The 57,671-nt window shown below is 61.1% G+C and carries 39 protein-coding genes and 6 tRNA genes; 35 read left to right on the forward strand and 10 right to left on the reverse strand.

Annotation, left to right across the window (positions count from 1 at the left end):
* Positions 1 to 158 precede the first annotated feature (158 nt).
* Positions 159 to 698, reverse strand: a complete 540-nt coding sequence (locus RQ593_RS01535; RefSeq protein WP_070634764.1) for a hypothetical protein — start codon at positions 696 to 698, stop codon at positions 159 to 161.
* Positions 699 to 1,159: 461 nt separating this feature from the next.
* On the opposite strand from RQ593_RS01535, the gene RQ593_RS01540 reads away from it, so the two are divergent.
* From RQ593_RS01540 to RQ593_RS01575, 8 genes are all read left to right on the forward strand, one after another.
* The gene (locus tag RQ593_RS01540; RefSeq protein ID WP_311449628.1) at positions 1,160 to 2,962 is read left to right on the forward strand and encodes an acetolactate synthase large subunit; all 1,803 of its coding nucleotides are present in this window, start codon (positions 1,160 to 1,162) and stop codon (positions 2,960 to 2,962) included.
* Positions 2,962 to 3,462: an acetolactate synthase small subunit gene (ilvN, locus tag RQ593_RS01545; protein ID WP_005505523.1), complete on the forward strand. Its 501-nt coding sequence runs from the start codon at positions 2,962 to 2,964 to the stop codon at positions 3,460 to 3,462. The genes RQ593_RS01540 and ilvN overlap by 1 nt, the downstream gene beginning before the upstream one ends.
* A 309-nt stretch (positions 3,463 to 3,771) precedes the next feature.
* Positions 3,772 to 4,800 (forward strand): ketol-acid reductoisomerase, encoded by a 1,029-nt coding sequence (gene ilvC, locus RQ593_RS01550; RefSeq protein ID WP_070831299.1) that lies wholly within the window; start codon positions 3,772 to 3,774, stop codon positions 4,798 to 4,800.
* Positions 4,801 to 5,014: 214 nt separating this feature from the next.
* Positions 5,015 to 5,087 (forward strand) — tRNA-Lys (locus RQ593_RS01555).
* A 570-nt stretch (positions 5,088 to 5,657) separates the two neighbouring features.
* A complete protein-coding gene (metG, locus tag RQ593_RS01560; RefSeq protein WP_294642101.1) occupies positions 5,658 to 7,202 on the forward strand; it encodes a methionine--tRNA ligase in 1,545 nt (514 codons plus the stop codon).
* Between the two features lie 327 nt (positions 7,203 to 7,529).
* Complete coding sequence (locus RQ593_RS01565; RefSeq protein ID WP_005507396.1) at positions 7,530 to 8,297, forward strand: ABC transporter ATP-binding protein; 768 nt, start codon at positions 7,530 to 7,532, stop codon at positions 8,295 to 8,297.
* A gap of 3 nt (positions 8,298 to 8,300) precedes the next feature.
* Positions 8,301 to 11,057, forward strand: coding sequence for an ABC transporter permease (locus RQ593_RS01570; RefSeq protein ID WP_311449629.1), 2,757 nt, complete (start codon positions 8,301 to 8,303; stop codon positions 11,055 to 11,057).
* 210 nt (positions 11,058 to 11,267) lie between these two features.
* Positions 11,268 to 11,585, forward strand: coding sequence for a nucleotidyltransferase family protein (locus RQ593_RS01575; protein WP_049345070.1), 318 nt, complete (start codon positions 11,268 to 11,270; stop codon positions 11,583 to 11,585).
* A 169-nt stretch (positions 11,586 to 11,754) separates the two neighbouring features.
* Here RQ593_RS01575 and RQ593_RS01580 read toward each other — a convergent pair whose 3' ends face one another.
* On the reverse strand, positions 11,755 to 12,597 hold the full coding sequence (locus tag RQ593_RS01580; RefSeq protein ID WP_311449630.1) for a response regulator transcription factor: 843 nt from the start codon (positions 12,595 to 12,597) through the stop codon (positions 11,755 to 11,757).
* A 65-nt stretch (positions 12,598 to 12,662) separates the two neighbouring features.
* The gene (locus RQ593_RS01585) at positions 12,663 to 14,102 is read right to left on the reverse strand and encodes a histidine kinase (RefSeq protein ID WP_311449631.1); all 1,440 of its coding nucleotides are present in this window, start codon (positions 14,100 to 14,102) and stop codon (positions 12,663 to 12,665) included.
* 597 nt (positions 14,103 to 14,699) lie between these two features.
* Between RQ593_RS01585 and RQ593_RS01590 the strand changes: the two genes are divergently transcribed.
* From RQ593_RS01590 to RQ593_RS01710, 25 genes are all read left to right on the forward strand, one after another.
* Complete coding sequence (locus RQ593_RS01590) at positions 14,700 to 16,151, forward strand: transcriptional initiation protein Tat (protein WP_070848036.1); 1,452 nt, start codon at positions 14,700 to 14,702, stop codon at positions 16,149 to 16,151.
* 270 nt (positions 16,152 to 16,421) lie between these two features.
* On the forward strand, positions 16,422 to 17,477 hold the full coding sequence (locus tag RQ593_RS01595) for a 3-isopropylmalate dehydrogenase (protein ID WP_311449632.1): 1,056 nt from the start codon (positions 16,422 to 16,424) through the stop codon (positions 17,475 to 17,477).
* A 374-nt stretch (positions 17,478 to 17,851) separates the two neighbouring features.
* On the forward strand, positions 17,852 to 18,949 hold the full coding sequence (locus RQ593_RS01600) for a branched-chain amino acid aminotransferase (protein ID WP_304276615.1): 1,098 nt from the start codon (positions 17,852 to 17,854) through the stop codon (positions 18,947 to 18,949).
* A 280-nt stretch (positions 18,950 to 19,229) separates the two neighbouring features.
* Positions 19,230 to 19,982, forward strand: a complete 753-nt coding sequence (locus tag RQ593_RS01605) for a fumarylacetoacetate hydrolase family protein (RefSeq protein WP_005507404.1) — start codon at positions 19,230 to 19,232, stop codon at positions 19,980 to 19,982.
* Positions 19,983 to 20,039: 57 nt separating this feature from the next.
* Positions 20,040 to 21,551 carry a glutamate--tRNA ligase gene (gene gltX, locus RQ593_RS01610; RefSeq protein WP_311449633.1) on the forward strand — a complete coding sequence of 504 codons (1,512 nt, stop codon included), beginning with the start codon at positions 20,040 to 20,042 and terminating at the stop codon, positions 21,549 to 21,551.
* A gap of 2 nt (positions 21,552 to 21,553) precedes the next feature.
* The gene (locus RQ593_RS01615) at positions 21,554 to 22,012 is read left to right on the forward strand and encodes a hypothetical protein (RefSeq protein WP_296547551.1); all 459 of its coding nucleotides are present in this window, start codon (positions 21,554 to 21,556) and stop codon (positions 22,010 to 22,012) included.
* A gap of 264 nt (positions 22,013 to 22,276) precedes the next feature.
* A tRNA-Gly gene (locus RQ593_RS01620) sits at positions 22,277 to 22,352 on the forward strand.
* A 582-nt stretch (positions 22,353 to 22,934) separates the two neighbouring features.
* A tRNA-Gln gene (locus RQ593_RS01625) sits at positions 22,935 to 23,006 on the forward strand.
* A 22-nt stretch (positions 23,007 to 23,028) separates the two neighbouring features.
* Positions 23,029 to 23,104, forward strand: a tRNA-Glu gene (locus RQ593_RS01630).
* A 314-nt stretch (positions 23,105 to 23,418) separates the two neighbouring features.
* Positions 23,419 to 23,493, forward strand: a tRNA-Val gene (locus RQ593_RS01635).
* Positions 23,494 to 23,601: 108 nt separating this feature from the next.
* Positions 23,602 to 24,450 (forward strand): cytochrome, encoded by an 849-nt coding sequence (locus RQ593_RS01640; protein ID WP_311449634.1) that lies wholly within the window; start codon positions 23,602 to 23,604, stop codon positions 24,448 to 24,450.
* A gap of 357 nt (positions 24,451 to 24,807) precedes the next feature.
* Positions 24,808 to 25,413: a peptide deformylase gene (gene def, locus RQ593_RS01645; protein ID WP_200962920.1), complete on the forward strand. Its 606-nt coding sequence runs from the start codon at positions 24,808 to 24,810 to the stop codon at positions 25,411 to 25,413.
* Between the two features lie 6 nt (positions 25,414 to 25,419).
* Positions 25,420 to 26,388, forward strand: coding sequence for a methionyl-tRNA formyltransferase (fmt, locus tag RQ593_RS01650; RefSeq protein WP_102033668.1), 969 nt, complete (start codon positions 25,420 to 25,422; stop codon positions 26,386 to 26,388).
* A complete protein-coding gene (locus RQ593_RS01655) occupies positions 26,385 to 28,376 on the forward strand; it encodes a transcription antitermination factor NusB (RefSeq protein WP_311449635.1) in 1,992 nt (663 codons plus the stop codon). The genes fmt and RQ593_RS01655 overlap by 4 nt, the downstream gene beginning before the upstream one ends.
* A 54-nt stretch (positions 28,377 to 28,430) precedes the next feature.
* Positions 28,431 to 29,132, forward strand: a complete 702-nt coding sequence (rpe, locus tag RQ593_RS01660; RefSeq protein WP_311449636.1) for a ribulose-phosphate 3-epimerase — start codon at positions 28,431 to 28,433, stop codon at positions 29,130 to 29,132.
* Positions 29,133 to 29,517: 385 nt separating this feature from the next.
* On the forward strand, positions 29,518 to 30,591 hold the full coding sequence (locus RQ593_RS01665; RefSeq protein WP_311449637.1) for an iron-siderophore ABC transporter substrate-binding protein: 1,074 nt from the start codon (positions 29,518 to 29,520) through the stop codon (positions 30,589 to 30,591).
* A 127-nt stretch (positions 30,592 to 30,718) separates the two neighbouring features.
* The gene (locus tag RQ593_RS01670) at positions 30,719 to 32,743 is read left to right on the forward strand and encodes a peptidase (protein WP_311449638.1); all 2,025 of its coding nucleotides are present in this window, start codon (positions 30,719 to 30,721) and stop codon (positions 32,741 to 32,743) included.
* Between the two features lie 196 nt (positions 32,744 to 32,939).
* The gene (locus RQ593_RS01675) at positions 32,940 to 33,968 is read left to right on the forward strand and encodes a plasmid partitioning protein (RefSeq protein WP_311449639.1); all 1,029 of its coding nucleotides are present in this window, start codon (positions 32,940 to 32,942) and stop codon (positions 33,966 to 33,968) included.
* Positions 33,969 to 34,112: 144 nt separating this feature from the next.
* Positions 34,113 to 35,180, forward strand: coding sequence for an iron ABC transporter permease (locus RQ593_RS01680; RefSeq protein WP_005505569.1), 1,068 nt, complete (start codon positions 34,113 to 34,115; stop codon positions 35,178 to 35,180).
* The gene (locus RQ593_RS01685; protein ID WP_311449640.1) at positions 35,180 to 36,286 is read left to right on the forward strand and encodes an iron chelate uptake ABC transporter family permease subunit; all 1,107 of its coding nucleotides are present in this window, start codon (positions 35,180 to 35,182) and stop codon (positions 36,284 to 36,286) included. Before RQ593_RS01680 ends, RQ593_RS01685 begins: the two co-directional genes overlap by 1 nt.
* Positions 36,286 to 37,128, forward strand: coding sequence for an ABC transporter ATP-binding protein (locus RQ593_RS01690; RefSeq protein ID WP_005505573.1), 843 nt, complete (start codon positions 36,286 to 36,288; stop codon positions 37,126 to 37,128). The genes RQ593_RS01685 and RQ593_RS01690 overlap by 1 nt, the downstream gene beginning before the upstream one ends.
* A 511-nt stretch (positions 37,129 to 37,639) precedes the next feature.
* Positions 37,640 to 39,043, forward strand: coding sequence for an enterochelin esterase domain-containing protein (locus tag RQ593_RS01695; protein WP_311449641.1), 1,404 nt, complete (start codon positions 37,640 to 37,642; stop codon positions 39,041 to 39,043).
* A 267-nt stretch (positions 39,044 to 39,310) separates the two neighbouring features.
* Complete coding sequence (locus RQ593_RS01700; RefSeq protein WP_311449642.1) at positions 39,311 to 41,011, forward strand: AMP-binding protein; 1,701 nt, start codon at positions 39,311 to 39,313, stop codon at positions 41,009 to 41,011.
* A gap of 54 nt (positions 41,012 to 41,065) precedes the next feature.
* Positions 41,066 to 41,293 (forward strand): phosphopantetheine-binding protein, encoded by a 228-nt coding sequence (locus tag RQ593_RS01705; protein WP_311449643.1) that lies wholly within the window; start codon positions 41,066 to 41,068, stop codon positions 41,291 to 41,293.
* 227 nt (positions 41,294 to 41,520) lie between these two features.
* Positions 41,521 to 45,888, forward strand: a complete 4,368-nt coding sequence (locus RQ593_RS01710; RefSeq protein WP_311449644.1) for an amino acid adenylation domain-containing protein — start codon at positions 41,521 to 41,523, stop codon at positions 45,886 to 45,888.
* Between the two features lie 74 nt (positions 45,889 to 45,962).
* On the opposite strand, the gene RQ593_RS01715 is transcribed toward RQ593_RS01710, so the two are convergent.
* The gene (locus tag RQ593_RS01715; RefSeq protein ID WP_311449645.1) at positions 45,963 to 46,832 is read right to left on the reverse strand and encodes a hypothetical protein; all 870 of its coding nucleotides are present in this window, start codon (positions 46,830 to 46,832) and stop codon (positions 45,963 to 45,965) included.
* Positions 46,833 to 47,447: 615 nt separating this feature from the next.
* A complete protein-coding gene (gene aceE / locus RQ593_RS01720; protein ID WP_311449646.1) occupies positions 47,448 to 50,180 on the reverse strand; it encodes a pyruvate dehydrogenase (acetyl-transferring), homodimeric type in 2,733 nt (910 codons plus the stop codon).
* Positions 50,181 to 50,659: 479 nt separating this feature from the next.
* Between aceE and RQ593_RS01725 the strand changes: the two genes are divergently transcribed.
* Positions 50,660 to 50,732: transfer RNA gene (locus tag RQ593_RS01725), tRNA-Val, on the forward strand.
* Between the two features lie 186 nt (positions 50,733 to 50,918).
* On the forward strand, positions 50,919 to 52,391 hold the full coding sequence (gene gndA, locus RQ593_RS01730; protein WP_049354576.1) for an NADP-dependent phosphogluconate dehydrogenase: 1,473 nt from the start codon (positions 50,919 to 50,921) through the stop codon (positions 52,389 to 52,391).
* A gap of 196 nt (positions 52,392 to 52,587) precedes the next feature.
* On the opposite strand, the gene epsC is transcribed toward gndA, so the two are convergent.
* From epsC to RQ593_RS01755, 5 genes are all read right to left on the reverse strand, one after another.
* A complete protein-coding gene (gene epsC / locus RQ593_RS01735; RefSeq protein ID WP_005507433.1) occupies positions 52,588 to 53,172 on the reverse strand; it encodes a serine O-acetyltransferase EpsC in 585 nt (194 codons plus the stop codon).
* Between the two features lie 281 nt (positions 53,173 to 53,453).
* Positions 53,454 to 54,389 carry a cysteine synthase A gene (gene cysK / locus RQ593_RS01740; protein ID WP_303934051.1) on the reverse strand — a complete coding sequence of 312 codons (936 nt, stop codon included), beginning with the start codon at positions 54,387 to 54,389 and terminating at the stop codon, positions 53,454 to 53,456.
* A gap of 402 nt (positions 54,390 to 54,791) precedes the next feature.
* Complete coding sequence (locus RQ593_RS01745; protein ID WP_294642054.1) at positions 54,792 to 55,562, reverse strand: DUF6318 family protein; 771 nt, start codon at positions 55,560 to 55,562, stop codon at positions 54,792 to 54,794.
* Positions 55,563 to 55,679: 117 nt separating this feature from the next.
* Complete coding sequence (locus RQ593_RS01750; RefSeq protein WP_311449647.1) at positions 55,680 to 56,660, reverse strand: DUF6318 family protein; 981 nt, start codon at positions 56,658 to 56,660, stop codon at positions 55,680 to 55,682.
* A 103-nt stretch (positions 56,661 to 56,763) separates the two neighbouring features.
* The gene (locus RQ593_RS01755) at positions 56,764 to 57,606 is read right to left on the reverse strand and encodes a DUF6318 family protein (protein ID WP_311449648.1); all 843 of its coding nucleotides are present in this window, start codon (positions 57,604 to 57,606) and stop codon (positions 56,764 to 56,766) included.
* Positions 57,607 to 57,671 lie beyond the last annotated feature (65 nt).

Below are 57,671 nucleotides of genomic sequence, written 5' to 3' on the forward strand. Positions count from 1 at the left end.
AGCGAGGGCGGGTGCCCCTGTAGGAGCGAGGGCGGGTGCCCCTGTAGGAGCGAGGACGTGCACCGCCCCTCAAGCGGTCCACATAGCCGGGTGTGGGCACAGGAAAGCCCGCCGCAACCCTAAGAGTTACAGCGGGCATCCAGCACGAAAAGTCTCTACTACAGGACCGGCCAAATCCGCGTCACAAACTCACGGAAATCCTCCACGTCCTTACCCTGCTCCAGCAGGCCAACGCCAAAACGAGTCGCCACCTCAGCATTATCCTCAAACGACAAATAAAACGAGCTACCATTCACCGACTCAAGCGTCACCGCATCATCACCCACACGATACGCATGCAGCGCATTCGTATTATCAATCGTCGTAGCCGTACCCGCAGGCGTCAATGCCGGCAAATTCACCGGAGCAATAATCACCTCATCAGGCGCATCCTGATAACCCACAATGAAATGCTGCTGATCAGGAGACTGATGCAACGCCAAATCAGGATTACGGTAAACCGCACGGCCCGTCGCATACACCAAATTGTATGCACCGTAATTAATAATCTGCTCGTCAAAAACCGGGTGCAGAACCCGAATGAGTTCCTCACCCGTCAAAAACTCGCTACTCTCAACAGAGTTACGGGGGTCGATAACCTCTGCGTACTTACTTGCTTCGGTCAGCTCATCAGCGACCGTGATAATCGGTTCGGTCATAGCATCAGTCTACCGGGGCAACCAACGAAGGTCACGAGTATTCGCACATATTACGCGCCATGACGTCCAAAAATGCGAGTTTTTCTCACCTGTTCAAATGAACACGTGGGAATGTGTAAACAAGTGCAATGTGTCCACATCATGAAAGAAAGTATCCGACCTGCGCCTTTATGAACAAAAACGGGTGTGTTGCCCGATAGAGATTTGACTCACCCCCTCTTGGGGCGCACCATAGAAGGGTGAAGACAGCAATGTTCCAGCGAATTCTAAACCTTGTCGACGTCGCCTAGGGCGAGTGGCAGGGTCTATTCACTGCGACTGAGCGCCCCTACCGCTACCACCAACAGCGAGGGGCATTTTTTATAGCTTGGTACCCCCGGGCATAGGATGCGTGAGGATCACACAAACCCCACGCAGAACATTGAGTACAACGAAGAACCATTAAGACACGAGGCATTTCCATGACTATGGGATTTTCCACTTCTGATGACGCGGCAAACGCTCCCGCAGAACGCATGACCGGTTCTCAGGCAATCGTCCGCACCCTCGAAGACCTGGGTGTGACTGACGTATTCGGCCTGCCTGGTGGAGCCATTCTGCCGACCTATGACCCCCTGTACGATTCCAAGAAGGTCCGCCACATCCTGGTCCGCCACGAGCAGGGTGCAGGCCACGCCGCTCAGGGCTACGCAGTGTCCAGCGGCAAGACCGGCGTGTGCATTGCAACCTCCGGCCCCGGCGCAACCAACCTGCTGACCGCAATCGCAGACGCAAACATGGACTCCATCCCCCTGGTTGCAATCACCGGCCAGGTGTCCACCAAGCTGCTGGGCTCTGACGCATTCCAGGAAGCTGACATCGTCGGCATGGCAATGCCCATCTCCAAGCACTCCTTCATGATCACCGACCCGCAGGACATCCCCCGCGCGCTCGCAGCAGCATTCCACATCGCATCCACCGGCCGCCCCGGCCCCGTGCTCGTGGACGTCACCAAGGACGCACAGGTCGGCATGATGGAATACCGCGGCATTCCTGAGGACCTGGAGCTGCGCGGCTACACCCCCGTCACCCGCGGCCACTCCAAGCAGATCCACGAAGCAGCTAAGTTCATCACCGAATCCAAGCGCCCCGTCTTCTACGTCGGTGGTGGCCTGGTCCGCGCAGGTGCTTCCGAAGAGTTCCACAAGCTGGCTAAGCTCATCGGCGCACCCGTCGTCACCACCCTGAACGCTATCGGTGCATTCCCCGACTCTGACCCCCAGAACCTCGGCATGCCCGGCATGCACGGCACCGTCCCCGCCGTCGCCGCAATGCAGAAGTCTGACTTGCTGATTACCCTCGGTGCACGCTTCGACGACCGCGTCACCGGTAAGCTCGACTCCTTCGCACCCGAGGCTAAGGTCATCCACATCGACGTTGACCCGGCAGAAATCTCGAAGATCCGCTTCGCAGACGTGCCGATCGTCGGCGACCTCAAGTACGTGCTGCCCGAACTGATCGAGCTGCTCTCCACCGAGTTCGCAGACCAGCTGCCGAACCTGACCGAGTGGTGGAACGAGCTGAACGTCATCCGCAAGGATTACCCGCTCGGCTACGAGAAGCCCAACGATGGCCTCGGCTCGCCTGAGTACGTCCTGGAGCGTATTAGCGCTCTCACCGGCCCCGACGCATACTACGTCACCGGCGTTGGCCAGCACCAGATGTGGGGTGCACACTACATCCAGCAGGAGAGCCCCCGTCACTTCATCAGCTCCGCAGGCCTCGGCACCATGGGCTACGGCGTTCCCGCCGGCATGGGCGCAAAGGTCGCACACCCCGAATCCACCGTGTGGATTATCGACGGTGACGGCTGCTTCCAGATGACCAACCAGGAACTGGTCACCTGCGCACAGAACAACATCCCCGTCAAGGTTGCTATCATCAACAACTCCTCCCTCGGTATGGTGCGCCAGTGGCAGACTCTGTTCTACAACGAGCGCTACTCCAACACCGATCTGAAGGACGGTCACGGCACCGCACGCATCCCCGACTTCGTGAAGCTCGGCGACGCATACGGTTGCGCCACCTTCCGTTGCGAGCGCGACGAAGACGTGGACGCCACCATTAAGGCTGCCCTGGAAATCAACGACCGCCCCGTGGTCATTGACTTCACCGTCAGCCCCCACGCACTGGTCTGGCCCATGGTCCCGGCAGGCGTTTCTAATGACAAGATTTGGATTGCGAAGAACACTTCGCCCGAGTTCGATCGTGAGGGAGAGAACTAATGTCTCAGCACACTCTGTCCGTTCTGGTAGAAGATAAGCCGGGCGTTCTCACCCGCGTCTCCGGCCTGTTCTCCCGCCGCCTGTTCAACATCCTCTCCCTGGCTGTGGGCCCCACCGAAAACCCCGGTGTTTCCCGCATCACCGTCGTGACCGAGGGTGACGCACACACCATCGAGCAGATCACCAAGCAGCTGAACAAGCTTGTTCACGTGCTGAAGGTCGTCGAGCTTCCCGCCGACTCCTCCACCCAGCGCGGCCACATCCTGATTAAGGTCAAGGCCGACGCAGTTGCTCGCCTGCAGATCGTTCAGGCAGCTGACCTGTTCCGCGCATCTGTGATTGACGTTTCCCCTGAGTCTGTTGTCATCGAGGCAACCGGTTCTGAGGAGAAGCTCAACGCACTGCTGGATGTTCTGGAGCCTTACGGTGTTCGCGAAATTGTTCGCGCAGGCACCATCGGCCTGGCACGTGGCCCCCGCGCCATGAGCGAGCGCATCTAGCACAAAATACCTGACGCTACATTCCCGTAGCAGTTCTCCCGCCCGCACAACCGAAACACACGTATTCGCAGTGCGGGCGGGGGAGCATCAGGTACTCTCTATTTCTTTCTCTACTAGGTGATTTCTCTACCTAGGCACCCCAATACCAAAGAAATAGATGCAGTACCCCATAAACTCTGCAGGTTATAAAATCTTGAGCCACAATCTGAGAAGTGCTCTCGTAAACCTGCACCCCAAAAGCTATCAAGTAGAATAGTGAATGTTGAGCCCAGCCTGGGCCGCATATCAAACTTACTGAGGAGAAGAAAAATGGCAGCAACCATTTTCTACAACGACGACGCAGACCTCTCCCTGATCCAGGGCCGCACCGTAGCAGTTATCGGTTACGGCTCCCAGGGCCACGCACACGCACTGAACCTGCGTGACTCCGGCGTGAAGGTCATCGTCGGTCTGTCCGAGGGCTCCAAGTCCCGTGCCAAGGCTGAGGCAGAAGGCCTGCGCGTCGCAACCGTTGCAGAAGCAGCAGCAGAAGCAGACGTCATCATGATCCTGACCCCGGACCAGGTCCAGGCAAAGGTCTACGCAGAGAGCATCGAGCCGAACCTCAAGCCCGGCAACGCACTGTTCTTCGCACACGGCTTCAACATCCGCTTCGGCTACATCACCGCACCCGAGGGTGTTGACGTGGCAATGGTCGCCCCCAAGGGCCCCGGCCACACCGTCCGCCGCGAATACGAAGCAGGCCGCGGCGTTCCCGCCCTGGTCGCAGTCGAGAAGGACGCATCCGGCGAAGCACTCGCACTGGCACTGTCCTACGCAAAGGGCCTCGGCGCAACCCGCGCAGGCGTCATCAAGACCACCTTCACCGAAGAGACCGAGTCCGACCTGTTCGGCGAGCAGGCAGTCCTCTGCGGCTCCACCTCCCAGCTCGTCCAGTACGGCTTCGAGGTCCTCACCGAAGCAGGCTACCAGCCCGAAATCGCATACTTCGAGGTCCTGCACGAGCTCAAGCTCATCGTTGACCTGATGATCGAAGGCGGCATCGCTAAGCAGCGTTGGTCCATCTCCGACACCGCAGAGTACGGCGACTACGTCTCCGGCCCCCGCGTGATCTCCCCCGAGGTCAAGGAAAACATGAAGGCTGTCCTGGCAGACATCCAGAACGGCAACTTCGCAAAGCGCTTCATGGAAGACCAGGCTGCAGGCGCACCCGAGTTCAAGGAACTGCGCGCAAAGGGCGAGGCACACCCCATCGAGGCAACCGGCCGCAAGCTGCGCGAGCTGTTCTCCTGGAACACCGCTAACGACGACTACACCGAAGGTTCCGTCGCTCGCTAAGCTGTAGCTCAGCAATAGCTTTCTAAGAATCCGGCGCACCACCCACACCCCGCTACAGGGGAGGGGTGGGGTGCCGGATTTCTGTCTAACGAGAGCCTGCTAAAACCCCAAAACAAGGGGTGTGATGCAGTTCATGCTCGCTCGAGTTGCGGGCGCCCACAAGATGCCGTATAGTATTTACTTGTTGCGAGGGAAACCCGCAAAAACAAAATAAGCGCCTCTAGCTCAATTGGCAGAGCAATTGACTCTTAATCAATGGGTTCTGGGTTCGAGTCCCAGGGGGCGCACTTCACAGGAAATCCCGCTGATTCTTCGGAATCGGCGGGATTTTTGCGTTCCCCTTGAAATGCAGTCTTCATGGGTTGAGGAATCGGTGTTCATCCTCGCTCCTGCAGGGGTGGGGTGGGTGGGTACCTCGCTTCTCCCAAGACTACGGGGTGCGCTACATGTTTCCTCCGCGCCTACGCAGGGGCACCCGTCACCCGGACGCTCCGCTCCTCCTTGCTTCGCTACGGAGAGCGTCCGTGCGACACCCTGAGGGCGCTTCCGGAAAACGTAGCTGCACCGGTTAGGCGGGTGCGTGGAGGTTTCGGTGGCCTCCGTAGCGACATCAGGGTGCCCGAAGCGGAGCGAGGGCGGGTGCCCCTGTAGGAGCGAGGAGGGTGCCGAACCTCGAGCTAATCCCGCCGGGTGGTTCGTGGTTTGGGTGTGCGCCCCGTGCCTAGCGAACTGGGGCGGGGAGGCTGTCGCGGTTTAGCCTGTTGCGTGGCAGCCTCCACCCACACGCAATCAGCCACCGCGTATCAGAGTGTAACCCCGGTGAGAGCCTCGCCTAATACTGCGGTAAACTGAAAGTTATGACTGCAACTCCGTTCTACATCACCACCGCCATCTCCTACCCCAATGGCAACCCGCACATCGGCCACGCCTACGAAACCATCGCAGCCGACGTGCTAGCCCGCTTCAAGCGCCTCGACGGCTTCGACGTGCGCTTCATGACCGGCACCGACGAGCACGGCCAGAAGATGCAGACCACCGCCGAGAAGCTCGGTAAGACCGCTAAGGAACTCGCCGACGAGAACTCCGCACGCTTCAAAGCGATGAACGACGCGCTGAACATCAGCTACGACCGCTTCATCCGCACCACCGACCCCGACCACTATGTCGCATCCCAGGCCATCTGGAAGCGCATGGAAGAAAACGGCGACATCTACCTCGACAAGTACGCCGGCTGGTACTCCGTCCGCGACGAAGCCTACTACGCAGAAGACGAAACCGAAGTCCGCGACGGCCAGCGCTACGCCATCACCACCGGCACCGAAGTCGAATGGACCGAAGAAGAATCCTACTTCTTCCGCCTCTCCAAGTACGGCGACAAGCTCCTCGAACTCTACGCTAACGAAGGCTACGTCTACCCCGAATCCCGCCGCAACGAGCTGATCTCCTTCGTCAAGGGTGGCCTCAACGACCTGTCCATCTCCCGCACCACCTTCGACTGGGGCGTACCCGTACCCGGCAACGACAAGCACGTTATGTACGTGTGGGTCGACGCCCTCACCAACTACCTGACCGGCCTCGGCTACCCCGATACCGACAACGAACTGTTCACCAAGTACTGGCCCGCAGACCTGCACCTCATCGGTAAGGACATCACCCGATTCCACTCCATCTACTGGCCCGCATTCCTGTGGTCCGCCGGAATCGAACTGCCCAAGCGCGTCTTCGGCCACGGCTTCCTGCTCGTCAACGGCGAGAAGATGTCCAAGTCCGTCGGTAACGTCGTTGACCCCGCAAACCTCGTTGACGCATTCGGCCTGGACGCGGTCCGCTTCTTCCTCATGCGTGAAGTGTCCTTCGGCCAGGACGGCTCCTACTCCGAAGAGTCCATCATCAACCGCATTAACTCCGACCTGGCAAACAACCTTGGCAACCTCGCCCAGCGTTCCCTGTCCATGGTCGCCAAGAACTGCGGCGGTGCCGTCCCCACCCACGGCGAATTCACCGAAGCCGACCGCCAGATCCTCGACCAGGCGGCAGCCCTCTACGAGCCCGTCCGTGCAGACTTCGACGAGCAGGCATTCCACCGCGCACTCGAGCGCATCTGGACCGTCCTCGCTGACACCAACGCCTACTTCGCAGAGCAGGAACCCTGGACCCTGCGTAAGAATGGCGAACTCGACCGCATGAACACCGTGCTGTACGTAACCCTTGAGGTTGTACGCCAGGTCGCCCTGCTGCTGCAGCCCGTCATGCCCGACGCAACCGCCAAGCTGCTGACCCTGCTCGGCGTACCCGAAGGTGACGCACGCCAGTTCGCAGCCCTCGGCACCGCGCTCGTGCCCGGCACCGAACTGCCCGCACCCGCACCGGTGTTCCCCCGCTACGAAGCACCCAAGGCATAACGGCTGCTTCAGCAATAGCGGATAGCGTGAGAAAGCTCCCGGCTTCCTAACCCTGAATGGGGGAGGAGCCGGGGGCTTTTGGCATGCACTATCTAGAGGTACGGGTGCGGGGTAAGGACGCAGGGTGAGAACGCCGAGTGAGCCCCCACTCATACTTAAGGATGATGCCGGTACCCCGTTCCGGCTACCTCGCGCTCAGCTCATACTGCGGAAGCACCGGGAAACCATGCATCCGCAGGTCAAGACCCGGTGAACACCCGCCAAAATCAACCTGGAGGATGAGAAAAACCCTGTAGTCAGCGCCACGCTGCGTGAAATAATTGAACTATGACTACGACAACTCCTCACGCACAGACGGCACAGGTCGCCGTCTCCGCACGAAACCTTTCCAAAACCTACGGCATGGGTGAAGCAACCGTCCACGCCCTCAACAACGTCTCCGTCGACTTTGAGCAGGGCAAGTTCACCGCCATTATGGGTCCCTCCGGCTCGGGTAAGTCCACGCTGATGCAGACCATCGCAACCCTGGATACCCCCGACCCGAACCCGGCAACCTCGATTCGTATCGGCGGTACCGAGCTCTTCGGCCTGAAGGACAACGCCCTTACCGAATTCCGCCGCGAACACATCGGCTTCATCTTCCAGGCGTTCAACCTGGTGCCCACCCTCACCGCGGGCCAGAACATTGACCTGCCCCTGGGCCTTGCCGGTAAGAAGCCGGACCCGCAGTGGCGCGACTACCTGGTCAAGACCCTCGGCCTGGAAACCCGCCTCGACCACCGCCCCGAACAGCTCTCCGGCGGTCAGCAGCAGCGCGTCGCCATCGTGCGCGCCCTGCTCGCACGCCCCGAAGTGGTCTTCGCCGACGAACCGACCGGTAACCTCGACTCCAACTCCGGCGCCGAGGTGCTGCGCCTGCTACGTGCCGCCGCAACCGACCACGCACAGACCATCCTCATGGTCACCCACGACGCAAACGCCGCCTCCTACGCAGATCGCGTGGTCTTCATCAAGGACGGCATGGTCGCCGGCGAAATGATCGAACCCACCTACGACGCCGTCCTCGGCGCAATGGCACAGCTGGAAGGTCGATAAGCCGTGGCAACCACACTGAACACGGTGGCGCGCTCCAACCTGCGCGCCTCCAAAGGAAAATACGTTCTTACGGGCATAGGCATCGCGATCTCCTCCTTCTTCATCGCAGCCATTATGATGCTCACCAACTCGCTGCAGGCGACCGTCAACTCCTCCGTTGGTGACGTGCTCTCCCGCGCCGAGGCGGTCGTCGCCTCCGCCGCTACCACCTACGATGGCAAAGACAGCACCTCCGTCTATCTGACTCGCGACCAGATTCAGAAGGTAGAGCAGAGCGACCTGCTCTCCGGCTACTGGGTGCAGTACGCCGTCACGGGTTCGATCGGTACCGGCGACCAGAAAACCCCCGTGCAGTACAACCAGCTGCCCGCCGACTCGAGCCTCTTCCCGTACAAGGTGCAGGGCAAAATCCCCAGTAGCGACCACGAAATCATGGTCTCCACCTACTTCGCGAAGAAGCATAACCTCTCGCTGAACGGCAAGGTCACCAGCACCGACGTTGTGGAATCCGTCAGCGCCCCCGGCACCACTAAGACCGCCGAATACACCGTCGTCGGTCTGTTCGACCCTGGCTTTGAAGGTTCCACCACCAACCAGGCTGTCTTTATTGGCGGTACCAGCCTCGGCGAAGCTACGCTGAAAGCAGCCGAAACCGAAAACAAGACTTCCGCCGCCGGTTACCGAAACATGGCTGGCGCGAACCTCATCTACCTCAAGTTCAAGGACGGCGTAACCGACGCCAAGCTCAAGAGCCTGCAGGACTCCCTGAGCAGCGGCGACAGCAAGAACGACCCGCGCGTTATGACCGGTCAGAAGCTGCTGGAGGACTACCAGAAGAGCATCTCCACGGTCTTCACCTCCATTAGCGTGGTCCTTGGCGCCTTCGCAGCGCTGGCTCTGCTGGTCTCCTCGTTCGTCATCTCCAACACCTTCGCGGTGCTGGTCGGCCAGCGCCTCCGTGAACTGGCTCTGCTGCGCACCCTCGGTGCCCGCGGCGGCTCCCTCGTACGGATGCTACTCATCGAATCGGTTACCGTGGGCGTAGTGTTCTCCCTCATCGGTGCGCTGCTGACCTACCCGGTTGGCGCGCTGGTTGGTGCGAACCTGACCACCATCATGATTTCGTACTCGATTACCCCGATCCTGGTGAGTGTGCTCCTCTGCACCATCGTGACGGTTCTGGCGTCGCTCTCCCCGGCACGAAGCGCCCTGCGCATCTCGCCCATTAGCGCGATGAGCGAGCACACCAACCGCGAAGTCGGCAAGCACGGCAAGATCGGCCCCATCATCGGTGCCCTCTTCGCCATCGGTGGCGTTGCCGCCGTCGTGACTGCACTCGATAAGGCAACCAGCACCGAACGTGACGGTAACTCCGCAATCTTCCTCGGCATGCTCGCCGCACTGCTGCTCGGTATCGCGGTCTTCCTCATCACCCCGCTGGTGCTACCCCCGCTGGTACGTGCCCTCGGCGCGGTCACCCGCACCCAGACCGGCAAGCTCGCGCTCGCCAACGCACTGCGTTCGCCCAAGCGCACCGTCTCCACCGGCCGCGCCGTGCTCGTCGGCACCCTGGTCGTGTCGACTGTGCTGACCGGCTACACGGTGCTGAGCGCATCGTTCGTCAAGGCTTTGGATCAGCAGTACCCGATTTCTGCGCAGACGACCTACCACCCGTTTGGGCACAACGAGGCAGCCTCCACCGTGACTAAGGCGGAAGAGATTGCATCTAAGGCCAAGGGTATTAAGAACGTAGAAGCGTCCGCCGTTGGTTACGCCGGTGGTGTGGTCGACTACACTACCGAGTACGAGGGCCAGAGCGTCAAGCAGAACGCTAACCTGGTGGCGTTGAGCTCCTCCGACATGAAGGCAATCCTGCCGGACGAAAACTCGAACCTTGCCGACGACACCGTACTCGTGCCGCAGGGACTCTGGAAGTCCGCCGGTCTGAACGAGTCCAGCCGCCTGAAGGCACACGGCCCGCTCGGCGAAGTGGAACTCAAGCCCGTCAAGTCCGTAACCAAGCAGCACCTGATGATCGTCAACCCGACCACCGCCGCTAAGCTGCAGGACGCCAAGAACCCGCAGGAAGTTCCCAACCCCGCCGCTGAAGAAGCCGAGAAGCGTATGCAGGAGGCAATCGCCAGCGGCGACCAGGAAGCTCAGGCAAAGGCAGCTCGCCTGACTGTCACCAGCCAGGCAACCGGTAACGGCACCGTCATTCTGGTGCGTGCCGCATCCCCGCTGACCAGCAGTGAAAGCTCAACTCTGCAGACTGAGCTGAACCGAATCAGCCCGGACAACTCCTTCAACGGTGGCCTGCAGGAACGTCAGACCTTTGACCAGCTGCTGACCGTCATGCTGACCTTCACCCTGGTGATGCTCATGCTTGCAGTGGTCATCTCCATCATTGGTGTGGCGAACACGATGACCCTCTCGGTCAACGAACGCCGCCGCGAGAACGCGATGCTCCGCTCGCTGGGCCTGTCCCGCAAGCAGCTGCGCCGCATGATTTCCATTGAGGCGATCCTGATTACGCTCGCCGCAGTGGTGCTCGGCATGATTGCCGGTACAGTCATCGGCACGGTCTCCGCGAAGATCGTGATGGCTTCCACGAGCTCCAGCGCCCCGCTCGTGCTTGATCTGCCGTACGTCTGGTACGTGGTTATCCTCGTTGTGGGTGTGCTCGCCGCGATGCTCGCTTCGGCTCTGCCGGCGGCTCGTTCGGCTCGCATGTCCCCGGTTGAGGGCATGCGCGGCTAACCCGCTGTACCTGGCATAGTCACAGTACCCGGCGAACCCGGATACTCGGCGTGAGAAAGCCCCGGAGGGTGCCCCTGATAAGGAGGCGCCCGCCGGGGCTTCACTGCGTCCTCTATTCTGTTGTGCCCTATATATTTCTGCTGCGCTTGGTTTGTGCCCTCAGATTCTTGGAGCTGACCTGTCATCTGGCTTTGCGCGTATGATGGGTGTATGAGCACTAGCCACCCCAATCTGCGTCGCGGGTACACGCTACCCCATGAAGCGGAGGTCCTTCAGATCCTCCGTGACGCTGGTGTGCGCCGTGCCCGACTCTTCGGTAGCGCTGCCCGCGGTGAGCTGACCGAAACCAGCGACCTGGATTTTTTGGTGCAGATGCCGGGTGTAGCCCCTTTTGACGAGTTCATGCAGATGGTGGACGCTCAGCACCGTATTGAACAGCTGACCGGCCGTAGCGTTGATATGGTTACCCAGTTGCGCCCCCGCATCTACGCGGAGGCTGAACCGGACATGGTGGAGCTACCGCTATAAGAAGTTGCCTGAGCTGATGAGTGACTTTGAGCGAATCATCGACGAGATACAAGAAACCACTTAACTAAAGAGCCCCGGAGGGTGCCTCGAGAGGAGGCGCCCGCCGGGGCTTTACTGCGTTCTCTAGTATGGTGTGCCCTTATATTAGGGGAGTAATCGCAGGGGAGTGCTAGTGGGCGATACCCGCCTCATACGCCATAATGACCGCCTGCACACGATCACGCGCACCCAACTTCGCCAACACATGCGATACATGCGTCTTCACCGTCGCCTCCGAAAGCACCAACTCCCGCGTAATCTCCGCATTCGACAAGCCACGCGCAATCAGACCCAACACCTCAAACTCACGCGGCGACAACTGCTCAATCAACTCACGATGCGGATAATCCTGCGCAGGCTCAAAGCTCGCAGAATCAGCCGGAATAAACGTCGCCTTAGGAAGCTCAGAACCCGCTGCCGGGGGAGTAGCCTGCACAGAGTCGGCAACAGGAGTAGCAGGAACACCAGGAGCGGGGGAGTCCAGCACCGGAATCATGTGTTCCAACAGACGGCGAGTAGCCGACGGCGCAATCACCGCATCGCCGCGGTGCACCGTACGAATCGCCTCCAGCAACTGCTCCGGCGGAGTGTCCTTCAACAAGAAACCGCTCGCACCCGCACGCACCGCCGAATACACGTACTCATCAATATCGAAGGTCGTGAGCATAATAATGCGCACCCGCTCATCCTCGGAAACTTCACGCTCGCCGTCACGCTCCAGGATGCGGCGCGCCGCCTCCAGGCCATCGCAGTGCGGCATGCGCACATCCATGAGGATGACCTGCGGCGCCTGCCCCTCAGAGACCATACGGTCAAAAACGTCAATCGCTGCCAGGCCGTCATCAGCTTCCATGACGACCTGCAGGTCCGGCTGGGAGTTGACGAGCATGCTCAAGCCGCCGCGCACTAGGCGCTGGTCGTCAACGAGCATCACGCGGATCGGCTGGGGGTTTTGCGTTGGGGAAGAGTACATAGTTTCAATCCTAGGTCACAGTGGTGGTGCGGAGGAATAAGCGGGGTGAATGGAGCATAGCGGTATTAGAGATCGCGGTAGGGGAGCGCCGCCTCAACGAGCCAACCGCCGTCGGGCTGCAGACCGTAGGTGAGGGTGCCGTGGTAGAGGGCGATGCGCTCGCTCATTCCGCGCAGACCGTTACCGCTGCCGGGTACCGGGCGAGCAATGTGCTGAGCCGTGACCGCAGAAACCGGTTCGTTCTCAACCCGCAACTGCAGGCCCTCATCACCCCAGTGAATGGTGACGGTGGTTGCCGCGCCGGGGGAGTGCTTGAGCGCATTGGTGAGCGCCTCCTGTACGGTGCGGTACGCCGCAAGTTCGGCGCCCTGCGGTAGGGTGCGCGCCATGGTGCCGGTGATTCCGGTGAAGGTGACGGGTAGCCCGGCGCGGCGGCTCTGCTCCACGAGGGCGGGCACATCGTTGAGGGTGGGCACGGGCGCGTAGGTGGTTGCCTCGTCGGTGCGGAGTAGCCCGAGGAGGGAACGCATCTGCGTGAGGGAGTCGCGTGCGGTGTCTGCGATGAGTTCTAGGGTCTGCTCCGCAATATCCGGCGTGTTCTGCTGAGCCTGACCCCACTGCCCTGCCTGTTCGGTCTGTTGCTCTGCCTGCTGTGCCTGTTGTGTTTGCTGGGCGCGGGCGGTGCGGGCGCTCGCGGCGGCGTAGCGTGCCCCGTCCGCCTGGGAAATAATGCTGGAGAGCGAGTGCGCCACAATATCGTGCATTTCGCGGGCGATTCGGGTGCGTTCATCCTGCGCGGCGAGGCGGCGTTCTTGTTCCTGCTCGTATTCGAGGCGGCGGGCGCGTTCTTCGAACTCTTCGCTGCGCAGTTCGCGCATGCGGCGGGAGTCGCCGAGGAACCAGAAGACGGTAAAGATGGATCCGCAGAGCACGCCGAGCATCAGGGAGATGAAGATGCGGGCGGGTATGTCGTCCCAGTGGTAGAGGAATGAGAGCGATGCCTGCACGGTGACGGCAAGTGCGCCGACCCAACCGAGGATGAGGGAGCGGAAGCGGGCGCGGCGGGTCCAGTGCCTGCCGGTGTGGTAGGCGGCGAGGCTGACCGGCGGGTAGCAGGTGAGGGCGAGTGAGCCGGGGAAGGGGGACACGAGGGTGAGGCAGAGTGCCGCGATGACCACGTAGATACTGCCGTAGGGGAAGCGGTAGCGGAAGTAGAGCGCGGTGGTACTGCAGAGCGCGGAGATGACCGGGATCCAGCCGTAGCCGTTGATGAAGGCAACGGAGAGCACGCAGCAGAAGAACTGCAAGTGCGCGACGACGATGACGTTCATCCAGCCGCGGTTGTCTCTGAGGTAGCTTTGCACGCGGCTGGAGGCGGTGATGGCGTCGGCGGGCAGGTCGTTGCTTTCTGAGCTGCCGCGGGTATGCGTTACGGCGTGGCCTGATTCGGCTGTCTCTGTGCCATGCTGTGGGTTCTGCTGTGCTTCGGCGTGCTTGAGGGGCATGTTTCCAGTGTAGCGAGGGGGCGAGGGGAGTATGGCGGGCATAGGAGGCCCACAAAATGCGCTGACGTGCACATAGTGCGTGTGGGTATATCTTTGCCTGTGTGTGATTCTGTGTGCGCGACACGCTGAAATACGGGATTATTTATGAGCTTCGCCACATTAAATCAGGTTTTTCTCTCAATCACCGCTTGAGGGTTTGGGGTTATATTGGGTTTGAATTTAGGCGCATATCACTAAAAACTTTCTTAAGTAACCTATTTGGGTTGAAAAACCTTCAATCAAAGCGGAGAGTTTAAGGGGACCCCCCTCATCAAACCATTTTTGGAACCATTGCGGTACAGGTCCTTGATGGGTATAGTTTTAGCCGTACCCGAAATCTGCGCCGGTGGTCTATGACCCCGCAGAGCGAACACCAAGCGCTCTAAAACGCGAAAGTCCCTATGTAGGGGACCGGTTACAGCATTATGTCGTTATCACCAGAGGTTAGGCGCAAGCCAACTCACTCACTCGACTTGTTTCAAGTGATGTTTTCTGCCGCGCACGACGGCGGGTGATAACTTTTATTCCTCAAAATGACATCACTCTCGAAGGACATACATGTCTACTAACATTTCTCGCCGCAAGGTTGTTGCTGGCGCAGCATGGGCTGCTCCGGTTGTCGCAGCTTCCGCTGCAGTTCCCGCTTTTGCTTCCTCCACCGTTTGCGAGCCCGAAGGTTCCGCAGCTTACACCATCTCCGGTCAGCCCTCCGGTAACAAGAACACTCAGAAGTTCACTGTTCCCGCCAAGGTTGACAAGATTATCTTCGAGGTTGTTGGTGGCGCAGGTGGCGGTTCCTCGTCGGTCAAGGGTGGTTCCGGTGCATCTCTGACCGGTGCAATCCCCGTCAAGGAAGGCCAGGTTGTTGAACTGGTCGCAGCTGCCGGTGGTGTAGCTTACCTGGAGCGCGTGCTTGGTAACGAAGCCACCCCGAAGAAGCAGTACTACGTCTGGGGTACCCGTCCGGCAACCGGTGGTGAAGGCTACGGTAACGGCGGTGACGTAAACGCCCAGGCTATTCCCGCAGACGCTAAGGCTCTGGTTGATGCTAAGTACCCTGGTACTGACAGCGACATGAAGGCAGCCGTGTATGGCGGTTCCGGCGGTGGCTCCTCTGCTCTGCTCATCGACGGCGCAGTTGTTGCTCTGGCAGGTGGCGGTGGTGGTGCGGGTATCCGTACCCAGCCCGCTACCAACAACGTGCTTGACACCAAGGACAAGTTCTTCAACCCCAATGCAGTCAACGCAGGTACCACCACTCTGGGTGACACCGCGGTTAAGTCCGTTCTGCCCGCAGGTGCAGACGCATCCGCAGCAACCGGTAGCGACGCAGAGACCTCTATCTCTCACTACTCTGTTCTGAAGCCGCACACCACTGATGGCACCGCTATGAAGGTTGCCGGCGGTAAGGGCGGCGGCAACGGTACCGGTGGTGCCGGTGGCGAGCAGCCCCTGCTGTACAACGAAAAGGCTAATGTCTTCGGTGTTATTGGCTTCAAGAGCCAGAACAAGCAGGTGCTCTTCAGCTCCTCCACCGCAGGTGAAACCGGTGGTAACGGCTTCGATGGTAAGGGTGGCGACGGTGTCTTCGCATACTCCTACCAGATCGACAACAACGATATCTCCAAGCTGGAAATCGTTCATGCGACCAACCCTGTTAACCTCAACGATAAGACCAACCTGGACAAGGACTCCACCCTCAAGTCCTTCAACGGTCACCAGACCGTTGTCTCCGCAGGTGGTGGCGCAGGCTACGGTGGCGGTGGCTCCGGTGCTGCTCGCGGCCTCTCCTCCATCATTACCTCCCAGAAGTGGAACGGTAACGAAGAGCCCACTCGTTACCGCCAGAACGTTGGCGCACTGATGCAGGCAGGTTCCGGTGGCGCAGGTGGCTCCTACCTTGCTCCTAGCGTAACTGACGGCTCCATCAAGTCCGCAGGCAACGGTGGTAACGCATCCGGCGTACGTAACCCCGGTTCCGTGAAGATTACCTTCTGCAAGCGCTCCTAATAGCAGTAGCATCTAGGGTCCTCACTCTGAGTGAGAACTCATAACGATATTCCCCGGCTGAATTATCAGCCGGGGAATATTGTTTTAACCGGTAGGAGCTGAACGCCACAGAATCCAAGACCCCAGAAGCCAGGAGGCACCGGGTCGAAGCAGAAGGGTAGGGGAGTAGCCGGGTAGGAGTTGCGGCTACTCAGATACCGTCTAGCCCAGAGTCTGAGAACCCGCCCGCACACTCTACCGCCCACCCGTGGTGCGTATTAGGGTAGAGGCATGACTGAAGCACGTAGCATCGACCTCGCCGTCATCCCCGGCGACGGCATCGGCCCCGAAATCATTACCGAAGCCCAGCGCATCCTCACCCGCGCCTGCGAGCTCGAAAACATCACCGTAACCCCCACCCACTACAAGCTCGGCGCCGAGCACTGGCTGGAAACCGGTGAAACCCTGCCCGACTCCACCATGGACGCCCTCAAGCAGCACGACGCGATCCTCTTCGGCGCCATTGGTGCAGACCCCCGCAGCGGTCAGATTCCCTCCGGCCTCATCGAACGCGAAATGCTCCTCAAGCTGCGCTTCGCCTTCGACCACTACATCAACCTGCGCCCCTCCCGCCTGTACCCCGGCGCAGTCTCGCCGCTCGCCAACCCCGGCAACATCGACTTCGTGGTCGTGCGTGAAGGCACCGAAGGCCCCTACATTGGCAACGGCGGCGTAATCCGTCAGGGCACCCCGCACGAAATCGCTACCGAGGTCTCCCTCAACACCGCGCACGGTGTGGAGCGCCTGGTCCGCTACGCCTTCGAGCTTGCCTCCACCCGCCGCAAGAAGGTCACCCTCGTACACAAGACCAACGTGCTCACCCACGCAGGTCGCCTCTACAACCGCTACTTCACCGAAATCGCGAAGGAATTCCCCGAGGTCGAGACCGACTACCTGCACATTGACGCGACCACCATCTTCATGGTCACCGACCCCGCCCGCTTCGACGTGATCGTCACCGACAACCTCTTCGGCGACATCATCACCGACCTCGCCGGTGCAGTGACCGGCGGTATCGGCTACGCGGCAAGCGGCAACATCAATGCCGTCGGCGAATTCCCCTCCATGTTCGAGCCCGTACACGGCTCCGCACCGGACATCGCCCGCCAGAACAAGGCAAACCCCACCGCCGCAATCCTCGCCGGCGCGATGCTGCTGCGCCACCTTGGCTACGATGCAGCCGCAGCCCACATTGAGGACGCTGTCGAGGCAGATATGCGCGAAAACGGCGCCACCGTGCGCGGAACCGATCAGGTTGGCGCGGACGTGCTCGCACGCCTCGGCTAAGCTCACCTGGCTAAAACTGGCTCGGCTAAAACCCGCCAGCCGTAGCCGCTGAACGCAAAACACCCGTGAAGCCCGGAAGGAACACACCTTCCGGGCTTCACCTGTTCACATCCTGAATGGGAGAAAAGGTGCGCATGCGGCAAACTCATCTTTCCGGTACTCTAAAACAGGTCAGGCACACCCGCCCGGCACTTCGGCGGTGGACACCCTCCACCACTCACTGCAATGCATCCGACTAGCACAGACCGCTAGATGCACCATCTGCCCCGCACGACAACGCGCCCGGCGGCACACACCGGTTCTACGCCCCGACGCGAGAACCGCGAATCAAAGAACGCCTGCACAAGCAACTAGACAAAGAGGAACGCAGAACGATGGCCATCGAATTCAGCCACGAAGCAAACCAGTCACCCGCCTCCGCCGAACGCCGCGCCGAAATCCTTGCAAACCCCGGCTTCGGTGACTACTTCACCGACCACATGGTCACCATCGACTGGGAAGGCGACTACAAGACCGGTGGCACCTGGTACGACGCACGAGTTCGCCCCTACGGCCCGCTCGTCCTCGACCCCGCAGCATCCGTCTTCCACTACGGCCAGGAAATCTTTGAAGGCATCAAGGGCTACCGCCACGCTGACGGCTCCGTGTGGACCTTCCGCCCCGAAAAGAACGCGGCACGCTTCGCGAACTCCGCACGCCGCCTCTCCCTGCCCGAACTGCCCGCCGAGACCTTCATTGAGTCCCTGCGTGAACTCGTGAAGATGGACGAGCAGTGGGTTCCCGCCGGTGACGGTGAGGCCTTCTACTTCCGCCCCTTCATGATTGCTACCGAGGCGTTCCTCGGCGTTCGCCCCGCACGCCACGTGCAGTACCACGTGATTGGCTCGCCCGCAGGTAACTACTTCGGCACCCCCGAACCCGTGGACATCTGGCTCTCCACCACCTACGCCCGTGCAGGCGAAGGCGGCACCGGTGCGGCAAAGTGCGGCGGTAACTATGCAGCATCCATGATTGCCCAGACCGAGGGTGAAAAGCACGGCTGCAAGCAGGTTATCTTCAAGGACCCGCACCGCGGCGACGCCATCGAAGAGCTCGGCGGCATGAACGTGTTCTTCATCTTCGGCAAGGAAAACAAGATCGTCACCCCCGAGCTGACCGGCACCATCCTGGAGGGCGTGACCCGCTCCTCGCTGATTCAGCTCGCTAAGGACCGCGGTATGACCGTGGAGGAGCGCGCTATCACCCTCAATGAGTGGCGTGAAGGCGTGGCAAACGGCGACATCACCGAAATCTTCGCTTGCGGCACCGCAGCAGTGGTCGCGCCTATCGGCAAGCTCAAGGCAGAAGACTTCGAAATCCCGGCACCCACCGAGCACTTCGGCGAAATCTCCAAGAGCCTGCGCGAAGAGCTCGTCGGTATTCAGCTCGGCACCGTTGAGGACCGCCACGGCTGGATGACCCGCCTCATCTAAAACGTGAATCTAACGTAACCAGCGAAATCCCCGCAGGATGCTCCGCCCGACCCCGCACGTCGCGCGGTGAGCGATCCGCGGGGATTCGCTGTGCCCGGAAAATGATGTGCTCGGAAAATGACGTGCCCGGCGAATAGTGCGCGCGGCGTTGATAGCGCGAGGACAGGGGAGGGGAGGCGCACCCCGCCGAACTTAATAGTGTTGAACCCCGCCGGGCTAAAACCTGCCTTGCCAATTCCGCCCGCCGCTCACACCCTCGAAGGCTGGTACCCTAGAAAGTATGCGTATTGCACGATTTACCGTAAATAATGAGCTCCACTTCGGGCTGGTAGAAGGCGACGCAGGCGAAGAAACCCTGCGCGTACTCGCCGGCGACCCCTTCTACTCGGGCATCGAACCGACCGGCACGACCTACCCCATCGACCAGGTGCGCCTGCTCGCCCCGATCATTCCCCGCTCCAAGGTGATTGGAGCGATCGCAAACTGGGCAGGAACCGAGGCGCCTGCCTCCCCGCAGTTCTTCCTCAAGCCCAACACCACCGTGATTGGCCCCGGCGACCCCGTGACCCTGCCCGAGTACTCCGAAGCCGTCAGCGCAGAAGGTGAACTCGCCGTCATTATCGGTCGTATCGCCAAGTCCGTGCCTCTTGAGCGCGTGCACGAAGTCATCTTCGGCTACACCGTAGCCAACGACCTCACCGCCCGCGACCTGCTCGAGGACCGCCAGTGGACCCGTGCGAAGGGCTTCGACGGCTCCACCCCGCTCGGTCCCTGGATCGAAACCGACCTGGACACCGACTCGCTGAACATCACCACCTGGGTTGACGGCGACGTCGTGCAGGAAGGTAACACCTCCGAAATGCACTACTCCGTAGCCGAGCAGGTTGCCGCAGCCTCCGAAATCTTCACCCTGCTGCCCGGCGACGTACTGCTCACCGGCACCCCCGCCGGCATCAGCGTACTGCGCGACGGCAACGAAGTAGAGGTCGAAGTCGAAGGCATCGGCTCCCTCGTCACCCGCGTGCGCGACTAAACAGCCCGCGCCCACAAACGTAACGTACATCCTGAAACACACCGTCAAGGAGACATCATGACCGAATACCACGGTCCCGTACTCAACAGCCCCGCGGACACCCGCGTCCGCTTCTGCCCCTCGCCCACCGGCACCCCGCACGTGGGCATGGTCCGCACCGCCCTCTTCAACTGGGCATACGCACGCCACACCGGCGGCAAGCTGATCTTCCGCATCGAAGACACCGACGCAGCACGCGACTCCGAAGAGTCGTTCAACCAGGTGCTCGAATCCCTGCACTGGCTCGGCATCAACTGGGACGAAGGCGTCGGCGTCGGCGGCCCCCACGAGCCCTACCGCCAGTCCGAGCGTAAGACCGCAGGCATCTACAACGAGGTCTTCGCAAAGCTCGTTGAAGGCGGCTACGTGTACGAAGACTTCTCCACCCCCGACGAGGTGAAGGAACGCCGCAAGGCAGCCGGTCAGGACCCGCAGCTCGGCTACGACAACTACGACCGCAACCTCACCGAAGAGCAGAAGGAAGCCTACCGCGCCGAGGGCCGTAAGCCCGTGTGGCGCCTGCGCATGCCCGACGAAGACATCACCTTCAACGACCTCGTTCGCGGTGAAATCACCTTCAAGGCCGGTACCGTGCCCGACTACGTGGTCGTCCGCTCTAACGGCGACCCGCTGTACCCCTTCGTGAACCCCGTTGACGACGCGCTCATGGGCGTCACCCACGTGCTGCGCGGCGAAGACCTGCTCTCCTCCACCCCGCGTCAGATTGCGCTCTACCGCGCACTCATCGACACCGGCGTGACCAGCTTCATCCCCGAATTCGGCCACCTGCCCTACGTCATGGGCCAGGGCAACAAGAAGCTCTCCAAGCGTGACCCCGAATCGAACCTCTTCCTGCTGCGCGACTCCGGCTTCATCAAGGAAGGCCTGCTGAACTACCTGTCCCTGCTGGGTTGGTCCCTCTCCGCAGACCAGGACGTCTTCAGCATCGACGAGCTCGTCGAGCACTTCGACGTACACGACGTTGTCGCCAACCCCGCACGCTTCGACGTGAAGAAGGCAGAGTCCATCAACGGCGACCACATCCGTGCGCTCGACCCCAAGGACTTCCGCGACCGCCTCATCCCGTACCTGCAGGCTGCAGGCGTACTCGGTGAAACCCTCACCGAGCGTGAAGAGCAGGTCCTCACCGAAGCTGCACCCCTCGTCCAGGAGCGCATGCAGCTGCTCGGCGAAGCACCCGGCCTGCTCGCATTCCTCTTTAAGGCTGACGAAGAGATCAGCACCGCAGACGACGCACGCAAGCAGCTCAAGGAATCTGCACCGCAGGTCCTCGCAGCCGCAATCGAAGCTCTGGAGCCCCTCGAGGACTTCACCGCAGCCAACATTGAGGCAGCCCTGCGCGCCGCAATCGTCGACGGCCTGGAAATCAAGCCGCGCCTCGCATTCGGCCCCGTGCGTATCGCAGTGTCCGGTGAGCGCATCTCCCCGCCCTTGTTCGAATCCATGGAAATCCTGGGCAAGGAATCCTCCCTCGCACGCCTGCGCAAGCTTGCCGCTGAACTGAGCTAACCATGAGCCAGCCGAATAACCAATCCATCATCGGCAAGGCGCTGCTCAAGGGCACCCTCATGGCGCTCACCAACGCCTGCATTATCTGGCTGATTCTGTACATCGCCAACATGGACAAGTCCGTCTTGATGGTGGTCGCTGTTGTCGTTGCGGCAGCCTTCGGATACGTGACTGCCTACTTCGAGGCGCGCGCCGCCCTGAACGCTCAAGAAGCTCAGGCACGGCACGCCCGCGGCGGCGACGTCAGCAGCTCGTCTGACGGCGTAGACACCTCGGACTCTTCGTGTGAAGAGGACGACGAAGACGACTTCGTGGACCCGGGCCCCGACCCGGACGCAGGCGACTTCGACGCCGGAAGCTCCAGCAGCTCCAGCAGCTCGGACTACAGTAGCTACAGCAGCTCCGACTACTCTGGCGGCGGCGACTCCGGTGGAGGCGATTCCGGCGGTAGTAGCGATTAAGCTCTAGAGAATCCCCTTATCCAGCGGGAATCAGACGACCGAAAGGTCTGAAGAAACCCGGCGGATAAGGGGATTTTTTCGCAAATTTGAGAATATTTTTTGTGATGGGTATTTCCTGTAAAACTACTAGTCAGTATGTTTTATAGGGGTGAATCTGGTTCCATTTTGGGGAGTGTGGCAAGAATTTGGTTTGCGCACCCTGGCAAAGGCTCGTATAGTAGTACCTGTTGTTGCGACGAGCTGAAAAGTTCAAAGCGAAAACATGCGGTTGTAGCTCAGTTGGTAGAGCACCACCTTGCCAAGGTGGATGTCGCGAGTTCAAGTCTCGTCAACCGCTCCACTCAAGCCCCGAGGTTCGCCTCGGGGCTTTTTCGTTGTCTCTGGTTTTTATTGCCTCCGGGTTTTGTTGTCTCTGGGTTTTTAGTCACCTTCGGGGTTTTATCGTCTCCGGGAGTTTTAGCTTTTGGAGGTGCATGGCAGGGGGGGGCGTGATCTTTTCCGTGGAGGTTGTTTGGGTGAGTTGGCTGCCGGGCTGCTTTGGCTATCTGGTTATCTGACAGTCGGGCTATCTGACGACCTGACTGCCTGGTCATCTGACTGCCGGGAGGCAGTGCAGGAAAAATCTTCAAAAAAATTTGGGATGCAAAGCGTGCGGGGGAGGGGGTAAAACTGCTCTCCGAGCCACCTCGGAGCTGCTTTGAAGGGTGAAAATCGGCCCCAGAACCCTCTTTTTGAAGAAATTTAAAAAACTTTTTAACCTCAAAAACCCCGGAAACACGCGGAAGTAGCGGGCATAAAACCGTGAATGTGAGGCGGCTCTCCAGATTTCGGCTTGCACGCCTCCAGAAAGACCCGTATAGTTATTACTCGTTCCGGTGAAAAGCCGAAAGGCGAAAAGCGGAACGGTAACTCAATAGAGTAATGGGATATGGTGTAATTGGCAACACGAAGGTTTCTGGTTCCTTTGTTCTAGGTTCGAGTCCTGGTATCCCAGCTAACCTCCTCACGGAGGTTGCGGCCCCATCGTATAGCGGCCTAGTACTCCGCCCTCTCACGGCGGCAACACCGGTTCAAATCCGGTTGGGGTCACCACTAGGAAAAAAGCCTGGTTTCTTCGGAAGCCAGGCTTTTTTGTTTATCCAGTGAAACCGGACTGAGATTCGGTCATGACTTAGCGACTTCAGCCATGGTTAAAAGCTATCCCTCAAGACGCTAACCCAGCCCCAAAGTCCGTACCTCATGACCAGAGTCCATAAGTCATTACTGAACCTGCAGTCACCTCTGGTGGGAAGATCTTTTAGATTCTATGGTGCCGCCGCATACTCACCGGGAAGGGAACGGGAAGAAAAAAAGGGGAGCGCAAAATTTGACCTTCACGCTAAGCCTCGGTATAGTCTTATCCGTAAGCGTGATTGGCGCAGTGGTAGCGCGCTTCGTTCACACCGAAGAGGTCACTGGTTCGAACCCAGTATCACGCACCAATAACCCCCGTTTCAAGGAACGGGGGTTTTATTATGCCCACCGGTATTTGTGCCCGCAAGCAGTACAAACCCAGCCGCGGACACAACCACCCGAGAATGAGGTACCCCGTGACAACACCCGAACTCGCCGCAGCCACCGACTACGGACGCATGTACGCGCGCGTCCGCGGAGGAGAACCCCTCGTCCCCTCCATCACCACCGTCATCGGGCAGCACGCCAGCGACCTCAGCGGCTGGCACGGGTACATGGCCGCCAAAGCCGCCCTCGAAGACCAGCGCGCCTACCGCGCCACCGGATCCCACGGCCTCAAATTCGCCATTATCCGCGACGCAGCCAGCGCCTCCGAACGATACCGCGACGCAGCTGCCGCCCGAGGCGACCGCGTCCACAACTACGCTGAAGCCGTCGCCCTACGCGCCATGGGCCGCGAACACAACCTCGACGAAAACCGCGAACAGCTCATCATCAACGGCGAACAAGCCTACGCCGACCGCTTCGACGAATGGTGGGAAGCGTTCAAACCCCGCCCCCTCGCCGCCGAAGTCACCATCTGGAACGACACCGTCGGCTACGCGGGCACCCTCGACCTCGTCGCAGAAATCGCAGGCCGAACCTGCATCATCGACTACAAAACCAAAGGCACCGACAAACGCGGCCGCGTCAAAGCACTCGACGAAAAGGTCGTCATGCAGCTCGTCGCCGGACTCAAAGCCGAAGAATCCATCGTCGACCCCGACGAAGGCACCTGGGAACCCTGGAAATACGGCGACGCACCCGTCCTCATGGGCGTAGCCCTCGGCGAAACGCAGGTGCTACCGCAGCAGGCAAACCCCGCCGTGCTTGAACGCAACTGGTACAAGTTCTGTGCCCTGCGCCGCGTCTGGGAATTCGACCGCCAGGTCCAAGAATTTGAAGACCCCGCGCTCATGCCCGTAGTACCGCCGCCCGCGGCATAGGCCAGTACCCCCGCCGACTAGAAGACTGGGTGGCATAGGGGAGTAGCGGGTAGAGGGGAGAGGCTCAAACCCCTGGGGGAGATGAGCCCAGGGGGGGGTGAGGCTCAGCCCTCACCCTGCCGCCTCCACCCCCAGCGCCTCGATTCGTTCTAGATTCGCGCTACTGAATCGGCGACAATAGAACAATAGACAGAACAGCGCCCGCGCACCCGCTGTGAAGAACCCGCTACTGGGAGAACCCTCCTGCCGAGAGAGCCCGCCAGCGCAGTTTCACCCGCGAGGTTCTATCGGTGCAGTTCTGCCGCCATATTGAAATCCGTAAGCACATTCCCGGCACTCCGCCGGCAAAGGAGAACCATGACCATCCTGAGCATCCGCACCGTAGGCGACCCGGTGCTGCGCAGCGTCTGCGACCCCATCACCGTCTTCGACGACGACCTGGCACGACTCATCGACGACATGCTAGAAACCATGTACGACGTGGGCGGCGTGGGCCTTGCCGGCCCGCAGATTGGCATCTCCAAGCAGATTTTCACCTTCGGCGGCATTGACGACCGCGAAGGCTACATCATCAACCCCGTGCTCGAAGTCGGCGAAGAAGACCAGGAAGGCGGCGAAGGCTGCCTGTCCGTGCCCGGTCAGAAGTCTGCGACCCCGCGCAAGAACTGGGCGCGCGTGACCGGCGTGGACCGCCACGGCGAACCCCTCGTGCTGGAGGGTGAGGGCCTGTTCGCGCGCATGCTGCAGCACGAGACCGACCACCTGCACGGCAAGCTGTTCATCGACCGCCTCGTGGGTGAAGACCGCCAGCGCGTGATGCGCGCCCTGCGCGCCGCAGACTACAACACTGTCGCCGCGAAGACCGTGACCGAGCGTGCAACCCGCGTGGGCGGTGCTTTCGGCGGCGGTGGCGCGTTCGGTGCCGGTTCTGCTGGTTCCTCCTTCGGTAGCTTCGGAAAGTAGGCTCACATGCTCAACATCATTTACGCAGGCACCCCCGACGTCGCTGTGCCCCCGCTCGACTACCTGGCGAACTCCGATAAGGTGCGCGTGGTCGGCGTGCTCACCCGCGAAGACGCCCCCGTGGGCCGCAAGCGCGTGCTCACTCCCTCCCCGGTCGCGCAGCGCGCCGAGGAGCTCGGCCTGCCCATCGTGAAGGCAAACCGCTGGAACGACGAAGCCGCCGCATCCATCGCTGAGCTGAACGCTGACGCAGCCGCCGTGGTCGCCTACGGTGCCCTGCTGCCGCTGCCCGCGCTCGAATCCCTGCGCTACGGCTGGGTCAACCTGCACTTCTCCAAGCTGCCCGCATGGCGCGGCGCCGCCCCCGTGCAGCGCGCCCTCATCGCCGGTGAGCAAGAAATTTTCTCCACCACCTTCCTGCTCGAAGAAGGCCTGGACACCGGCCCCACCTTCGAACAGGAATCCACCCCCGTAGCCGCCGACGACACCGCAGGCACCGTGCTGATGCGCCTCGCAACCAGCGGCGGCGCACTGCTTGAACGCACCTTCGAACGCCTCGAAGCGGGCGAGAACGGCACCGTGCAGGTCGAGGACGACTCTGTTAGCTACGCCTCCAAGATGAGCATTGCCGACGGCCGCCTCACCTGGACCGAACCCGCCGAGCAGATCCTGGCACGTTTCCGCGGCGTGACCCCCGAACCCGGCGCATGGTGCGAACTGGGCGAAAACCGCTTCAAGATTGGTGGTCTGGCGGTTGCCGATGAGCGCCTGGTGCAGTCCCTGACCGAGGCGAACGGCGGCCCCCTCGCACCCGGTGCGGTGCGTCTGCACGCGAAGAAGGTACTGGTCGGCACCGGTACCAAACCCCTGATGCTGCTGCAGGTTCAGCCTGCCGGTAAGAAAATGATGGATGCGCCCGCGTGGGCTCGCGGCGCTGGCAAGGACATGGCGGAAGGCCTGGTGGTACTCGCATGAGCAACGAAAAGCGCCCTTACAAGGGAGGACACGGCAAGCCCGGTCACTCCGGTAACGCTGGCAACGGCAAGTTCGGCCAGGGTAGCGGTCAGGGTAAGTTCAATCAGGGCGGCGGTCAGGGTGAGGGCGGTGCGAAGCGTAAGCGTCGCCGCCGCTCCGGCGCTGGCAGCGGCTCTGGTGTGAGCGAGCAGAACCGCCAGCAGTCCCAGAGCTCCCAGCGTACTCAGAACCAGCGCTCCCAGAATCAAAGCTCGCAGGGCCGCCCGCAGAAGTGGGACAACAACTCCCGCAGCGAATCCCGCACCGGCCGCCGCTTTGACGGCCTGACCAGCGTCGAACGCGCCGCACGCCGCGCCAAGACCGAGCACGACGACACCAAACGCGGTGGCGGCGGCACCTCCCAGCGCAATAAGAGCGGCCACGAACGCAACCGCCGCTCCATGTCCGCCCGCGAATTCTCCGCGGCGGCACCCTCCGCACGCTCGCGTACCGCAGACACCGCACGCGCAACCGTCTTCGACGTATTGCGCTCCGTTGCCGAATCTGACGCTTACGCGAACCTCGTGCTGCCCAAGGCGATTCGTAGCCACCGCCTCGACCACCGCGACGCAGGCTTCGCAACCGAACTGACCTACGGCACGCTACGCCACCAGGGCACCTACGACGCAATCCTCAGCCGCTGCGTAGACCGCCCCATCGAGAAGGTCGGCACCACCACCCTTATCGTGCTACGCATGGGCGTGCACCAGCTGCTGAACATGCGCGTTCCCGCCCACGCGGCACTGAACCAGAGCGTGTCCCTGGCACGCGAAAAGATCGGCGCGGGCCCGGCAAGCTTCATCAACGCGGTGCTGCGCCGCGTCTCCGAGCGCACCCCCGAAGAATGGTACGAACTCATCATCGAGAACGCGAAGGACGACACCGAGCGCATGGCGCTGCTCGCCTCGCACCCCGGCTGGATTGTGCGTTCCATGCGTCAGGCACTCGTCGCGCACGGCCGCCCCGCCTCCGAAATTGAGCAGCTGCTCGAAGCGGACAACCTCGCCCCCGTGGTGAACCTGGTTGCGCTGCCCGGCCTGGGTAGCCTCGAGGAGGCACGCGAACAGGGCGCCGTCGACGGCGAGCTGGTTGAAGGTTCGGCGCTGTACGCCTCCGGCGACTTGGCGCGCCTGGAATCCGTACGTGAAGGCACCGTCCGTGCGCAGGATGCCGGTTCCCAGCTGGTCGCACGCGCGCTCGCCGCCGCACCTCTGGACGGCACCGACACCGCCTGGCTCGACCTGTGCGCAGGCCCCGGCGGTAAGGCGGCGCTCCTCGGCGCACTCGGTATTCAGCGCGGCGCATCCCTGGTCGCCAACGAGGCGGCACCGCACCGCGCGCAGCTCGTGGAATCCTCCATGCGCCCCCTGCCCGAGGACAGCTACACGGTACTCACCGGCGACGGCCGCCAGATCCGCGAAACCCTGCGCAAGAACGCCTCCAGCCTGCCCGGTTCCATTGAGCCCGGTCAGCTTTTTGACCGCGTCATGGTGGATGTGCCCTGCTCCGGTCTGGGTGCCCTGCGCCGCCGCCCCGAGGCGCGTTGGCGCAAGTCCCCGCGCGATATTGCCGAGCTGCTGCCCCTGCAGCGTCAGCTCCTGGATGCGGCCATTGAGGCGACCCGCCCCGGCGGCGTCATCGCCTACGTGACCTGCTCCCCGCATGCGGCAGAAACCCAGAACATTGTTGCAGAGGTGCTCGAAAGCGGCGCGGTCAGCCTGCTCGACTCCGCCGCCGCACTGCGCGAAGTCGCCCGGCACACCGAAGGCGCGAACGGCGAACCCGTGAGCGTGCTGGCGGGGGAGAAGGACCCCGGCCACACCCCCGAAATCAAGGTCAAGAAGGGCGCGCCGGTCGTGAAGGCTTCGGAGAACCCGACCACCGCGCAGCTGTGGCCGCACGTGCACGGAACCGACGCCATGTTCCTCGCCCTGCTGCGTAAGAACTAGCCGCTTCACCGTCTAGCATCATCCGCCATACGGCACGGATTTGAAAGGAACCCCATGGGTATTGCCATTAACCCGTCGATTCTCTCGGCGGATTTCGCGAACCTGCAGCGCGAGCTGGAGCGCATTTCCACCGCAGACGCCGCGCATATTGACGTGATGGACAACCACTTCGTCCCCAACCTCACCTGGGGCCCGCCCGTGGTCAAGCGTCTGCGTGAAATCTCGCCGGTGCCGTTCGATGTACACCTGATGATTGAGGACGCTGACCGCTGGGCACCCGAATATGCCAGCATGGGCTGCGAATCGGTGACCTTCCACGCGGAGGCGGCTATCGCCCCCATCAAGCTGGCGCGCACTCTGCGTGCTGAGGGCGCGAAGGCGGGTATGGCGCTGCGCCCGGCAACCGCCGTGGAACCCTACCTGGACATGCTCAGCGAACTGGACATGCTGCTAATCATGACCGTGGAACCCGGCTTCGGCGGCCAGGCGTTCCTGGACGTGATCCTGCCGAAGATTGCCCGCGCCGCCAAGGCGATTGAGGGGGCGAACCTGCCGGTGACCGTGCAGGTGGACGGCGGCATCACCGAAGAGACCATCCTGCGTGCCGCGGAGGCGGGCGCAACCTGCTTCGTTGCCGGTAGCTCGGTCTACGGTGTGGACGAGGCGCTCGGCGGCCCGGAGGCGGCAATCGCCTCCCTGCGTGCAGCGGCCGCATCGGTCAAGCGTTCCGGCACCGGTTGCGGTTGCGGCTGCTAGCGGTGCACGCCGGTAACGGCGCTTGCTTGTAACGGTGCCCCGCATCTATGACACCCCCGCGTCTATAAAACCTCAACGCCCCGTTGTGAAGAACGTCCCGTTGTGAAGACTGCGCCCCGTCGCGGCTCTTCGCGGCGGGGTGTTTTGCGTGCCATGCTTTCTCAACCGCCGTAGATTTATAGCAAGGTAACAGCAGGGGAGAGACACCTGTTTAAGCGACATAGTGTCAGCAAGACTATGACAAAGCGTGAAATACGTTACCCCGCGCAATTCCGCGGCAAAACCGGGCATCCTGACGGTCTGAGAAAACAAACAGAACGCGTCTTGATGTAACACTCAGATATCTGTAAGGTTAGGTATAGTTTAGTCACATCTAGGGGGAACTATGTCTTTCAACCGAACCGAGCTGACCGACACCGAAAACCAGGGCGCACCGGGCGTTAACCGCCGCGCCTTCTTCGGCCTGGCGCTCGCCTCATCGGCCGCTCTCGCCCTCGCGGCATGCAGCAGCGAGACCACCACGACCACCACTTCCGGCGGTTCCACCTCCGGCGGTAACAGCGGCACCCGCACCATCAAGGATATTGACGACGAGAATGTAGAAGTTCCCGCCAACCCGCAGAAGGTTATCGTCCTCTCCGAACCCACCCTCGACGGCCTGCTCGCCCTCGGCGTGACCCCTGTCGGTTCCGTCTCCGGTCGCGGCCAGTCCGGCGTGCCCAACTACCTCGCCGACCGCGCCAAGGGCGTGCAGATCATCGGTACCGTCGCCCAGGTCAACTACGAGCAGATTGGCAACCTTGATCCCGACCTGATCCTCGTCGACTCCACCGGCGTGGACAAGCGCTCCGACGCCTACGAAACCCTCAAGAAGATCGCCCCCGTGGTCTACTGCGGCTACGCGGGTGGCGACTGGCGCATCAACTTCCGCAACGTTGCCAACGCCATGAACATGGTCGACAAGGGCGAAGAGGTTATCAAGGCATACGAGTCAAGCGCCGCAGCGCTGAAGGAGCAGCTCGCCCCCAAGTACGGCGACAAGACCTTCTCCATCGTCCGCTGGGCAGGCAACGGCCCCGCCCTGATTCTTAAGGAACTGCCCGCCGGCCAGGTACTCAACGACCTGGGCCTCAAGCGCCCCGAGGCACAGGACCGCAACGGCCAGGGCCACTCCGAGCCCGTCTCCCTGGAGAACCTGGCAAGCATCGATGCGGATTACATGTTCCTGGGCACCCTCGGCGGCGCAAGCCAGCAGAACCCGAACGCGCAGGGCTCCGCAGGCCTGCAGGGCGCCGAAGAAGCACTGAACAAGGCGAAGGAAACCTCCGGCTTCACCAACCTGAAGGCAGTCAAGGACGACCACGTGATTCTCGTGGACGGCTCCAAGTGGACCTCCACCGGCGGCCCGCTGCTGCTCGAAGGCATTGTTGAAGACGTCAAGAAGGCGCTTCCGCTCTAAACGCCGTGTTCTAAACACCCCGTGAAGCAATCACCCGCTGAAGCTTCCTGAACCCCCTTCCCGCCGCACCCTAGACCCGCGGCGGGAAGGGGATGCACGACCCACCACACCATCCTCAAGGACCACAATGACCGAAACTCGACCCGCACGCACCGCAGCCCGCTACGGTGCCGTCGTGGCTCTCGCTGGCGCGCTCATCACCCCCGGAGCCGCTCTGACCGGCACCACCATCGCCTACGCGGACACCCCCGCAGCCACCCAACAGGCGGATAAGGCTACCGTCACCATCTCCACCGAGAAGTGGCGCGAAGGCAAGCTCGTGCTACGCGGCACCGGCTTCACCAGCACCGCTCCCGGTCGCGGCGCTGTGTTCGCGGTGAAGTTCCTCGACGCCCTGCCGGATGAGGCTCACCAGGCACGTAACCCGCTCACCAATGAGGGCGGCAACTCGCCCGCAAACTTCATGGCAACCGCCAATGAAGATGGCACCTTCGAGGTTGAGGTGTCCCTACCGACCCCCGAAAATACCGGTCTGACCGCTGAGCATCTGAAGAGCAAGGGTTGGACCGTGGAGGGTACCAGCCACCGTATCCAGGTGCTTTCCGGTTCCCTGGGCGGTGTGGATGCGGACGGTAACACCTACGACCGTCGTGTGTCTGTGTCGCAGAACGTGACTCTGCGTGATCAGGCTCCGAGCCCCGCACCCACCGCAGAGCCCAGTGCAACTGCAGAGCCCACCGCGGAACCGAGCGCTACCGCTGAGCCTTCTGCAACCTCAGAGCCCAGTGCGACTGCTGCGCCCACCGCGGAACCGAGCGCTACTGCTGAGCCCACCCCCGATCCGAGCGCAACCGCAGACCCTACCCCCGCACCCAGCGAAGACTCGAAAACCTGCGCCCCCGCTGACGACTCCTTCACCCCGCGCCTGACCATCGAGAACCCCAAGGCGGTTCAGGGCGGCAAGCTGCACCTGACCGGTGACGGCTGGTGCAACCCCGAAGACAAGAAGGCATCCGTTATCGGTCTGAAGATTGACGACGGCAAGGTATCCCGTAACGACGCCACCGCGGTCAACGATAACCGCACCATCTGGGCTGTCATCACCCCCGATGAAAACGGCCACATCGACGCCTGGATTGACCTGCCCACCCGCGATAACGCAGCTTTCAAGAATGACGAAGACGCGGCAAAGTACGCCTCCGGTGAGCACACCCTGCGCCTGCTGACCGGTAGCCTGCGTGAGGGCGACCGATCCGGAACCTACGGCGGCGCCAACAGCCAGGGCGGCATCAACACCACCTTCACCATCGGTGAGTACGCCCCCGGTGACGCACCCGAGCCGGTCAACGCCTCCGAACTGACCGCTGGTAATGGCGTGCAGGTGAGCCGTGACGGCTCCACCGTGACCGTGACCGTGCCGAACGCTGAACCGGGCACCTGGGTGTACGCCGCAACCTACCTCGGTAACTCCCCGCAGACCCTCTACGGCTCCGGCTGGAAGCGTCTGGATGGCAACCGCAGCTTCAGCTACGAAACCAGCGTGAGCATGCCCGCCGCAACCTACCGCGTGGTTGTGCACAACGGCAACCAGGGCGCTGAAAATGCGGTGCTCGGTTTTGCTGACATGACCGTGGAACGTGCTGTTACCCCTCGTCAGGACGTTTCCCACGATGAGCAGGACGCCACCGACCAGCTGGTCGAAGAGTTGAACGAAAACCCCGCAACCGCAACCTCCACGGCACCTGTGCCCATGCGTAACGCGGGCGGCCGCATCAGCACCCGCGCCACCGACGTGGATGCATCCCTCGCCGCGCTCTCGCAGAGCACCGCTCCGGTCGTGAACCGCGTGCAGGCTAAGGCGAAGGTTCAGAGCGCGCAGAAGACCCTGGCATCTAACCTGCAGAAGACCGAAGCTAACGCAAAGAAGGCTGTGAAGGCCGCCGCCGGTTCGAAGAACTCGCAGAACGCACAGGGCTCGCAGAACTCTCAGAACTCCGCCGCTGGCACCAAGGCACAGGGCCCGACCATTGAGGGTACTGAGCTGACCGGTCTGACCAAGTGGCTGGTCAACAACGCCAATAACCTGCTGCTCTCGGCGGCTGGCCTGGTGGTTTTGGCCGCGGCTCTGCTGCTGCGCACCTCCAAGAAGTAAGCTCTCTGACCACATATTCACATCGGCACCGGTCCACGCTCCACACTCTTGACTCCGCACCCTTGAACAGGGGCGTGGACCGGATGCCCCCAACCACTCGGGTCGCAACCTACTGAACTGCACTGATCTACTGAACTGCACTAACACGAACCCGGTAGCGTTCAGCTTCGACCCCGGTAATTTTGAAAGGACCACCATGCGTGCACCTTTTTCGGGAGCCCCGAAGGCATCCCTGACCTCTAAGGCGCTGACCGCCTGCGCTGCCGCAACCCTGGCGCTGGGCTTGGGTGTTGGCACCGCATCCGCTCTGCCTCCGGGCGGTGCAAAGGCATCGACCCCCGGCACCTCTTCGACCGTTTCCTCTTCTGTGAACGAGCACGGCGTGATTTCCTTTAGCGTGAGCGGCTTCCCCGCGAACACTGTGGTGTCCGTGAAGGTGGACGACGGTAACCTGTGCCCCTCCGATGCTGCACAGGGCGCTTGCGTGGTGCACCAGCAGAAGACCGATGGCAACGGTAACGTCTCCGGTTCCTTCGTTCTGCCGGATGTTGGCGCTGGCACCCACACTCTGCGTTTCCTTGCAACTGGTGAGAAGCGTGATAAGGACGGCAAGTACCTGGGTACCGAGGCGTACAGCAACCGCAGCCCCGAGTTCACCGTGGTGGGTGAGGGCGGTTCGGATAATTCCTCCTCGAACTCTTCGGGTTCTTCCTCGAACCGCGGCTCTTCCAGCTCGAAGAGCAACGGTGGTTCCTCGAATGGCGGCTCGAACTCTAACAACTCAGACTCTGCAGACGAGGCTCAGGGCTCTAACGATTCCAACGAGTCCTCCTCCAATGGTGGCTCGAATGGTTCTGCAGGTGGCGCGGCTGAGGCTGAGACCGTGTACACCGACGCTGACGGCAACACCATCACCAAGGAGGAGTACGACCGCCTGAACGCGGAAGCTGACTCTTCCGATACCTCCGCCTCCTCCGGTTCTTCCGCCGCTCCCGCTGCTTCGGCTTCTGCAAATGCCCAGAAGAAGGCGACCGCTTCGGCGAGCGCGTCCTCTTCGGGTGTTGCGCGCGGTACTGCGTCGAGCCCGAGCGCTTCGGCTTCGGCTAACACCGCATCCACCGTTCAGACCGTGACCTACGGTGCTGCATTCCCGTGGGTTGGCGTGGTGGTTCTGGGCGTAAGCATTGTGGGTGCCGCTGCGCTGCTGCTGACCCGTAAGCGCTAAGACTTAACGTCGGATGCGGGTGGGGGAATACCCGCCCGCTCCGGCGTTTCTCTCATTATCTACCGGTGTGCCGGGTGCCCCTCGCGTGGTGTGGGTGCGCCGGGTGCGCCTCCCCGTTTTCTTGTATCGAACATAAGGAGCATAGTGGCCCGCACGAGCTCATTGTCCCGAGATGTTCAGCAGGAGAGTACGTCCCGTCAGGGTTCTGTGATTCAGGGGCAGAAGTTGGGTAAGCGCCTGGCTTTTCTGTTCTTGTTTGCGGTGCTTTTGGTGGGGGCTGTGGCTGCTTCTTTGCTGTTCGGGTCGAATAATCTTCCGCCGGATCAGGTTCTGGCTGTTTTCAATGGCACTGCTTCTGAGCAGGCGCAGACGATTGTGATGGAGCAGCGCATTCCGCGTACCCTGGTGGGTCTTGCGGCGGGTGCCGCGTTGGCGGTTGCTGGTTCTCTGATGCAGTCGTTGACTCGTAACCCGCTGGCTGAGCCTGGCCTGATGGGTGTGAACGCTGGTGCTGCGGTGGCTGTGATTGGCTCCGTGGTGGTTTTTGGCGTGATGGGTATTTGGCAGTACATGGTTGCTGCGACGATTGGTGGCGCGTTGGCTGCGGTGCTGGTGTACACGCTGGGTCGTGGCCGTGACGGGTCGATTGTGAAGCTCGCTCTGGCGGGTGTGGCGATTTCTGCGGCGCTGTCGGCGATTGCGCAGGGCCTGATTTTGGCTGATCAGGATGCGTATAACGAGTTCCGTGTGTGGGTTGCCGGTTCGCTGGAGGGCCGCGGTATGGATATCGCTTCGACGGTGGGTCCGGTGATTGTGCTGGGTATGCTGGTGGCGTTCTTTGTGGCTCCTGCGATTAATGCTCTGAGTATGGGCGAGGAGGCGGCGACCAGCCTCGGCGTGAGTGTGCGTACGACCCAGAATCTGACGTTGCTGGCGGTGACGGTGCTTGCCGGTGCGGCGACTGCTGCGGTGGGTCCGATTGGTTTTGTGGGTTTGGCGGTGCCGTTTGTGGTGCGTGCTTTGCTCGGTAATGATGTGCGCTGGGTGAATTATGGTTCGGCGTTGTTGGGTCCGGTGTGGCTGCTGTGTGCTGACGTGTTGGCGCGTGTGCTGGTGGCTCCGCAGGAGACTCAGGTGGGTATTGTGGCGACTCTTGCCGGTGCCCCGGTGTTCTTGTTCTTGATGACTCGTCGTAAGGTGGAGGCTCTCTAATGTCGAATTCTTCCGCTGTTTCGACGGCGCCTGCCACCAGCTTCGCTAATCGTTCTGCGCGTCGTAGCGGCCGCGATTTGGGCGGCCGCCCGGTGTTGACTGTGCGCGGTCCGCTGAGTGCTCAGGTGCCGTGGCGTGTGCTGATTTTGAATGTGGCGTTGGTAGCGCTGATTGCGGCACTGGCGTTTTGGGGCATGTTGCAGGGTGATTATAAGCTCGCCCCGGAGAAGGTCATTCCGGCGTTGATGGGTGAGGGTAAGCAGATTGCTGTGACTTTCGCTCAGCAGCGTGCGGCGCGTATTGTGGCGGCGCTTCTGGTGGGTGCGGCACTTGGTCTGTCGGGTGCGATTTTCCAGGTGATTTCGGGTAATGCCCTGGGTTCGCCGGATATTATCGGTTTCACGAATGGTGCCGCGACCGGTGCGCTGTTACAGATTATTGTCTTCAATTCCGGCCCCGTTGAGGTTGCTCTGGGCGCTGTGATTGGTGGCTTGGCGACTTCGGTGCTGGTGTGGTTGTTGACGCGCCGTACGGGCCTGCATGGCTTCCGCCTGGTGCTGGTCGGTATTGGTGTGGGTTCGACCCTGGCGGCGTTCAATGCGCTGCTGGTGGTGCGTGCTTCGCTGACTCAGGCGCAGACCGCGGCGTCTTGGCTTGCCGGTTCGCTCAATGACATCACGTGGGAGCGCACCTACGCGCTGATGGGTCTGCTGCTCGTGGTGACTCCGCTGCTGCTGATGCTGGTCCGCCCGCTGGGCGCGATTCGTTTTGGTGACCAGGTGGCATCCGGTTTGGGTGTGAGCGTGAATGCGTACCGTGTGGCGGCTCTGTTTATCGGTGTGCTTCTGGTTTCGCTGGCGACCGCGACGACCGGCCCGATTGCCTTTGTTGCTTTGGCGGCACCGCACATCGCGAAGACCCTGTCTCGTAGTGGCGGGGTGGGTTTCACCTCCGCGGCACTTATGGGTGCGCTTATGGTGCTCGGCTCTGACCTGATTGGCCGATTCGCTGTTCCCGGACGCATCATTCAGGTGGGTGTGGTGACCGGCGCGATTGGCGGCCTGTACCTGATTTACCTGATTTACCTCGAAAGGAAGAAGAGCTAGTGAACGCTAGTGTGACGACCCGCCTTGAAGGCGAGAACATGGTGGTTGCCTACGGTGAGCATACGGTGCTCAACGGGGTAGATTTTCAGGTGCCGGAGGGGGAGCTGACCGTTATCTTGGGCCCGAACGCCTGCGGTAAGTCGACCACCCTGAAGGCTCTTGCCCGCGTGAACCCGCTCAAGAAGGGCGAGGTTCGCCTGGACGGCACCCCACTGCCGCAGATGAAGTCCCGCGCTATCGCCAAGATCCTGGCGATGCTGCCGCAGACCCCGGAGGCGCCTAGCGGCGTGACCGTGGCGGATGTGGTGGCGCGCGGCCGCTACCCGCACCAGTCGCTGCTGCGTTCCTGGTCTGATGAGGACGAGCGCGCCTGTGTGGAGGCGATGCAGGCGGCGAACGTGCTGGAGCTTGCTGAGCGTCCCATTGAGGCGCTTTCGGGTGGTCAGCGTCAGCGTGTGTGGATTGCCATGACCCTGGCGCAGCAGACCCCGCTGATCCTGCTCGATGAGCCGACCACCTACCTGGACATCACGCACCAGATTGAAGTGCTGAACCTGACGAAGAAGTTGCATTCCGAAGGTCGGACTGTAGCCGTGGTTTTGCATGACCTGAACCTTGCTTTCAGGTATGCTACTCATGTTGTGTTAATGAAGCAGGGACGGATTATCGCTCAGGGCGATCCGCGTGCGATAATTACACCGGAACTTATTCAGGAAGTTTTTGACCTGCAATCGGTCATTATTCCTGATCCATGCACTGGTACCCCTTTGGTTATTCCGAAGGAGAACCAAACAATTCATATTGCCGCTGACGCTATTTCGGCGGCCCGCGAAAGCGAATAGTTTTCGCCCCTAAGCCGCGTGGGAGTTAGCACCAACCGTCTCAGTACGGGTGGAAAAGCTCGGCATTGCGCCAAGCAGCGAACGCTAGGATCTGAGGGACCCAGGATCCCCTGCGCGTAGGGCGCCTACCCGGTGCTCGCCCGTCTTTGACGCATGAACGGATCCGAGCACTGGGTAGGTTCCATTTTGGGAACCCGTAGATGAGGCACCGAGACTGCCGCATGAGACTTTGAAAGTTGCGACTTGAGAGGTTTGATGCACGGTCTCGGTGCCTCATCTCATTTAACTGCCCGGTTTGTGGTGGCCACTGTTTGCGATCTACAGTTGGGGCCTGTATTTGAACTTCGCGCTTGCTGTCATGAATGTCATGTTGTGGTTCTTTCGCTTTTCCCTTTGGCTGGAGTTTGGGTAAGGGATACCATAGAGTGAGGTAGTAGAGGCTAACTAACGATAATGCGCCTCCTCACCGATTCTCACCGATTGAGTGTTTCCACAGACCAAGGAGGAACCGTTGGGCGAGCACGAACCCACCGCGACCGTTCCCGCGCAGAGTATTTCTGCCCAGAGTATTTCTGCCCAGAACACTTCTGAACAGGCTACTTCGGTGCAGCCGCGTACCGTTGCGCCGACCGTGCGCCCGGCCCCTCCCAAGATCCCGCGCCCCGTACCGGCACCGCGCGTGGACAGCCCCCTTATCAGCGCCCTCATTGCCGAGGCAGTCAGCCCCGAAGAGCTGAACGCCCGCATCCTTGAGGTCGTCTCCGAAGGCACCCCCATTATCGAGCCGGTGCACCGCGAAGACGGCAGCATCAGTGAGAACGAGCGAATCGTCACCTTCCTGTACCACAACGAGCAGGCGGAGCAGGTGCTCATGTTCATCAACCGCCTGACCGATGAGAAGAACCTCGACCGTTCCCTCATGGCCCGCATCGAGGGCACTGGCTGGTGGCAGCTGAGCATGCAGATGGAAACCACCTGGCGTGCCTCCTACAACTTCTTGCCGGCGCTGCCCGGCGAGCGCCCCGCTTGGCTGGGTGATGACGACCAGGTGCGCCTGCGCGCCGCCCTGGATTCCGGCGAGGGTGACCCGCTGAACCCCGAGACCGTGTGCAACCGTATTGGTCGTTGTATGGGTGTGGTGCAGCTTGAGCATGCGCCGGTGCAGGAGTTCATCCTGACTCAGGAAGAGATTGATGCGCTGCCCGCCCCCGAGTGGATGCAGACCTCTGACGGTCACCAGTATGTGCTCGGCCGTGTGGGTGACCCCGCCCCGGACGCGCCGCTGTTCATCCAGTTCGACGGTGAGATGTGGTTCAGCCAGGGTATGGAGCACACCCTCAACCGCGCCCACGAGGCGGGCCGTATTCCGGCGATGCACGTGTTCTTCCTGCACTCTGGCGGTCGCGAGAACCGCTGGAAGGAGCTGAACGGCGACAACCCGATTGCCGACTACCTGGTAGAGATCGCGTTCCCGCACCTGGAGGCAGTGCACTGCATTAAGACCGCGCCGCAGAACATTGTGATTAACGGTCAGTCGCTGGGCGGGCTGTCCTCCCTGCTGGCGGTGCTGAGCCGCCCGGAGGCGTTTGGCGGCGCGATTGCGCAGTCTTCGTCGCTCTGGCAGCCGCAGGTCATGGACCGCCTGGACGAGCTGGAGGCGGCGGGTGAGATTGACCGCCTGCGCCACCTGTACCTTGAGATTGAGGTGGGGGAGCAGGAGTGGGTTCTGGTACCGCCTCACCGCGAGCTGAAGGAGCGCCTGGAAAAGCTGGGCCTGAAGAATGCGCGTTGCACGGCCTTCAACGGCGGTCACGATTATGCGTGCTGGCGCGGTGCGATTGTGCCGGCGTTGGAACGTATTATTGCTGCCCGCCGGGAGGCTGAGCGCGCTGAGCGGAGCTTAGCTGAGGAGTAGCGAGAGATCGCCTAGGGATCCTGCACGGGTAGAGCACACCCCGCATGGTGGGCGTGCGCGGTTCCCGTTAGGGTAAACACCGCCGCGCCCGTATCCTAGAGAAGTACAGCCTAAGAGAAGTGCAACACTACCGCGCCGCGAGGGGTGCCGAAGGGTACCCGGCGCAGGTTGCGCACCCGCCCTCATTGACGAGATGGCATCACGCTGCGAACGCACGCAGCACGTGAGCGCTATAGAAACCGCAAACGACACAGAAATCGAGAGAAGATGACCGTAGAACGTAGCCCCCTGGCCCCCACGCCGCTCATCCCCGAGTCTTTTGCCGCGAAGTACCGCGAAGCCGGCTACTGGATTGACCAGACCATCCCCGAGTTCCTGCTAGATGCATGCCGCGCGAAGCCGCACTTCCCGGCGCTGGTGGCGCTCTCGCACGCGCAGCTCGATGAGGACGGCAAGCCTCAGCAGATTCGCCTCTCCTACGGTGAGCTGGAGGCGGCAGGCCGTGCCGCTGCGGCGCGCCTCGTGAAGGCGGGCGTGCAGCCGGGTGACCGCGTGCTGCTGCAGTTGGGTAACACCGCCGAGTACTTGGTGTACCTGCTGGGTATTTTCTGGGCGGCTGCGCTGCCGGTATTCTGCCTGCCGCAGCACCGCACCACCGAGCTCGTGCACTTCGCGACCCGCACCGACGCGGCGGCGCACGTGTTCTCTTCGCTGACCCCCGGCGCGGATTTCACCGCCCTGCACGAGGACGTTGCCGCCGAGCTGCGCAAGAACTCCCTGGAGCCGCCGGTCGCCATTGACGTTGCGGAGCCGCTGACCCCGCTGACCGAAGAGGAGCTCGCTGAAGAGTTCGTGCCCGGCGTCGTTCAGAACACGGAGAACCAGCGTGCGAGCGAGCAGGTGGCGTTCCTGCAACTCTCCGGCGGTACGACCGGCATTTCGAAGCTGATTCCTCGCACCCACGCTGCCTACCTGTACTCGGTGCGCGGCTCGGTCGATATCTGCAAGCTGAACAACAACACGACCATGCTCGTGGTGTTGCCCGCCGCGCACAATTTCACGATGAGCTCGCCCGGTATTCTGGGCGTCATGTGCGTCTCCGGCAAGCTGGTGTTTGCGGCGGATCCGTCCCCGCAGACTGCGTTCCACCTCATTGAGATGGAGGGTGTGACCACCTCCGCGCTGGTGCCGCCGCTGGCTCAGGCGTGGGTCGCCTCCGCGGAGAAGCGCGATGTGTCCCTGCCCTCCCTGCAGACCCTGCAGGTGGGCGGATCGAAGCTGGCTCCGGCGGTTGCAGGCAAGATCGAGTCCGTGCTCGGCTGCACCGTTCAGCAGGTGTTCGGCATGGCTGAGGGCCTGGTGAACTACACCCGTTCGACCGACCCGATTGAGATGCGTCTGAGGACTCAGGGCTACCCGATTAGCCCCGACGACGAAATTCTGATTGTTGATGATCAGGACCAGCCGGTTAAGCGCGGCGAGAGCGGCCACCTGCTCACCCGCGGCCCGTACACGATTCGCGGCTACTACCTGGAGGAGAACGCGAACCGCTACGGCTTCACCGAGGACGGCTTCTACCGCACCGGCGACATTGTGCGCCTGGTCGCCGGCAAGTACCTTGAGGTGACCGGCCGCGCGAAGGACCAGATTAACCGCAATGGCGAGAAGATTGCCGTGGACGAAATTGAAGAGCTGGCACTGACCCACCCCGACGTTTTTGACGCCGTGGTTCTGGGCATCCCGGATGAGACCGTGGGCGAGCGCGTGGGCCTGGTCATTGTGCCGCAGGAAGGCGCCGACCTGGGCGAAAACCCGCGCCGCACGATGCACGAGTTCTTCACCTCGAAGAAGCTCGCCGATTTCAAGATTCCGGAGCGCGTGCAGGTTCTGCAGGAGTTGCCTACCACGAACGTGGGTAAGATTTCTCGCCGCGAACTGCGCGCCAAGCTTGCCGAAATTTTCGGCTAAACCCTTTTCGGCTAAACCTTAAGCCCGTATTCCTACCCCTACTTGAGGAGAAAAATGTCCGCACTTGAGACCCTGCGCCCCATCCTGGCAAAGTACATTGTTGAGCCCGATTCCCTGCAGGCAGCCTTCGACGACCCGACCACCGAGCTGTTCTCGCTGGGCCTGGACTCGATGGGTTGCTTCGCCCTGCTCGACGACCTTGCCGCTGAGGGCGCCGTGATTGAGTTTACCGAGCTGGTGGAGAACCCGACCGTGGAGTTCCTCGCATCCCGCCTGGGCTAAATACGTGTAGCGCCCCGGAAGCTTGTCACGCCGGTAGGCACTGTAGGGTGCCGCCGGTTCTGCGAGTGTCCGGGGCGTTGAGCATGTACTCCGCCGTGATTGGCGTTGCTATCTGGTTCGGCGCTGCTGCCGGATTTAGCGCTTTTGCAGGCGCAACCTCGCGCAAAACTGTATGGACTTGCGCAAACCCACACATTCAACGTTGAGACCCCCTCAGAGAGGCCACCATGGGCGTAGCTGATACTACCGCACCCGCTAGCTCCGAGACTGCTTCCGATACTCGCACCGCCGCGACTCACCCCGCACCGCACAGCGCTGACAGCCCCTGGCTGCCGCTGACCACCAACGCGCGCGGCATCTATTTTGCCGCCGCAATTGACCCGGAAAACCCCTGCTACAACACCGCGGAGGTTCTGCAATGCCCCGCGGACACCGACCTCACCCTGCTGCGTGAGGCGCTGGTGCAGCTCTACCGCGAGAACGAGGGTTTCCGCGTGCGCACCCGCATTGCTGATGGTGCCGCCTCCCAGCAGATTCTGCCGCTTGAGGCGTTCCTGGAGGGCATTGACCTGCTCGTAGATGAGGGGGAGCTGAGCGGTACCGCCGAGGCGGAGGAGAGCGATACTTCCGATCTGCCTGACTCTGATTTGCCCGCGCCGGTGCGCGCCTGGGCGCAGCGTCTGCTCGCCCAGCCCCTCGTCACCGATGAGGGCGTGACCGTGCGCAGCGCCGTGGTGCGTTACGGCGGGTTCCTCTGGGTTTATCATTCCTTCTCCCATGTGGTTGCCGACGGTTTCGCCGCGTTCAACGGCCTCTCCCGCGTCGCCGCTATTTACCGTGCTCTGTCCGCCGGTCAGCCGGTCCCGGAAACCCGCCGCATGAGCCTGCAACAGCTGCTCGATGCCGACGAAGCCGCCTCCACCGCTCGTGACGAAGACGTCGCCTTCTGGGAGGCGAGCGGCGCCCTGGAACAGGAAGACACCTCCCTGGCGGGTCGTACCGCCTCCCCGTCGGCACGGTCTGTGCGCCTGGCGTTCAGCATTGACGTGCCCACCCAGCAGGCTCTGCTGGATGCGGCAAAGCAGCACGCCGTCTCCTGGCCGGTGCTGGCGACCGCCGCCGTGGGCTCGTACCTGGCGCGTGTGGGCGGCTACCCGCAGGCTTCGTTCGGTGTGCCGCAGATGAACCGCATGTTTGCCCGCACCCTGCCGGAGGCGACCCGCGCCCTGGGCGCGGCGAGCGCGCAGACCGGCTGTACCGCGGTGAACGTGCTGCCGGTGCAGGTTGCGGCGACCGGTCCCATCGCGGAGTCCCTGCACTCGGTGAAGGAGCAGTACGCCCGCAATGCGGAGCATCCGCTGGCTCGTCAGGAAGACCTCGAACGTACCGCACGTAACGCCCAGTCCAGGCTGTTTGGTGCGCAGATTAACGTGGTGCCCTTTGACGCGGTGCTGCCGCTGGCGGCTCCCTCCAAGGACGAGTCCGGATCCGCGGTACCGACCGCGCGCATCCACAATATCTCTGCCGGTCCCGTTGCCGACGCGACCTTCACCCTGCGTGGCATGCCCGGCCGCGGCAACAGCATCTCCTGCGAGATTGACATGAACCCGGCGCTCTACACCGCCAAGGAGCTGGAACGCCACGCCGCCCGCCTGAGCGAGTGGCTGCCCGCCTACGCCGCGGAGGCGCAGCGCGAGGGTGCCTCCCTGAACAACCTGGGTTTGGCGACCGAGGCGGAGCTTGCGACCCTGCGCGAGCTGACCGCCCCGGCGCGCACCGAGCATCCGCTGGAGTACAAGACCCTGCTGGGCCGCTTCCGTGATGCGGTGGCGGCGCATCCGCAGGCGCTTGCGGTGCTGGATTCTGCCCCCGCGCCCGGTGAGGTGCTCACCCCCGAGTCGGAGCGCGCCTACGCTTTTGACCGCGCCCTCACCTACGCCGAACTGGATGAGCGCGCCCGTGCGCTTGCCGCGCAGCTACTGGACTGGGGCGTTCGCCCTTCCGATGCGGTGGGTCTGCGTGTGCACCGCGGTGTGGAGCAGTACGTGGCGCTGTACGCCCTGCTGTACGCTGGCGCCACCTACGTGCCGGTGCTTCCGGATCTGCCCGCCGAGCGTGTGGGTGTGATGATGGAGGACGCCGAATGTTCCCTGCTGCTGCACGGCCCCGGTCTGCATCCGCTGAGCGCGCAGGAGCTGAACCCGCAGGATCCGCAGCGTCACGCGAACCTGCCCCAGCACGTACTGTCTGAGCAGACCCTGCCTGAGCCGACCCTGCCGCCGGTAAACACTAATGAGCCTACCCCGGCACCCTCCTCTGCACCCGCCGCCGAGGAGCTTCCGGGCGTGAAAACCGGTCTGGACGAGGACGCTTACGTGCTCTTCACCTCCGGCTCCACGGGCAGGCCTAAGGGCGTTGCCATCAGCCACCGCGCGATTGATAACCGCCTGCGCTGGCAGCAGCACCAGATTCCGGTGGGGGAGGGCGACCGCGTTCTGCACAAGACCCCCATCTCCTTTGACGTGCACGTGTGGGAGCTGTACTGGCCGCTCGCCGAGGGTGCCGCCGTGGTCATTGCCGCCCCGGATGGGCACCGCGACCCCGCCTACCTGGCGCGCGTGATTGCCGAGCAGTCCGTCACGGCGGTGCACTTTGTGCCGACTATGCTTTCGGCGCTGACCTCTTCGCCGGCGGCGCGCCGCATCCTGGCTGATGCCGGCTTCGGCCGGGATCGAGACCAGCCCCTGCGCTACGTGGTCTGCTCGGGTGAGGCACTGCAGAAGGACCAGGTGCAGGCTGCGGGTGAGGTGCTGGGCGTGTACCCGCTGAACCTGTACGGCCCGACCGAGGCGGCAGTGGACGTGACCTTCTGGGAGACCTCCACCGACCCGCAGCGCGAGAGCGTGCCCATTGGCGAGCCGGTCTGGAACACCGGCACCCTGATTCTTGACCCGACCGGCCACCCCGTGCCGGTGGGCGTGACGGGTGAACTGCACCTGTCGGGCGTGCAGCTGGCGCGCGGCTACAAGAACAACCCGCAGGCGACCGCGGCGGCTTTCGTGGAGCAGGCTCCTGCCGGTGCGCTCGCACTGCTGAACGGTGAGAGTCAGCGCCTGTACCGTACGGGCGATTTGGCGTGCTGGGAGATTCTTCCCGATGGCCGCGCCGTTATCGGTTACCGCGGCCGCACGGATTACCAGATTAAGGTGCGCGGTCAGCGCCTGGAGCTGGGCGATATTGAGATGGCTCTTGCTGCGGTTGAGGGTGTGAGCGCTTCGGTGGCTCTGCTGTATCGCGGTCTGCGTGAGCCTGCCCTGGCGGCGGTGCTGGAGGTGGGCGATGTGCCCGCCGAGCGTGCCGAGCAGCTCGTGGAGGCGGCGCGTGAGCATTGTGCGCAGGTTCTGCCGGACTACATGGTTCCGACCCTGTGGCATACTCTGCCTGCTCTGCCGGTGAGCCCCTCCGGTAAGGCTGATCGTAAGCTCTTGGCGTCCCTGGATCTGACCCCGCAAACTTCTGATGCTGAGGGTCCGCACGGTCTGCTGGAGCAGCAGCTGTGCTCGATTATTGCGGGCGTGCTGGGTCGTGAGCGTTTCGGCGTGGATGAGGATTTCTTCGCTTCGGGCGGTCATTCGCTGGCGGCTCTTGAGGTGATTGCCGCGGTTGAGGAGCAACTGGGTCTGCGCGTGAGCATCGGTGCGCTTTTTGCGCATCCGACCGTGCAGGATTTGGCGGCGTCCATTGCGGGCGAGCGCGGCGAGGGTGCGGAGTTCGCTCCGGTTCTGCCCCTGCGCGAGCACGTTGTGACTCAGCGCGAGCATCCTGCCGCGCATGATGCTGCTGAGCCCGCTCATCAGCCCGCGCCGCTGTTTATCCTGCCGCCTGCGGGTGGTTTGGGCTGGTGCTATGCGGGGTACCTCTCGCATCTTCCGGCTCAGCAGGGTGTGTACGCTTTGCAGGCTGAGGCGTTCTCTGACCCGAATGCCGGGTTTGCGTCGAGCCTGCAGGAGTTGGCTGAGGGCTACCTGAAGCTGATTGAGAAGACTCTGGCGGAGCGTTCGTTGCCGCGTCGTTTTGCGTTGATGGGCTGGTCTGTGGGCGGTACTGCTGCGGTGCAGGTGGCGGCTTTGGCGCAGGCTGCGGGTGCGCTGGTTGAGCGTGTAATCCTGTTGGATGCGTATCCTTCGGAACAGTGGCAGGGTGTGCCTGCGCCGGATGAGCAGGAGAGCTTCCGTGCGCTGTTGCGTATGGGCGGTTTGCCGGAGCCTGCCGCCGATGAGCAGCTTGATTTGCCGGGTACGTTGGAGCGTTTGCAGAAGGCGGGTTCGGCGATGGGTTACCTACCGGAGGAGAAGTTGGGCGTGTGCTTGGGTAGTATGCGTGCTTCGGCGGCGTTGATGCGTGGTGCTGAGCAGGCGTTCTTTGAAGGGGACGTGTTGCTGGTGGGTGTGCCGCATGAGGATCAGCCGTATTTGGATGCGGAGGGTTGGGCGGCGCATGCGTCGTCGTTCCGTGCGGTGCTGCTGGAGGGTACGCACCCTGATCTGGTGAATCCGGCGCGTTTGGCGGAGGTGACCGGCCACTTCGCCGATTAGCCCTCTCTATCTGCAGAGTAGTTAATAAATTAAATGTCCCCGATTGATGAATCATCAATCGGGGACATTTATATTTATTGGTTTTTGAGAACCCACTCTTTATATCGGAGATAAACTTCTGATAGCTGCCGTCGCTGTTCTTCTAGTTTTGTTTCGTTATCTCGAATGAGCGGTTTCTGATATGAAGCTACAAGATTGGCAAGACCTTGAGCCATTCCTGTATCTTTACTGCATTGTGCTTCAATGACGCTGAGTCGAATTTCTTCTTCTGATGCTGGGGAATTACTAACACCGTCACTGCGGGCTATATTTGATAGTTCTTGTGTGCCCCATTCATAGTCGCCTTTTCGTGGCGTTAGACCTTTATCCGATAGGCATTTCCACCATGCTTCACGGTATTTTTTCCATTCAGGATGATTCATGGCTGCCGCATAGGATTGGCCGTGGATTCGACGATAGGCTTCTGTGAGGCCACTTTGCTCTTCGAGGCTGATGCCCGCAATCTCTTTCAACGTGGCTAAGATTTCAGGCATGCACTGTTCCATGATTTTTGTGTCATAGCCCCCGGATGATGGTGTATTCCCGAATCGCTTGTAGCTTCCATATTTGGCGGCGTATTCGGGGTTCCAGCGACCAAACTCGCGACCGGATGAATCGATTTTAATATCTTCTACATCCGGGATATATATTTCGTAGGATTGGCCGTGCTTTGCGAAACAGCGCTGCCTGAGAATTTCCAAGGCTTGATTGTAATACTGGGAATTTTCATCTAAAAGGTCATTGTATTCTTCGAGTGGAGTAATGATTCGGTTGTTTTTATAGTCTAGAGTTGCTTGGGCTGTTTCATCACGTTCTAGTTGCGGGCCTGCAGAACAGGATGTGCAGGCTAGTGTGAATGCAAACGTTATAGCCATTGCGGGCTGAAAGATTTTCTTGAGGTTCATAATTCTCCCTCCTTAATTGGATAAAGAATATGCGGCAGTAAAGAAAGCGGGGCTGTATTTTGCTGATTGTTGCAAAGCATATGCCTCGGTGAATATGGGCGTCGAGAGAATCTGGAATCTATGTGAATCCCAGAGCGATAAGCAGAATCTCGGGGGAGTGCCTGCTAGCTTGGGAGTGCACCCATAGCGAAAGGCTAAGACGCTATGGCAGACCACGCACAAGGGTGTTTCTGCAGCGTCGTCACTGCTGGGAGAGTATTCTAGAGCTTCATCAGGAGCCCCTATGAGTTATGGAGGGTAAATGCTCGTAGATGAGTGAGCTGTGCCCTCCGTAATGTTGACCGGGCACCCTGAATATACACCAATGCTGTGGTGAATATCATAGTTAAGGGTAGTTAAAGGCTACCACCGGCCAGGTACACACGGCAACCAAAACTCCGGTCACGTCTGATTTATTACATAAGAAATGCGTAGTCAACGAGCATATCAACAGGAAGCAGGTCGGGTACCCTGCGCCTCCTCACAGTTAAAACACGAATGCCCCCGGTTGATAAATCATCAACCGGGGGCATCGTTTAGCGTCTAACGCAGAACCGAGGTTCTACCGCTAAATGCTTAGTGCTGCTCCAGCTCAGAGTTAGCGTTCACGTTCAGCAGGTCGTACTTAGCGAATGCCTTCGCGGGAACGTCTGCTGCAACCTCGCCGCGCTTTGCCAGCATCTGCAGGGTGCGGACAACAACCGACTCTGCATCGATGTGGAAGAAGCGACGTGCACCCGGGCGGGTGTCTGCGAAGCCGAAGCCGTCAGCACCCAGGGTTGCGAAGTCGTTCGGAACGAACTGGCGGATCTGGTCGGGAACCTCCGAAGCGAAGTCGGTGGTCGCGATGATCGGGCCAGCAGCGCCTGCCAGCTTCTGGGTCACGTAAGGAACACGAGCGGGCTGGTTCGGGTTCAGCAGAGCCTCTTCCTCAGCGGCAACGCCGTCGCGGCGCAGCTCAGTCCACGAGGTGACAGACCAGACGTCTGCGGAGACGCCCCAGTCCTCAGCCAGCAGCTTCTGAGCCTTCTCAGCCCACGGAACAGCAACGCCGGATGCCAGCAGCTGTGCCTTGGGGCCGGAGGTCAGCGGGGACTCGCTAATCTTGTGGATACCCTTGATGATGCCCTCAACGTCAACGTTTGCCGGCTCAGCAGGCTGGTGAATCGGCTCGTTGTACACGGTCAGGTAGTACATGACGTTGTGGTCTTCGTCCTTGGTGCCGTACATCTGCTCGATACCGCGCTCCACAATGTGAGCAATCTCGTAACCGTATGCCGGGTCGTAGATCTTGAACGCCGGGTTGGTGGACGCCAGGATCGGGGAGTGACCGTCGTTGTGCTGCAGACCCTCACCGGACAGGGTGGTACGACCTGCGGTTGCACCGATAACGAAACCGCGGCACAGCTGGTCGGATGCTGCCCAGAAGCCGTCGCCGGTGCGCTGGAAACCGAACATCGAGTAGAAGATGTAGATCGGGATCATCGGCTCGCCGTGGGTGTCGTAGGAGGTACCGATAGCGGTGAACGCTGCGGTTGCGCCTGCCTCGTTAATACCCACGTGAACAATCTGGCCCTCGGGGGACTCGGTGTAGGTCAGCATGAGCTGGTGGTCAACGGGCACGTAGTTCTGGCCGTTGGGGTTGTACAGCTTAGCGGACGGGAAGAAGGAGTCCATACCGAAGGTACGTGCCTCATCGGGGGTGATGGGAACGATACGGTGACCGAAGCCCTTCACACGCATGAGGTCCTTCATCAGGCGGACGAACGCCATGGTGGTAGCAGCGGTCTGCTTGCCGGAGCCCTTCTTGGTCTGTGCGTAGACCTTGGACTCGGGCAGGGTAATCTCGGGCTGTGCGTTTGCGCGACCCGGGATGTAACCGCCGAGTTCCTTACGGCGTGCGTGCATGTACTGCAGTGCCGGGTGGTTTGCCTCGGGCAGGTAGTACGGCGGGTTGTACAGATCCTTCTCCAGCTCCTCGTCGGAGATGGGGATGTTCAGGTGGTCACGGAAGCCCTTCAGTGCTTCCATGGTGAACTTCTTGATCTGGTGGGTGGAGTTACGTGCCTCGAAGTAGGGGCCGAGCTCCGCACCCTTAATGGACTGTGCCAGGATGACGGTGGGCTTGCCCTTGGTCTCCATAGCTTCCTTGTAGGCTGCGTAGAGCTTCTTGTCGTCGTGGCCACCCAGGCGCAGGTTGAAGATCTGCTCGTCGGTCAGGTCTGCAACCAGTTCCTTGGTCTCGGGGTACTTGCCGAAGAAGTGCTCGCGGATGTAGCCGCCGTCTTCGCCGCGGAAGGTCTGGTAGTCACCATCGAGGGTCTCGTTCATCAGCTGGATGAGCTTGCCGCTCTTGTCCTTCTTGAGCAGCTCGTCGTAGTCGGAGCCCCACAGGACCTTGATGACGTGCCAGCCTGCGCCGCGGAAGAATGCCTCAAGCTCCTGAACGATCTTGCCGTTACCGCGAACGGGGCCGTCCAGACGCTGCAGGTTGCAGTTGACGACGAAGGTCAGGTTGTCCAGGTGCTCGTTTGCAGCCAGCTGCAGTGCACCACGCGACTCGGGCTCGTCCATTTCGCCGTCGCCCAGGAATGCCCAGACGTGCTGCTCGGAGGTGTCCTTGATCTTGTGGTTGTGCAGGTACTTGTTGAAGGATGCCTGGTGGATTGCGTTCAGGGGGCCCAGACCCATGGAAACGGTCGGGAACTGCCAGAACTCGGGCATGCAGCGGGGGTGCGGGTACGAAGGAATACCGTTTGCGCCCTTGGTCTTCTCCTGGCGGAAGCCGTCCATCTGCTCTTCGCTCAGGACGCCCTCAACGAATGCGCGGGAGTAGACACCGGGGGAGGAGTGACCCTGGAAGAAGACCTGGTCGCCGCCACCGGGGTGGTTACGGCCGCGGAAGAAGTGGTTCTGACCCATTTCGTAGAGGTCAGCGACACCTGCGAAGGTGGAAATGTGGCCACCAACGCCGATGCCCTTCTTCTGGGCACGCTGAACCATGATTGCTGCGTTCCAACGGATCCATGCGCGGTACTGGCGCTCGAGTTCCTCATCGCCGGGGTACTCGGGCTGCTGGTCTGCGGGGATGGTGTTGATGTAGTCGGTCTTGACCAGAGTGGGGACCTTTACGCCCTTTGCGCCAGCCTCCTTGAGCAGCGCGCGAAGGATGTACTCTGCACGCTCGGTGCCGTGAGTCTTGATAAGGTCCTCGAGGGACTCAGCCCATTCCTGGGTCTCTTCTACGTCGATGTCCTTCAGGCCATCAAGAAGGGTGCTCAGGGAGTGCTCGTTCGGTACGTTAGCCAAACTAATCCAACCTCTCTTCTGTGCGGTTGTGTAGATTGTTCGCCGCGATGTTGCATTGTCGAACAATCTCTGCGTTTAAGCGCTATAGATCCGTGGGGTCTACTTCGCTACTTATCTCTACTATCTTAGACCTAAATGTGGGCTTCTTGGCATCAAACGAAGGTTTTTGTGATGTGGGTTTCGTGGCTTAGCTCTCTGAGCGAAAAATATGCGCATCAAAAGTACTAGTTAGGGTCTTTTTGTATCTAAATAGTGCGGAATGGTGGGGGTGGCGGAATGGCGCGGAATGATGGGGTATGACCTACCTATAAGGCCGGGGGTCAACATGGCTTGATGTGGCTTGCTGTGGGGTGAGTTGCGAAAAAGAAAAAAATATTGAGACATAGAACACGTGTCTCGGATTTGCGTGGCGCCTCAAAAGCCCGTATAGTTTTCTCTTGTGTTCGCCACTGAAACGACAACGAATCAGTGAGAACTACGGGTCTTTAGCTCAGCTGGTAGAGCGCCACGTTTACACCGTGGATGTCATCGGTTCGATCCCGGTAGGACCCACCGATTGCCCCGGCACCGCAAGGTACCGGGGTTTTTGTTTACCCGATTTTGTCTCCCCATTAACCAGCCGCGAGGGTGCCCTGCGGGAAGCTCGCGAAGATAATCCAGCCGGAACTGCGATTCCTTCGAGCATAAAACTGCACTCCACCTATATATAGCCTGCCCTAAGCGCGTATCCTTATATACATGACTGAAAACAAGAAGGCACAGATTGGTGTCACCGGCCTTGCTGTCATGGGCGCAAACCTCGCCCGCAACCTGGCACGTAACGGCTACACCGTGGCACTGCACAACCGTTCCGTAGAGAAGACCGACGCACTGCTGGCTGAGCATGGCGCAGACGGCGACTTCATCCGTACCGAGTCCCTGCAGGAACTCGTTGACTCCCTCGAGTCCCCCCGCCGCATCCTGATTATGGTCAAGGCGGGCGCACCCGTCGACGCAGTGATCGAGCAGCTCACCCCCATGCTCGACGAGGGTGACATCATCATCGACGGCGGTAACTCCCACTTCCCCGACACCATCCGTCGCGAGCACGCCCTGGCTGAAAAGGGTCTGCACTTCGTAGGCGTTGGCGTTTCCGGCGGCGAAGAGGGCGCTCTCTGGGGCCCCTCCATGATGCCCGGCGGCTCCGCAGAGTCCTACAAGCACCTGGGCCCGCTGCTCGAAAAGATCGCAGCGAAGGCACCGCAGGACGGCGCACCCTGCTGCGCATGGATCTCCACCGACGGTGCGGGCCACTTCGTGAAGATGGTCCACAACGGCATCGAGTACGCCGACATGCAGGTCATCGGCGAAGCGTACGACATTCTGCGCTCCATCGCGGGCATTGAGCCGGCACAGCAGGCAGAAATCTTCAAGACCTGGAACGAAGGCGACCTGAGCTCCTACCTGATCGAAATCACCGCTGAGGTGCTCGCACAGGTTGACGCAAAGACCGGCAAGCCCCTGGTGGACGTTATCGTCGACGCAGCGGGTCAGAAGGGTACCGGCCTGTGGACCGCTAAGGCTGGCCTGGACCTCGGTTCCCCCGTCTCCGCTATCGCAGAGTCCGTGTTCGCACGCGCCCTCTCCTCCTCCGAGCGTGAGCAGCGCGAGCAGGCACAGCGCGAACTGCCCGCCGGCCTGATCGCAACCACCGGCGTTGGTGCAGGCGACCCCGAGTTCGTTGAGGATGTGCGCCGCGCACTCTTCGCATCCAAGCTCGTGGCATACGCACAGGGCATGGACCTGCTCACCCGCGCAGGCAAGGAATACGGCTGGGACCTGAAGCTGGACACCATCGCATCGCTGTGGCGTGCAGGCTGCATCATCCGCGCAGAACTGCTGGGCGACATCATGGCTGCCTACGCTGATGAGGCTCCCGCGAACATGCTGCTGGCACCCGCCTTCAAGAACCTCATGGAGGAGCTCGTTCCTTCCTGGCGTCGCGTGGTGGCTAAGGCAACCGCACTGGGCATCCCCGTGCCGGTGTTCGCTTCCGCACTGTCCTACTACGACGGTCTGCGCCGCGACCGCCTGCCCGCATCCCTGATTCAGGGTCAGCGTGACTTCTTCGGTGCGCACACCTACGGTCGTATCGACGAAGAGGGCGCCTTCCACACCATGTGGAGCGGCGACCGCTCCGAGGTGAACGCAGCGGACATTCACGTTCACTAAGCTCACGTAGCTGAACGCAAAAGCCCGCCTTCGGCTGGATGAGAATCCGGTCGGGGCGGGCTTTCGTTATGTCTTGATAAGGCAGTCCCCGAGGTATCTCACGATATATCTCAGGGGTGCAACAGGGGAGAGGAGCTGTGGATATTAGCTAGGAGCCTCCAGGCGCGCCTCTACGGGCTCAAAATGCCAGCAAGTACTAAATCCACATGGCGGGGTCAATGTACTCCACAGCGTCCACCAGCGGCTTCTTCTTCTCCGGAGTGCGCGGGCGGTGCTTCGCGGGAATGCCGGTAATAATCGAATCGGCGGGGTGATCGTTGACGACCACGGCGTTCGCGCCAATCGCGCTATCGGCACCAATAACCACCGGACCCAGCACCTTCGCGCCGGCGCCAATGGTCACGCGGTCACCAATGGTGGGGTGGCGCTTCACCTTCTCCAGGGAGCGACCACCCAGGGTCACGCCGTGGTACAGCATCACGTCGTCACCGACCTCAGCGGTCTCACCAATCACAATGCCCATGCCGTGATCAATGAAGAAACGGCGGCCAATGGTCGCACCCGGGTGAATCTCCACGCCGGTCAGAAAACGTGCAAACTGCGAAAGGGTACGAGCCAGAGCCTTCGTCTCATCCTTCTGCCAGAGCTTATGGGTCAGACGGTGAACCCAAATGGCGTGCATGCCCGAATAGTTCAGCGCAATCTCGACAGCGCCACGCGCAGCAGGGTCGTGCTGGCGGACGTTCTCAATATCTTCACGCAGACGCGCAATAAAACTCATTGGGTTCCCTTTCCCTCATCGGTCGTGCTCTGTATGTGTGCGACCTTTCCAAAGGTACCAACAATGAGGCCCATTCACCTATTCCCGCACCCTCAGCTGTCATAGTGGACGCCCCCTCCGAAATCTCAGTCACAATTCCGTGCAGAACGTAATATTTACGCCCTGCATAACTCTGCACAACCCCGCCAAGAGCCTTCACCCGCAGACCTAGATTGGGGCACGCAAAACGCCCCGCCTGCCGTGTATGCAACCGGCAGACGGGGCGTTAGCTAAAAGCTCAATTAGCCGCGGATGTCCTCGTACAGAGCGGTAGAGATGTAGCGCTCACCGAAGTCGGGAACGATAGCCACAATCAGCTTGTCCTTGTTCTCAGACTTCTTAGCCTCCTCCAGAGCAGCCCACACAGCCGCACCGGAAGAAATACCGCCCAGAATACCTTCCTGGGTAGCCAGCAGGCGGGAGGTGCGCATAGCGTCCTCAGCGCTGACCGGAGTCACGGAATCGTAGATACCGCGGTCCAGGGTGTCGGGAACGAAGTTAGCGCCCAGGCCCTGAATCTTGTGGGGGCCAACGCGACCCTCGGAGAGCAACGGGGAGTCCTTCGGCTCAACCGCAACAACCTTCACGTTCGGGTTCTGCTCCTTCAGGTACTTACCGGTACCGGAGATGGTGCCGCCGGTGCCAATACCCGCCACGAAAATGTCGACCTTACCGTCGGTTGCTTCCCAAATCTCGGGGCCGGTGGTGTTGTAGTGAATGGTGGGGTTCGCCTCGTTGGAGAACTGAGACGCCAGAATAGCGTTCTCGGTGGTCGCAACGATTTCCTTAGCCTTCTCCACAGCGCCGCGCATACCCTCGGTGCCGGGGGTCAGCACGATCTGAGCACCGTAAGCGCGCAGCAGCACGCGACGCTCAGCAGACATGGTCTCCGGCATGGTCAGGATGACGCGGTAACCGCGAGCAGCACCCACCATAGCCAGCGCAATACCGGTGTTACCGGAAGTACCCTCAACGATGGTGCCGCCGGGCTTCAGTGCACCCGACTTCTCAGCAGCGTCAATGATGGCGCGACCGATACGGTCCTTGACCGAACCAGCGGGGTTGTAGAACTCAAGCTTGACCGCGACGTTACCGGGAAGACCCTCGTCCAGTCGGTTCAGCTTAATCAGGGGGGTCTGGCCGGTTGCTTCAACAATGCTGTTGAGAATCTTTGCCATGGGATGCTCCTTACATGAGCCTGGGGGAGGCCAGCCGCGACGGGGTCTCCGCAATGAATAATCGGTTACGTGGCAACTCTACTACTCGCCGGCGACAGGTTTAAACCTGCGGTCACAGTTCGTAATAATGCCAGAGAAAAACCTCAGGGAACGAGGTTCAAAAAGAGGGTACAGAAAAGCGCCGCACAAACCCTTTCTCGATAAAGGATGATGAATGTGCGGCGCTCTCTAGAAACATTATGTAGCCCAAAAGACAACCTCTGTATATAAGAGTAGTGATGAACTCTGTTCACCGCAAGCTGGAGCCACAAATTTTATTGCCATCAATGGAAAAAACAGTGAAAAACCGCATCCTGAGATGGAAAAGACGCAAAAGCGCGGGAGAAAACCAGCCGCAGAGGACTAGTTGATGTCCATGTGCAGGTCCCACTTGTTGTTCAAGTAGCGACCAACAGCCTCACCGAACATCTTCACGTGACGCTTATCAGCCGCCACGGTCTGCTCCTTGCCGTCCTTGAACAGCTTCTCGCCCAGATCCACGTTCAGAGTCACGGTCCAGTTGTACGCACCCTGCGCCAGAACCGGCTGCTTAGTACCGATAGTCAGGGTAGCGGTCGGGTTCACGTACCAGGTCTTCTTCTCTTCAATACCTGCCTTGGTGGAATCCGCGTACTTCTTCATCGCCGCCAGGGTCTCCTGATCGGTGCTGACCTCGTTCATGTAGTGCATATCACCGGTACGCAGCAGGTACTCAAACGCCGCACCAAAGTACGCCAGAGCCGCCGCGAAGCCAGCCACCGAATTCTGGTGCATAGCCTCCGGAACAATCGGGGACGGCACGTTCTGCGGCGGGTGCTCAGCATTACCCGGCTGGTACTCGCCGTGATCCTCCATCTTCTCCAGCTTTGCCACGCCGCTGTAATCCTTATTGTCGTTGGGCAGCGGAGAGCTCGACGCCGAAGCCGAAGCCGACGCAGAAGCGGAAGGGGAAGCAGACGCCGAAGCCGACGGGGACGCGGTAGCGGACTCAGAAGCCGCAGCAGAAGCGCTCTCAGAGCCAGAAGCGGAAGCGGACGCCTCAGAAGTAGCCTTAGAGCCACAAGCCGCCAGCAAAGCCATAGAGCTGACGCCCAGCACACCCAGCGCCGCGCGGCGGGTCAGGTTCTCGGACATAGTGATACCTTTCAGTCAGTCGGTGATTGCAACCAGTTTAGCCGCAAACCCAACAGGATACAGAGTTGAGCGGGCGAAGCGTGAGAAGCGCCTCGCAGATAAAAGCGTTATGACGAACTATGACGCCGCGGAGGTGACAGACGCCTCAGCAGAAGCGGCGGCAGAAGAGGATGCGGAAGTAGCCGGGGAAGCCGCGCCGGACGCCGCCGCGCTCGCGGTGGATGCGCCTCCCTGGGCAGCGCCTCCCTGAATGGTGGCACCGTACGCCACGCTCAGCTCCCACATCTTCGAATCAGCGTGGTAGCGGCCGCGGAAATCGCACTCCTGAATCGTCACTCGAGAAGCCGGACCCGCCGCAGTCGCAGAAGCAGAGGCGCTCGGGGACGCCGCATCAGACACCAGCGCATCCTCCGACGACTCAGTAGGCTCCCCAGACGCGGAGGCAGAAGCGCTCGCCGAGGCGGCCACCGGCTGGATCTTACCCTCAGCCACCGCTTCCGTACCAAAGTCCAGAGTGTACTGACCCTTGAACAGCAGGTTGCCATCGCTCATAATCGACGGCTGAGCACTCGCCAGGGCATAAGACGCCGACGGGTTCACATACCAGGAACCCTTCTCCACACCCGCAAGAATAGACGCCGACAGGGCATCCACCTCAGAGCGAGTCTTCGACGACAGCTGAATGCCGGTCGAGAACGCATCCGTGCTACCGGTCTTCACCAGGTAATCCATAGCCGCCGCAAAATAAGCAATCGCCTCATGAAAACCCGTCACCGTATTGACCGACAGAGCATCAGTCACCTTAGGCTTCGGAGCATTACGCGGCGGATGCTCCACCGTACCCTGCTCATAATTCAGCGCACCATCATAATGGGTGTACTCCACCAGACCCGAATAGTTCTGACCATCATCGCTGTACCCATTCGGGTTAGCGCTCGACTTCGAACCGTTCAAGCTACTGCCCTGAGAACCCGACTGCTGGCTAGAGCTACCCGAGCCGCAGGCACTCAACAGCGCCGCAGAACCCGCAACAGCGGAGGCGCCCACACCCAGACGCAGCAGGGAGCGGCGAGAGAAAGACTGAGAAAAAGAAGACATACAAAAACCTTGAATCCGGGAAAGCTCGTTACTACCAGAGTAAAACAAATCATGCCCTAACCCGAGTGCGAGTTAGGGCATGATGCCTCATCCTTCTGAGGGCTTAAAGGTTGTCACCATTAGAGTTGCCGCCATTACCGGAGTTACCGGAATTGCCAGCATTACCGCCGTTAGCGGCACCACCATTAGCGCCACCATTCTTAGGCTGAGCCGAAGCCTGAGCCTCGTACTCATCCTGAATGGTCAGGGTCCAGTCATTATCGTGGCGCACACCGGTAATCACCAGGCCGCGCTCAGTACGGCGCACCTTCTCGGACATCTCCGCAGGAGCACCGTCAATCACCACGGTCGGACCCAAATCAATCACCAGGTCAAAAGTCCACTGCACGCTCTTCTTCACCAGCGCGGGAACCGCAGTAAACGCCGACATGGTCACCTTCGGCGACACAAACCAATCACGATTCTGCGAGCTCTCATTCGACTCATCCATAAACGACGAGAACGACGCCACGAACTTCTCATCAGCCTTCGACTCACGCAGCGGAGCCGCGTCACCGGTCAGCACCAGGTAATTAATCGCCGCATACACGAACGCAATCGAATCGTACAGACCCTGCACCGAGTTCTCCGAGGCGCTCGCCGGGCGCTTGGGGAACGGCACGTTCTGCGCCGGAGCAGACTCGGTCGCCGGAACGAAATTACCCTTCTTCTCATAGTTGTCGAAGGTAACCTCGCCGCTAAAATCGGTGCGCGCAGACGCCGACGGGGACATCTGAGGGGTATCCGCATCAACAGTCTCATTGCTAGAAGAACCACCGCCGCACGCAACCAGCAGGGCGCTCAAAGACACGCCCGCAACGCCCGCACCCGCGTAACGTAGGGCAGAACGGCGGCTGATGCCGGTAGTGGAACTGGGAAGCCCGGAGGTCATGGGGAAAAGCGCCACGGAATACCTTTCGAGTGAGAATCTCAGGTGAGAGACGAGTGAGAGAACGCCTCGACGAGCGGATA

This window comes from uncultured Rothia sp. (genome assembly GCF_963507905.1).
In the GTDB taxonomy this organism is placed as follows: Bacteria; Actinomycetota; Actinomycetes; order Actinomycetales; family Micrococcaceae; genus Rothia.

What these genes read in the sequence shown, in the direction of transcription:
- RQ593_RS01535 (WP_070634764.1), bottom strand. Translation starts at nt 698, where the DNA reads ATGACCGAACCGATTATCACGGTCGCTGATGAGCTGACCGAAGCAAGT.
- RQ593_RS01540 (WP_311449628.1), top strand. Translation starts at nt 1,160, where the DNA reads ATGACTATGGGATTTTCCACTTCTGATGACGCGGCAAACGCTCCCGCA.
- ilvN (WP_005505523.1), top strand. Translation starts at nt 2,962, where the DNA reads ATGTCTCAGCACACTCTGTCCGTTCTGGTAGAAGATAAGCCGGGCGTT.
- ilvC (WP_070831299.1), top strand. Translation starts at nt 3,772, where the DNA reads ATGGCAGCAACCATTTTCTACAACGACGACGCAGACCTCTCCCTGATC.
- metG (WP_294642101.1), top strand. Translation starts at nt 5,658, where the DNA reads ATGACTGCAACTCCGTTCTACATCACCACCGCCATCTCCTACCCCAAT.
- RQ593_RS01565 (WP_005507396.1), top strand. Translation starts at nt 7,530, where the DNA reads ATGACTACGACAACTCCTCACGCACAGACGGCACAGGTCGCCGTCTCC.
- RQ593_RS01575 (WP_049345070.1), top strand. Translation starts at nt 11,268, where the DNA reads ATGAGCACTAGCCACCCCAATCTGCGTCGCGGGTACACGCTACCCCAT.
- RQ593_RS01580 (WP_311449630.1), bottom strand. Translation starts at nt 12,597, where the DNA reads ATGTACTCTTCCCCAACGCAAAACCCCCAGCCGATCCGCGTGATGCTC.
- RQ593_RS01585 (WP_311449631.1), bottom strand. Translation starts at nt 14,102, where the DNA reads ATGCCCCTCAAGCACGCCGAAGCACAGCAGAACCCACAGCATGGCACA.
- RQ593_RS01590 (WP_070848036.1), top strand. Translation starts at nt 14,700, where the DNA reads ATGTCTACTAACATTTCTCGCCGCAAGGTTGTTGCTGGCGCAGCATGG.
- RQ593_RS01595 (WP_311449632.1), top strand. Translation starts at nt 16,422, where the DNA reads ATGACTGAAGCACGTAGCATCGACCTCGCCGTCATCCCCGGCGACGGC.
- RQ593_RS01600 (WP_304276615.1), top strand. Translation starts at nt 17,852, where the DNA reads ATGGCCATCGAATTCAGCCACGAAGCAAACCAGTCACCCGCCTCCGCC.
- RQ593_RS01605 (WP_005507404.1), top strand. Translation starts at nt 19,230, where the DNA reads ATGCGTATTGCACGATTTACCGTAAATAATGAGCTCCACTTCGGGCTG.
- gltX (WP_311449633.1), top strand. Translation starts at nt 20,040, where the DNA reads ATGACCGAATACCACGGTCCCGTACTCAACAGCCCCGCGGACACCCGC.
- RQ593_RS01615 (WP_296547551.1), top strand. Translation starts at nt 21,554, where the DNA reads ATGAGCCAGCCGAATAACCAATCCATCATCGGCAAGGCGCTGCTCAAG.
- def (WP_200962920.1), top strand. Translation starts at nt 24,808, where the DNA reads ATGACCATCCTGAGCATCCGCACCGTAGGCGACCCGGTGCTGCGCAGC.
- fmt (WP_102033668.1), top strand. Translation starts at nt 25,420, where the DNA reads ATGCTCAACATCATTTACGCAGGCACCCCCGACGTCGCTGTGCCCCCG.
- RQ593_RS01655 (WP_311449635.1), top strand. Translation starts at nt 26,385, where the DNA reads ATGAGCAACGAAAAGCGCCCTTACAAGGGAGGACACGGCAAGCCCGGT.
- rpe (WP_311449636.1), top strand. Translation starts at nt 28,431, where the DNA reads ATGGGTATTGCCATTAACCCGTCGATTCTCTCGGCGGATTTCGCGAAC.
- RQ593_RS01665 (WP_311449637.1), top strand. Translation starts at nt 29,518, where the DNA reads ATGTCTTTCAACCGAACCGAGCTGACCGACACCGAAAACCAGGGCGCA.
- RQ593_RS01670 (WP_311449638.1), top strand. Translation starts at nt 30,719, where the DNA reads ATGACCGAAACTCGACCCGCACGCACCGCAGCCCGCTACGGTGCCGTC.
- RQ593_RS01675 (WP_311449639.1), top strand. Translation starts at nt 32,940, where the DNA reads ATGCGTGCACCTTTTTCGGGAGCCCCGAAGGCATCCCTGACCTCTAAG.
- RQ593_RS01685 (WP_311449640.1), top strand. Translation starts at nt 35,180, where the DNA reads ATGTCGAATTCTTCCGCTGTTTCGACGGCGCCTGCCACCAGCTTCGCT.
- RQ593_RS01700 (WP_311449642.1), top strand. Translation starts at nt 39,311, where the DNA reads ATGACCGTAGAACGTAGCCCCCTGGCCCCCACGCCGCTCATCCCCGAG.
- RQ593_RS01705 (WP_311449643.1), top strand. Translation starts at nt 41,066, where the DNA reads ATGTCCGCACTTGAGACCCTGCGCCCCATCCTGGCAAAGTACATTGTT.
- RQ593_RS01710 (WP_311449644.1), top strand. Translation starts at nt 41,521, where the DNA reads ATGGGCGTAGCTGATACTACCGCACCCGCTAGCTCCGAGACTGCTTCC.
- RQ593_RS01715 (WP_311449645.1), bottom strand. Translation starts at nt 46,832, where the DNA reads ATGAACCTCAAGAAAATCTTTCAGCCCGCAATGGCTATAACGTTTGCA.
- gndA (WP_049354576.1), top strand. Translation starts at nt 50,919, where the DNA reads ATGACTGAAAACAAGAAGGCACAGATTGGTGTCACCGGCCTTGCTGTC.
- epsC (WP_005507433.1), bottom strand. Translation starts at nt 53,172, where the DNA reads ATGAGTTTTATTGCGCGTCTGCGTGAAGATATTGAGAACGTCCGCCAG.
- cysK (WP_303934051.1), bottom strand. Translation starts at nt 54,389, where the DNA reads ATGGCAAAGATTCTCAACAGCATTGTTGAAGCAACCGGCCAGACCCCC.
- RQ593_RS01745 (WP_294642054.1), bottom strand. Translation starts at nt 55,562, where the DNA reads ATGTCCGAGAACCTGACCCGCCGCGCGGCGCTGGGTGTGCTGGGCGTC.
- RQ593_RS01750 (WP_311449647.1), bottom strand. Translation starts at nt 56,660, where the DNA reads ATGTCTTCTTTTTCTCAGTCTTTCTCTCGCCGCTCCCTGCTGCGTCTG.